Origin of the sequence: Burkholderia sp. MSMB1826 (assembly GCF_001526325.1) — a bacterium.
Classification (GTDB): Bacteria; Pseudomonadota; Gammaproteobacteria; order Burkholderiales; family Burkholderiaceae; genus Burkholderia.
In genome coordinates this window covers 1-57,671 of the sequence record NZ_LOYN01000033.1, presented here as the reverse complement: position 1 = coordinate 57,671, position 57,671 = coordinate 1, and the positions used below count along the sequence as shown (strand labels likewise).

Annotated in this window: 44 protein-coding genes and 10 pseudogenes; 32 read left to right on the top strand and 22 right to left on the bottom strand. The window is 59.3% G+C overall.

The features are described 5' to 3' along the window. Positions 1-391: 391 nt before the first annotated feature. The 4 genes from WS95_RS35070 to WS95_RS33875 form a co-directional block, all read right to left on the bottom strand. Positions 392-574, bottom strand: a complete 183-nt coding sequence (locus tag WS95_RS35070) for a hypothetical protein (RefSeq protein ID WP_156444551.1) — start codon at positions 572-574, stop codon at positions 392-394. Between the two features lie 148 nt (positions 575-722). After that, on the bottom strand, positions 723-1,427 hold the full coding sequence (locus tag WS95_RS21660; RefSeq protein ID WP_059825761.1) for a helix-turn-helix transcriptional regulator: 705 nt from the start codon (positions 1,425-1,427) through the stop codon (positions 723-725). A 2-nt stretch (positions 1,428-1,429) separates the two neighbouring features. Beyond that, on the bottom strand, positions 1,430-2,362 hold the full coding sequence (locus WS95_RS21655; RefSeq protein ID WP_059825759.1) for an NAD(P)-dependent alcohol dehydrogenase: 933 nt from the start codon (positions 2,360-2,362) through the stop codon (positions 1,430-1,432). Positions 2,363-2,380: 18 nt separating this feature from the next. Beyond that, positions 2,381-2,698, bottom strand: coding sequence for an antibiotic biosynthesis monooxygenase (locus tag WS95_RS33875; RefSeq protein ID WP_306454119.1), 318 nt, complete (start codon positions 2,696-2,698; stop codon positions 2,381-2,383). A gap of 955 nt (positions 2,699-3,653) precedes the next feature. Between WS95_RS33875 and WS95_RS35845 the strand changes: the two genes are divergently transcribed. Beyond that, complete coding sequence (locus tag WS95_RS35845) at positions 3,654-3,965, top strand: LysR substrate-binding domain-containing protein (protein WP_257139924.1); 312 nt, start codon at positions 3,654-3,656, stop codon at positions 3,963-3,965. Between the two features lie 155 nt (positions 3,966-4,120). On the opposite strand, the gene WS95_RS35835 is transcribed toward WS95_RS35845, so the two are convergent. From WS95_RS35835 to WS95_RS21615, 9 genes are all read right to left on the bottom strand, one after another. Further along, on the bottom strand, positions 4,121-4,318 hold the full coding sequence (locus WS95_RS35835; protein WP_257139923.1) for a DUF1330 domain-containing protein: 198 nt from the start codon (positions 4,316-4,318) through the stop codon (positions 4,121-4,123). After that, positions 4,245-4,427, bottom strand: coding sequence for a DUF1330 domain-containing protein (locus WS95_RS35830; RefSeq protein WP_257139922.1), 183 nt, complete (start codon positions 4,425-4,427; stop codon positions 4,245-4,247). Before WS95_RS35830 ends, WS95_RS35835 begins: the two co-directional genes overlap by 74 nt. A 139-nt stretch (positions 4,428-4,566) precedes the next feature. Then, positions 4,567-5,226, bottom strand: coding sequence for a carboxymuconolactone decarboxylase family protein (locus WS95_RS21645; protein ID WP_059825754.1), 660 nt, complete (start codon positions 5,224-5,226; stop codon positions 4,567-4,569). Positions 5,227-5,359: 133 nt separating this feature from the next. Further along, positions 5,360-5,857 (bottom strand): putative quinol monooxygenase, encoded by a 498-nt coding sequence (locus tag WS95_RS21640; RefSeq protein ID WP_257139921.1) that lies wholly within the window; start codon positions 5,855-5,857, stop codon positions 5,360-5,362. Next, a complete protein-coding gene (locus tag WS95_RS21635; RefSeq protein WP_059825751.1) occupies positions 5,854-6,834 on the bottom strand; it encodes an amidohydrolase family protein in 981 nt (326 codons plus the stop codon). Before WS95_RS21635 ends, WS95_RS21640 begins: the two co-directional genes overlap by 4 nt. Position 6,835: 1 nt before the next feature. Further along, positions 6,836-7,528: a type 1 glutamine amidotransferase domain-containing protein gene (locus WS95_RS21630; RefSeq protein ID WP_059825748.1), complete on the bottom strand. Its 693-nt coding sequence runs from the start codon at positions 7,526-7,528 to the stop codon at positions 6,836-6,838. Beyond that, positions 7,525-8,589, bottom strand: a complete 1,065-nt coding sequence (locus WS95_RS21625; RefSeq protein WP_059825745.1) for an NAD(P)-dependent alcohol dehydrogenase — start codon at positions 8,587-8,589, stop codon at positions 7,525-7,527. The genes WS95_RS21630 and WS95_RS21625 overlap by 4 nt, the downstream gene beginning before the upstream one ends. A gap of 20 nt (positions 8,590-8,609) precedes the next feature. Further along, positions 8,610-8,909 (bottom strand): hypothetical protein, encoded by a 300-nt coding sequence (locus tag WS95_RS21620; RefSeq protein WP_059825743.1) that lies wholly within the window; start codon positions 8,907-8,909, stop codon positions 8,610-8,612. Between the two features lie 33 nt (positions 8,910-8,942). Continuing rightward, positions 8,943-9,512: a flavodoxin family protein gene (locus WS95_RS21615; RefSeq protein ID WP_059825740.1), complete on the bottom strand. Its 570-nt coding sequence runs from the start codon at positions 9,510-9,512 to the stop codon at positions 8,943-8,945. Positions 9,513-9,748: 236 nt separating this feature from the next. Here WS95_RS21615 and WS95_RS21610 point away from each other — a divergent pair. Further along, a pseudogene (locus WS95_RS21610) lies at positions 9,749-10,185 on the top strand (LysR family transcriptional regulator); the annotation flags it as partial. A 59-nt stretch (positions 10,186-10,244) separates the two neighbouring features. Here WS95_RS21610 and WS95_RS21605 read toward each other — a convergent pair. Further along, positions 10,245-11,077: pseudogene (locus tag WS95_RS21605) on the bottom strand (IS3 family transposase); the annotation flags it as partial. Positions 11,078-11,466: 389 nt separating this feature from the next. Here WS95_RS21605 and WS95_RS21600 point away from each other — a divergent pair. From WS95_RS21600 to WS95_RS21540, 16 genes and pseudogenes are all read left to right on the top strand, one after another. Next, positions 11,467-13,317 carry a hypothetical protein gene (locus WS95_RS21600; RefSeq protein WP_156444550.1) on the top strand — a complete coding sequence of 617 codons (1,851 nt, stop codon included), beginning with the start codon at positions 11,467-11,469 and terminating at the stop codon, positions 13,315-13,317. Between the two features lie 344 nt (positions 13,318-13,661). Continuing rightward, positions 13,662-16,724: a hypothetical protein gene (locus WS95_RS21595; RefSeq protein ID WP_156444549.1), complete on the top strand. Its 3,063-nt coding sequence runs from the start codon at positions 13,662-13,664 to the stop codon at positions 16,722-16,724. 337 nt (positions 16,725-17,061) lie between these two features. After that, on the top strand, positions 17,062-17,373 hold the full coding sequence (locus WS95_RS35065; protein ID WP_156444548.1) for a transposase: 312 nt from the start codon (positions 17,062-17,064) through the stop codon (positions 17,371-17,373). Positions 17,374-17,460: 87 nt separating this feature from the next. Then, complete coding sequence (tnpB, locus tag WS95_RS21590; protein WP_218921602.1) at positions 17,461-17,802, top strand: IS66 family insertion sequence element accessory protein TnpB; 342 nt, start codon at positions 17,461-17,463, stop codon at positions 17,800-17,802. Between the two features lie 51 nt (positions 17,803-17,853). After that, positions 17,854-19,396: pseudogene (tnpC, locus tag WS95_RS36190) on the top strand (IS66 family transposase). A 535-nt stretch (positions 19,397-19,931) separates the two neighbouring features. After that, entirely contained in the window at positions 19,932-20,075 is a 144-nt protein-coding gene (locus WS95_RS35060; RefSeq protein WP_156444546.1) for a hypothetical protein, read from the top strand. Positions 20,076-20,205: 130 nt separating this feature from the next. Beyond that, the gene (locus WS95_RS21580) at positions 20,206-21,120 is read left to right on the top strand and encodes a pyruvate carboxyltransferase (protein WP_059825728.1); all 915 of its coding nucleotides are present in this window, start codon (positions 20,206-20,208) and stop codon (positions 21,118-21,120) included. A 17-nt stretch (positions 21,121-21,137) separates the two neighbouring features. Continuing rightward, positions 21,138-21,947, top strand: coding sequence for a TenA family transcriptional regulator (locus tag WS95_RS21575; protein ID WP_059825725.1), 810 nt, complete (start codon positions 21,138-21,140; stop codon positions 21,945-21,947). After that, complete coding sequence (locus WS95_RS21570; protein ID WP_257139920.1) at positions 21,832-22,305, top strand: aminotransferase class IV; 474 nt, start codon at positions 21,832-21,834, stop codon at positions 22,303-22,305. Before WS95_RS21575 ends, WS95_RS21570 begins: the two co-directional genes overlap by 116 nt. Further along, positions 22,298-23,005: a PIG-L deacetylase family protein gene (locus WS95_RS21565; RefSeq protein ID WP_059825722.1), complete on the top strand. Its 708-nt coding sequence runs from the start codon at positions 22,298-22,300 to the stop codon at positions 23,003-23,005. Before WS95_RS21570 ends, WS95_RS21565 begins: the two co-directional genes overlap by 8 nt. Before the next feature lie 48 nt (positions 23,006-23,053). Next, on the top strand, positions 23,054-23,917 hold the full coding sequence (locus WS95_RS21560) for a PhzF family phenazine biosynthesis protein (RefSeq protein ID WP_257139919.1): 864 nt from the start codon (positions 23,054-23,056) through the stop codon (positions 23,915-23,917). 76 nt (positions 23,918-23,993) lie between these two features. Beyond that, the gene (locus tag WS95_RS35825; RefSeq protein WP_257139918.1) at positions 23,994-24,641 is read left to right on the top strand and encodes an ATP-grasp domain-containing protein; all 648 of its coding nucleotides are present in this window, start codon (positions 23,994-23,996) and stop codon (positions 24,639-24,641) included. A gap of 9 nt (positions 24,642-24,650) precedes the next feature. Continuing rightward, a complete protein-coding gene (locus WS95_RS35820; protein ID WP_257139917.1) occupies positions 24,651-25,181 on the top strand; it encodes a hypothetical protein in 531 nt (176 codons plus the stop codon). Between the two features lie 11 nt (positions 25,182-25,192). Then, entirely contained in the window at positions 25,193-25,663 is a 471-nt protein-coding gene (locus tag WS95_RS21550; protein WP_059825717.1) for an MFS transporter, read from the top strand. Then, entirely contained in the window at positions 25,612-26,319 is a 708-nt protein-coding gene (locus WS95_RS21545; RefSeq protein WP_257139916.1) for an MFS transporter, read from the top strand. Before WS95_RS21550 ends, WS95_RS21545 begins: the two co-directional genes overlap by 52 nt. Before the next feature lie 23 nt (positions 26,320-26,342). Next, positions 26,343-26,921 carry a nitroreductase family protein gene (locus WS95_RS21540; RefSeq protein WP_059825715.1) on the top strand — a complete coding sequence of 193 codons (579 nt, stop codon included), beginning with the start codon at positions 26,343-26,345 and terminating at the stop codon, positions 26,919-26,921. 39 nt (positions 26,922-26,960) lie between these two features. Here the strand turns inward: WS95_RS21540 and WS95_RS33855 are convergent, their stop codons facing one another. Next, the gene (locus WS95_RS33855; protein WP_082746976.1) at positions 26,961-27,089 is read right to left on the bottom strand and encodes a hypothetical protein; all 129 of its coding nucleotides are present in this window, start codon (positions 27,087-27,089) and stop codon (positions 26,961-26,963) included. Between the two features lie 51 nt (positions 27,090-27,140). Continuing rightward, a pseudogene (locus tag WS95_RS21535) lies at positions 27,141-27,536 on the bottom strand (DUF4158 domain-containing protein); the annotation flags it as partial. A gap of 214 nt (positions 27,537-27,750) precedes the next feature. On the opposite strand from WS95_RS21535, the pseudogene WS95_RS35815 reads away from it, so the two are divergent. The 3 genes and pseudogenes from WS95_RS35815 to WS95_RS21530 all read left to right on the top strand — a co-directional run. Beyond that, positions 27,751-28,063 (top strand): annotated as a pseudogene (locus tag WS95_RS35815) (IS5/IS1182 family transposase); the annotation flags it as partial. Between the two features lie 372 nt (positions 28,064-28,435). Continuing rightward, entirely contained in the window at positions 28,436-29,056 is a 621-nt protein-coding gene (locus WS95_RS35055; protein WP_156444545.1) for a hypothetical protein, read from the top strand. A 983-nt stretch (positions 29,057-30,039) separates the two neighbouring features. Then, positions 30,040-33,132, top strand: a complete 3,093-nt coding sequence (locus tag WS95_RS21530) for a hypothetical protein (protein ID WP_179950213.1) — start codon at positions 30,040-30,042, stop codon at positions 33,130-33,132. A 458-nt stretch (positions 33,133-33,590) separates the two neighbouring features. On the opposite strand, the gene WS95_RS35050 is transcribed toward WS95_RS21530, so the two are convergent. Further along, positions 33,591-34,475 carry a hypothetical protein gene (locus WS95_RS35050; protein WP_156444543.1) on the bottom strand — a complete coding sequence of 295 codons (885 nt, stop codon included), beginning with the start codon at positions 34,473-34,475 and terminating at the stop codon, positions 33,591-33,593. Between the two features lie 723 nt (positions 34,476-35,198). Here WS95_RS35050 and WS95_RS21520 point away from each other — a divergent pair. After that, the gene (locus WS95_RS21520) at positions 35,199-39,038 is read left to right on the top strand and encodes an ankyrin repeat domain-containing protein (protein WP_156444542.1); all 3,840 of its coding nucleotides are present in this window, start codon (positions 35,199-35,201) and stop codon (positions 39,036-39,038) included. Positions 39,039-39,376: 338 nt separating this feature from the next. On the opposite strand, the pseudogene WS95_RS21515 reads toward WS95_RS21520, so the two are convergent. After that, positions 39,377-39,658: pseudogene (locus tag WS95_RS21515) on the bottom strand (transposase); the annotation flags it as partial. Positions 39,659-39,915: 257 nt separating this feature from the next. On the opposite strand from WS95_RS21515, the gene WS95_RS21510 reads away from it, so the two are divergent. From WS95_RS21510 to WS95_RS35810, 4 genes are all read left to right on the top strand, one after another. Then, positions 39,916-41,379, top strand: coding sequence for a hypothetical protein (locus WS95_RS21510; protein WP_156444541.1), 1,464 nt, complete (start codon positions 39,916-39,918; stop codon positions 41,377-41,379). A gap of 785 nt (positions 41,380-42,164) precedes the next feature. Beyond that, entirely contained in the window at positions 42,165-42,533 is a 369-nt protein-coding gene (locus WS95_RS21505; RefSeq protein ID WP_059825693.1) for an antibiotic biosynthesis monooxygenase family protein, read from the top strand. Positions 42,534-42,547: 14 nt separating this feature from the next. Then, a complete protein-coding gene (locus tag WS95_RS21500; protein WP_059825690.1) occupies positions 42,548-43,480 on the top strand; it encodes an NAD(P)-dependent alcohol dehydrogenase in 933 nt (310 codons plus the stop codon). A 2-nt stretch (positions 43,481-43,482) separates the two neighbouring features. Continuing rightward, positions 43,483-43,779 carry an HTH domain-containing protein gene (locus WS95_RS35810; protein ID WP_257139915.1) on the top strand — a complete coding sequence of 99 codons (297 nt, stop codon included), beginning with the start codon at positions 43,483-43,485 and terminating at the stop codon, positions 43,777-43,779. 892 nt (positions 43,780-44,671) lie between these two features. Here WS95_RS35810 and WS95_RS33845 read toward each other — a convergent pair. Then, positions 44,672-45,628, bottom strand: coding sequence for a LysR family transcriptional regulator (locus WS95_RS33845; protein WP_082746993.1), 957 nt, complete (start codon positions 45,626-45,628; stop codon positions 44,672-44,674). Between the two features lie 641 nt (positions 45,629-46,269). On the opposite strand from WS95_RS33845, the gene WS95_RS21490 reads away from it, so the two are divergent. Both WS95_RS21490 and WS95_RS33840 read left to right on the top strand, forming a co-directional pair. Continuing rightward, positions 46,270-47,043, top strand: coding sequence for a hypothetical protein (locus tag WS95_RS21490; RefSeq protein ID WP_156444540.1), 774 nt, complete (start codon positions 46,270-46,272; stop codon positions 47,041-47,043). An 843-nt stretch (positions 47,044-47,886) separates the two neighbouring features. Next, on the top strand, positions 47,887-48,891 hold the full coding sequence (locus tag WS95_RS33840) for a LysR family transcriptional regulator (protein WP_082746973.1): 1,005 nt from the start codon (positions 47,887-47,889) through the stop codon (positions 48,889-48,891). A gap of 167 nt (positions 48,892-49,058) precedes the next feature. On the opposite strand, the pseudogene WS95_RS35045 reads toward WS95_RS33840, so the two are convergent. Continuing rightward, positions 49,059-49,854 (bottom strand): annotated as a pseudogene (locus WS95_RS35045) (tyrosine-type recombinase/integrase); the annotation flags it as partial. On the opposite strand from WS95_RS35045, the gene WS95_RS33825 reads away from it, so the two are divergent. Next, a complete protein-coding gene (locus WS95_RS33825; RefSeq protein WP_257139914.1) occupies positions 49,834-50,070 on the top strand; it encodes a TniB family NTP-binding protein in 237 nt (78 codons plus the stop codon). The pseudogene WS95_RS35045 and the gene WS95_RS33825 sit on opposite strands and share 21 nt — an antisense overlap. 28 nt (positions 50,071-50,098) lie before the next feature. Continuing rightward, positions 50,099-50,413, top strand: a pseudogene (locus WS95_RS21480) (integrase core domain-containing protein); the annotation flags it as partial. A 1,132-nt stretch (positions 50,414-51,545) separates the two neighbouring features. On the opposite strand, the pseudogene tnpC (WS95_RS21475) reads toward WS95_RS21480, so the two are convergent. Next, positions 51,546-52,199, bottom strand: a pseudogene (gene tnpC / locus WS95_RS21475) (IS66 family transposase); the annotation flags it as partial. Between the two features lie 879 nt (positions 52,200-53,078). Between tnpC (WS95_RS21475) and WS95_RS21470 the strand changes: the two are divergent. Next, entirely contained in the window at positions 53,079-54,809 is a 1,731-nt protein-coding gene (locus WS95_RS21470; protein WP_059825683.1) for an NEL-type E3 ubiquitin ligase domain-containing protein, read from the top strand. Positions 54,810-54,853: 44 nt separating this feature from the next. After that, positions 54,854-55,415 (top strand): annotated as a pseudogene (locus WS95_RS21465) (IS3 family transposase); the annotation flags it as partial. Between the two features lie 116 nt (positions 55,416-55,531). On the opposite strand, the gene xopAU reads toward WS95_RS21465, so the two are convergent. Next, positions 55,532-57,166, bottom strand: a complete 1,635-nt coding sequence (gene xopAU / locus WS95_RS21460) for a XopAU family type III secretion system effector serine/threonine kinase (protein ID WP_179950212.1) — start codon at positions 57,164-57,166, stop codon at positions 55,532-55,534. Positions 57,167-57,671: the final 505 nt, after the last annotated feature.

Below are 57,671 nucleotides of genomic sequence, written 5' to 3'. Positions count from 1 at the left end.
GGGCGGAAATTTTCCGCAGCACCGGACGATCGTGGACCCTCTGAGAGACATCGACATATTGAATCACGACAGCAATCCCACGCAGCTGCCTCCGGCCACAGTCGGGGGGATGGGCAGACGAAGAAACGAAAAGGGCGACTTGTCAATCCAGAAGGGCTCAAATTGAATGGCAACCGGTAGCGCGCAGACCGCAATAGGGACATCGAGGTCCACGGCTCAGGGCGGCCCGCTAAGGTCGAACAAACGCACTGCCGGCGCCAGTGATGTTGCTGTTCAGTCGGTTGAAAATAGAAAATCCATGTCGCATGGATGTCGAATTTTTGTGCCCTGACCTGGTTGAAGATTGGTTCCGCGAACCCGTTCAAAAAGGGGGGGGCGGGCTGTTCGTGATTCATGATTCCGTCGCGATCAGCCCGGAATTCGGGTAGCCAGCTCGGCGAAGCCATTTCCGTTCTGGACCGGTCATCGAGGACGCTGACGGAATCGAAAGACGGAACGGCGGGTTGGTGGAGGCAAACGAATGTGGGATGCTGGCATGCTCGTCGAGCTGATCGTGTTCGAATGCTTGTTCCACGATCAATATATCCCTGCTTTCGATGCCTCGGAAACTGGGGCGCGTTGCGGATATGAGCATCGTCTCTGAAATTATTTTACTACCCGTATGGTTTTGCGGATGCCCGGCGCGGCAGGGTTGCCGCATCACGCAACAGTAAAAATGAACGTTAACATGAATCAGATTGCCCGTTGCATGGCCGGATTTCCTGAGTGCGCCATTCCTTGACGAGTTGGCGACGATTGCCGGGGTAGCGTTCCGTAAGCACTTCCGCGTGTGCGATATTGTCCATACCGATTACGCGAAACTGTCTGTCCAGTTCGCACCAGGCTGCGATGAACCGTCTGGTTTCAATGAATCCCAACATAATGGGCCACACGATCTGTTCGTTGGAGGGGGCTTGTTCGATCGACAGCGTAATGCTCAGCTTGCGTTGTTCACGAAGCGCGCGCCGGATCTCGCTGAGATCGAGATGCATCATCCTCTTTGCCGAATGCCCAACATAGACGGTGTCGTCGTCGAGTGCGGATCGCAAGTCGGATGGAAGTACCGCGTTGATCTTGGCTAGCGCGTTCTTTACGGCAAGTGCCAGCGTATCGTCCGTCTGGCGACTGACCCATTGCGCGCCGATCACGAGCGCGTGAATTTCGTCTTCGGTGAAAGACAGAGGTGGCAAAACAAAACCGGGGCGAAGGATGTAGCCGACTCCCGGCTCTCCTTCGATGTCGGCGCCCATGCCCTGCAGTGTAGCGACGTCACGGCGGATGGTTCGCAGGGATACGCCAAGCTCTTGCGCGAGCGCTCCACCGGACACTGTTCTGCGGTGTCGGCGAAGCGCTTGCATCAAATCGAACAATCGATGACTTCTGGTCATTTTCACTCCATCGCTACGATGCCCTTGCCGCCGAGTTTACGACCGTTTTCAAGTTCGGTGATTAATTGGATCGCGTCGCTCAGTGGAACGATTTCTCCAATCGGAAGGCGAAACTTGCCCTCGCGCGCGGCGTTCGCGAGCTTTTCCAGGATTTCGGCCCGCGGCGAACCGATGACGGGCTTCAACCGCCGGTCGAAGATCGAGCGAAGGAGCTTGGCTGGACTGGGGTTGAGGTCGAGAAATATCCCACCCGGGCGAAGCATGGACGTGCCGGTCGATATCTTCATGGTTGCAGCGGTATCGTAGACCACGTCGAAGCGCGTGGTGATTGCCGATAATTCCGTAACACGATAATCGTAGACGTTCTGCACGCTTAGCGATCGGGCTCGCTCCATGTCCGCGGCACTACAGCTTCCGGACACGTTCGCTCCGAAAAGCCGAGCGATCTGCACAGCAGCTTCGCCGACCGCGCCCGCGCAGCCGTTGATGAAGACTTGCTGGCCCGCGTGCAGTTTCGCTTTGTCGATCAATCCGTTCCATGCGGTGACGCCTGGAGTCCCGAGGCAAGCTGCTTCGGCAAAGGAGATACCATCGGGCTTTTCGGCTAGCAACTTCTCTTGGGTGATGACCGCCTGGCCGAGTGCCCCGCTTTGTTTGAAGCGCGCGAGGCCGAATACTGCGTCGCCGATTTGGAAGCGTGTAACGCCGGCGCCAACGGCTGTGACGATGCCAGAGAAGTCCATCCCCATCGCTCGGGGGAAGGACCAGCCGGTGATGATCTTCATCTGTCCACGGCGCAGTTTCCAGTCGATCGGATTGATTGCCGCGAATTTGACACGGACGGCCACCTCGCCGTTACCCGGCGCGGGCAATTCGAAATCATGGACCCGCATCGACTCCGGGCCGCCATAGTTGCTGTATTGAATGCGTTTCATGAATTTGGTGACCTGGTCTCAAGCTGTGCACAGTTTCGGAACGGCGACCTTGATAAGGCGGTGAGGGCGTGCCACGACGGTCGGTGGAAGTGCGCTGAGCTTTTGAAACTCAGGTATTCCGAAGGCACCACGCCATGCGACCGCGCTTTCGAGGGCAGCATAGTTGATGTGGGCTGAATTTTCACCGCCGGCGCGATGCAACTGCGTCGAGGGGCATTCAGGTTGGCGTTTCGTGAAAAGTGAATCCGCAGTCCGAGCCTTGAGAGATAACGGTTCGTCTTCCGTCGCCATCGTCACGAGATTGAGTAATACGGCGGGGCTAGCATCAATATCCATCCAGCGGGCTATCGGATATGCGGGATCTAGCGGCCTTAATCTTGGCATGTTACGACTCCTTCTTGCGGGGGGCAGGTTGGTGCTACCTGCGCAGAAGAGAGTCTATAAAATGGTGGTGTCAGTTTCTGGCACCATTCTACGCGGAACAGGCGCGATAGTTGCTACATGGCAGCAATGGCGTATGCACGCCTCTCCAATATTCAGGGCGCTGTGCAAGCACCATGGCCAGCACATCGATAGCCAGCCGGAACTCGAAGGGAGTATCGATCGGCAGGCCAAGCGGCATAGGACTCCATTACTGCACTCGGCGAGGCACGCAGACTTGTGCCAGTTCAACATCGGAGCGTCCCGTCTCCGGATCCGCCGGTACGGAGGCAAGCGGCATTCGTACTGTCCGCCGCGGTATCCGTAATCGCTTCGAGATCGTCGAAGCGTAGGGCCACGGTCGGCTGAAAATCGACCAGTACATCGATTGCGCCAGCTGCATTGCTTTCGCAACTAGGGAGAAGTTCGCGCTTCCCGAGGTCGGCTCAATACGTGCGAATTGATTCATGTCTGAATTTCCGGCCAGAGAAGGCCGTTCACCAGCTAGTGTTCGTGGCCCGCATGCCGCCGCGATCGCCATGACCAGTTGTACGCTGTCGAACTTGTTGCATACGGTTCGTGCTTATGATTGTAGAAAAACGGGCTACATAGACGGAAAATATATGCGCACCTGTTTTATCTGATTCTACTTTAGAGTATTCGACTGGCGGGAGAATTGTGGGCCGCCAATCCGGTGTCGTTCAGCCAACAGATCGGTAGTCGGTATTTTGATTGCAACAGCAGAATAATAAGGAATGCGAATGTTGGTTCGGAATTTTGCGAAGGTAGATTCCCTCACACAGCGTGCACTGCGGTGCATGTTGCGGCATGGGTTTGTAAAGCCCCGGTTGACGATGTGAGGCTGCGTGTGGTGGCGGACGGTACCGGCAGTGGCGGGCTCTATGCCTCGCAATTCAGAAAGGGCCGCCAAGAACTGAAGGTACGCGTGGGCGGGCAACTTGTCTTAAATGACCCGGACATGATCCTTGCTGCTGCGGCGGATGGGCTCGGAATAGCGTGCCTGATTGAGGATCACGCAGCGAACATGATTCACAGCAGGCGGCACATGCGTCTGTTGGAGGATTGGTGCCCACCGCTCTCCGGTTACCACCTGTATTACCCCACCCGCAAAAACAACTCCGTTGCATTCCGATTGCTGGTGGAGCGGTTGCGCGCAGGCTAACGTGATGATCCGGTTGGCCCATCTTGAGCTTGATGCCGCCGATGCCTTCTGCGCGGGAGGCTTTGGGGTTGACCGGCAATTGATCTGGCGGCGTGTGAAGGAATTCTGCAGAGGTGTTGTAACAACGGACGAATCGCGTTGAGTTGTTCAACGTATCAGCAATTCACTGCGGGCAGACCCTCCGTGATGTAGACGCGCGAGTGTCCCGCTCGGTGGCGGATCGGCTTGAGTGCCTCGTACTCAGGCGATCGATACCAGGCCTGCACGCGTTCCAGGCTATTAAACTCGACGATGACGGACCACGCCTTTGGGGGGCGGCCCCTCCAATGCGTCCAATGTGCCCCGACGGGCAATAAAGCGGCCGCCAAATGGTTTGAGCGTGGATTCGACGCGCTCGCTGTAGGGCCGGATGGCTCCCGGTATGGTCGGTTCAAACTCGGCGATGTAATACGCTTTCGGCATGTCTGGCTTTTCCGCATTTGTTTGCGCGTGCAGTGGTGCAGCAAGCAGAATGGCTAGCGCCCCGAGCATACGCACGCCCACTGGAATGGCTGCAGATATCACAGTCGTTTTTCCCTTGGGCTGGCATGAGTCGAGCGCTTCAATTGCGCGCCCCCTTTGGCAAATGGGCCGCCAGCGCGGCTTGTGCCCGCCGGCTCGCATCGGCGTTCACCGTCTCAGCCAGAACCTGCGCGACCTGCCGCAACTGCTGGGCTGAAATGCCCACGTTCATGCTCAAACGCATGTGGGCCTGCAACTGGGGCTCCACGCCTGACATGGCTGCTAGTGCGGCCACTGTGGCGAGTTCGCGGTCTTTCCAATCGAGGTTGTCGCGGGCAAAAATGTCGCCGAACAGATGGGTTTTCAGATACTCATCGATGGCCGGGGCAAAGTCGAACAATGCGCCTTTGACGGGCGCGCCCGCGAGTTTGGTCTGGTTTGCGGTACCGGCGGCGAGCAGTGCAGTGCCGGTCGGGATGGGGCCCGGGTCGCGGCCGGGAACATCTTCGATACCTTGGTCCTTTCGGGTCTGAAGTACACGCATGAGCTCGCCCAGCGCATTAAGGCTGCGCGGGAAACCCGCGTACGCGTACATCTGCACCAGAATTTCCTTACAGTCGCTCACGGTCAGGCCGGTATCCAGCCCTTGAACCAAGGCGGAATTCAGACGTGGCATATCGCCAACGGCGGCATGAGCAGCGATGGGAATGACGGCCTGCTGACGGGGCAGCAGCGTTGTTTCGGCGGTCTCGGTGGTCATGGGGATGGGGAGATCATTGGGAGGATCAAGTGGTGCTGCGGTATGGGCACGCGCAGCGAGGCCAAGCGTCAGTGCCAGGGCGGCCCGGACGGCGTAACTGGGGCGGTGGAAGCGGCGGGCGCTCGCCATGCAATCACTCGCTTGTTGGGTGCCAGTACGCCTTGGCGCCCAGCACCACGGGGTCGACGTCAAGGAATGTGCGAGAGGTCACCATGGTTTGCGTGGCTTCGAAGAACTTGCGGAAATGCGCCGTCTCGCGGTGTGCTTCGTACGTTGCTTCGTCTTTGTACATCTCGAAGACGAGGAACCTGCTCGGATGATCCTTCAGTGCAACTGCGTACAAGGTGTAGACGTTCGGTTCCACGCGCACGGAAGTCGAAACGCTCTGCATCAGGACGGTTTTGAATTCCGCCAAATGCTTCGGATCGACTTCGAGTTGTGCGATGCGCACGTACGGCGCGCCGGCGCTTTGCGCGGGGTCGGGGGCGCTCCAAAGGCCTGGGTTGTGCATGTTGGCGTCTCCCGATTGTGGGTGGGGTGTCTGTGCGGTGGTGATCTGCATGGCACAGCAGCCCAGCAGGATGAATGCGAGGCGCAGCCAAGCGCAGGCGCGGGACGACAGCGAGATCAAGGCTGGCCTCGTTGTGTGAGCCTGTCCCAGTTGGCATGCGTGAACTTTCGTTTGTCATCATCGCCAAGCGGCAGCGTTTCGACAAAGCGCCGTGCATCCGCCCCAGGGCGGTACTGGTAAGGGAAGTCGGTCGAGAACAGAATCCGGTCGGGCCCAACCAGTTCCACCGCTTGGCACAGATACGGCGTGCTGAACATGCCGCTGGCAGTCAGGTAAAGGTTCTGCCGGACGTATTCGACAAACGGCCGCTGCAGCGTCGACACCCGGTCGAGCATAGTCAGCCGCTCCAGATAGAACATCACAAGTTCGCCCCAATGACCAAGGATCACCTGCAGCTTCGGATGCCGGTCGAATACACCTGCGACGACCATGCGCACGAACTGCATGCCCGCTTCGTAATGCCATCCGATGCCGAAGGTGGACAGCGCCAGGTCCATCTGCGCGCCCATTCCAGCGTAGTACGCGCTGCGCACGCTGGCTTGCGGAATCTGCGGATGGATCAGCAATGGCACACCAAGATCTGCTGCGCAGGCGAACGTGGGGTTGAACATCGCGTGGTCGAGGTTCTTCTCGCCAACTCGGCCGTAGAGGATGGCGCCCTTGCAGCCAAGCTCTTCGACGCTGCGCCACAACTCGCGCGCGGCGTCTTCGCCGTCGGCAAAGGGCAACACGGCCAGCGCTTGAAACCGGGACGGATTGGCCGCGACGGTATTAGCGAGAAGGTCGTTCACGCGCCGCGCCAGTTCGATTCCGTGATGCCCGAGGTTGTTCAGCCCGGGCGTGGTCAGCGAGAGCACCTGCACGTCGACGCCGGTTTCGTCCATCAGTGCCAACCGCTGCTCCGCCAAGTCAGCCAACCGCTCGCCAAGCTGCCCGGTATTCAGTGCGAGCGTGCCATCGTCGCCGCCGGGAAGGGTGCTCCACGCCTGCCGAACGGCTTCCGGCAACACGTGTTCTTCGATGGCGATGATCTTCATGTCAAGCCCGCGCCGTGAGTTGCTTGACTACCGCTTCACCCACGCCGTGCGCAGAGGCCGGGTTCTGGCCGGTGATGAGTCTGCCGTCCACCACGACATTGGCTGTCCAGTTCGGTGCGGGCTGGTGCAATGCGCCGCGCTCTTTGAGGGTTGTGGCAAGCAGGTAGGGCACGACGTGCGTGTACTTCACCTCTGCTTCCTCCTCGTCGGTAAACGCAGCGAGCCTCTTACCTGAAACCAGATGACTGCCATCGGAAAGCGTGGCATTCACGAGGGCAGCAGGGCCATGACAAACGGCCGACACGATGCCGCCAGCGTCGTAAATGGCACGAATGACGTGCTGCACGGCCGTGCTGTCGGCAAAGTCCCACATGGTGCCGTGGCCACCCGCGAAGAACACGGCTGAGTAGCGCGAAGGATCGACGTCTTTCAGAACCAGCGAATGCGCCAGCGCCTTGCGAAAGTCCGCGTCATGCCAGAAGCGCTGGTTGACCGGATCGGTGAGGTCGAAAAAATCGATGGGCGGATGACCGCCGCGTATCGAGGCGATTTCGGTCGGAATGCCGGCCTGCTGGAAGACGGCGAGCGGGTGGGTCAACTCCACCATGGCAAAGCCGGTCGGTTCACCCGTGTCGCCGCGGATCGGATGGCTCGTAACGACACAAAGCACGGGCTTGATGTGTGTTGCGCTCATACATGTGCTCCTGTCGGTTTGAGGGAGGCCATGTCGATAACGAAGCGGTATTTCACATCGCTTTTGGCCAACCGCTCATAGGCCTCGTTGATCTGCTGGATGGGAATGATTTCCACGTCCGAAGCTATGCCGTGATGCCCACAAAAATCGAGCATCTGCTGGGTTTCGCGCACGCCACCAATGAATGAGCCGGAAATTGCCCGGCGCCCGCGTACGACGCTGCCGGCGTTCACCGGTGTACCCAGCGGGCCCAGGAAGCCCACCAGCACCAGCACACCTTCGAGCGCCAGTGTCGGCATGTAGGGATTGACGTCATGGTCATACGGCACGGTGTCAATGATCACGTCGAAGCGGCCGGCGACCGACGCCATCTGCGTGGGGTCGCTCGACAGCACCACGTGATCGGCACCCAGGCGGGCGGCGTCGGCTTGCTTGTCTGCTGAACGCGTCAATAGGGTCACGTCGGCACCCAAGGCCTTTGCCAGCTTCAAAGCCATGTGGCCGAGTCCGCCCAAACCAATGACTGCAACCTTGCTCGCTGGGCCGACGTTCCACCGATGCAGCGGAGACCAGGTGGTGATGCCCGCGCATAGCAGCGGTGCGGCGCCGGCCGGGTCCAGCCCATTGGGGATGGAAAGCACGAACCGTTCGCTGACAACGATTGAATCCGAATAGCCGCCGTACGTTACCGAGCCGTCATGCTGGTCGATACTGTTGTAGGTGAAGGTGGCGCCTTCGGTGCAGTCCTGCTCCCAACCGCGCACACACGGCTGGCAGTGCTGGCACGAATCCACCATGCAGCCCACGCCGACCATGTCGCCGGCCTCGAAGCGGCGGACGTTCTCGCCGACCTGTCGGACCCTGCCGATGATTTCGTGGCCCGGCACGATGGGATAGGTCGTGAATCCACCGTGGTTGCGAGCCAAGTGCAGATCGGTGTGGCACACCCCGCAGAACAGGATGTCGATGACGACATCGTCTGCTCGCGGCGCTCGTCGCTCAAAAGCGAAGGGTGCCAAGCCACTGTCGGCCGATGATGCGGCGTAGCCTGAAACGTTCATGGGACGCTCCAAATGAAAGATCAGAGGTTGTCTGGGGCGAAGAGCAACTGCCAGCCCGTGAAGGGGCCCAACGGGATCACGTCCCAGCCGATGAGCCCGGCCTTGGCGAGCGGAAATTCATTCAGCGCTGCACGTGCAGTTTCAATCGAGTCGGCTTCGGCAATGAGGGCGACGCCTGGGCGGTCCTGGCGGAAGTAGAAGTCGCGCACGATGCCGCCGGTGTAGAGCTTCCAGGCATGACGGGTTTCGTCACGCATGTGCGGCTGGTATTGCTCCAGCGTGGCGCCGGGTTGCGGAATGTCGAGACAGAGAAATTTCATGGAAGAGGTTCCTTGGGCGGGAAAGAGGGGACGTCAAGCCGGCTGCAGCCGGCGCAGTGTCTCGGCCACGCGCTGCCCCAGGTAGGCCGCGGTGTCGAGATCGCTCTGGATGGGGGTGTCGTCTGGCCCTTGGTCCCCATTGGATTGCGCCATCGCGCCGAGCCAACTTCCCAGGCGGTTGAGGTCATGCACCGTTCCGCGGCTGCTGTCGTTGCCAGGCTTCAGATCGAGCCCTACCCACAACATGCCGTGCTGCGCGGCAAACAGAGTCATCGAGATGAGGGAGTGAAGCTTGTCGCCGTTCTGTGCTCCCGAATTGGTGAACCCGGCAGCGAGCTTGTTGCGCCACTTCATGTCGGTCCAGGCGAATTTGGTCGAGTCTTCACAGAACAGCTTGAAGCGTGCGCTGGGGGCGCCATTGTAGGTCGGGGCACCAAAGATGATGGCGTCGCTCGCTTCGAGCGTGTTCCAGGGGATTTGGCTTTCGGCTACCGGAATCAGGTGCACCTGCGCACCGGCGACGCGGCGCACACCGTCTGCCACGCTGCGGGCTTGCCGTGCCGTGTGGCCGTAGCCGCTGTCATAGACGATGGAAATCTGCATCGGGATGTAGTTGACGGAGAACGACGTAAGAGCGGCGCGGGCAAGCGCCTCCAGAGGTAGAGACGATGCTACTGTGGAAAGGGATGCCTGAGTGGCGACGTTTTTTCCCACCTTTGTAGAACTGAGCGCTACCAAACGCGTGCTTTCAGCGGGTATGTTCTGCGCGGGCATGCCAAGGGCACCAATGCAATGTTTTGAAAGGGGGATGTGCTCATGAAAACCGACATGTGCGGCGGCTGGACGGCATAGCCATCCTCGTGGAAGCGGTCGAGGCGGGCGGCTTTGCTTGTGCTGCAGAGCGGCTCGCACTATCTCGGTCCACCGTGGGCAAAGCCATTGCGCGGCTGGAGAGTCGCCTTGGCGTGCGGCTTTTCAACCGCACCACCCGTACCCAAAAAACCTGACTGAGGACGGGCAGATCTATTACGAGCGTTGTCGGCGCGCAATCGAGGAATTGCGGGCGGCGGAGTCGCTGCTCGAGTCCGGCAAGCAGGAAGTGGCCGGGCGCTTGCGCGTGACGATGCCTGTGTTGTTCGGCCGCTACTGCATCGCGCCGATCCTGCTGGAATTTGCCCGCAAGCATCCCAAGCTGGAGCTTGAGCTCAGTTTGAGCGATCGGCCCGTCGACCTGATTGCCGAGGGCTTTGATATGGGCATACGCAATGGTGACCTGAGGCGGAGTTTTGTAGCCATTCAGGCAGTGAGTCTCACGTCGATATTATCGGAATCCAGCTAGGCTCGACGGACCGTGGCGGGAGGTTGATAGCGATGTGCGCTATGCGGCCGGCGCTCGTTGTAGAACTGCCGCCAGCGTTCGATGAGCACTTTGGCCTCGGCGCGGCTGCGGAACCGCTCCCGGCTCAGCAATTCGTCACGCAGCTTGCCGTTGAAGCTCTCGACGAAGCCGTTTTGCCACGGACTGTCGGGCGCGATGAAGGCCGGACCGATGGCCGCATCCCGCAGCCAGCGCATGACTCTGGCAGCGGTAAATTCGGCACCGTTGTCAGACCGAACGAACGCGGGCTTGCCGTACAGGCGCATCAGTCGTGACAGCGTCAGAATCACGTCCTGCGACCGCAGGCTGGCGCCGACCTCGATCGCCAGGCGCTCGCGGGTGTATTCATCGATCACGCATAGCATCTTCAACGCTCGGCCATCCACCAGTTGATCGTGCACGAAGTCATAGCTCCAAACCGAATTCGGCTGCGTGGCGCCTGGCAGGCGTATGTCGTTGCCGCAACGACGACGGCGAGGACGTCGCCGCGGAATGTTGAGCTGTAGGGTTCGCCACATTGGCCGCACGCGCGATTCGCTCAACGCTAGCCAGGCCGACATCCGGCGATAGCCGAAGCGCGGTACTTCTTGCGCGGCCGCCATCAGCCTCTCGCCCAGACTCCGATCCTTCTCCGGTTGCTTGAGCGTATAGGTCGCCACTCGGCGGCTCAGTCCCAGGTAGCGACATGCCTTGCGTTGCGAGAGCCCCCGCCGAGTCAGGACTTCCAGCGCTTCGCGCCGGCCCATCGGGGTGTTCATTTTTTTCGGCTGAACTCCTTCAGGCCGTCGATGTCGGGACGAGTAACGGAGATCATGTTCCGAGACTGACTAACTTGTCCATTTCTTAAGTGTAGCTGATATCAAGTATTTCTGAGCTAGGATGGCGGCCGCTGTTTTGAAATACGACGTAACGTTGTCTGCTCGATTTGAACATTGCATAGGTGCCCATCCTATGAAAAAACAGTGGCGATCCCACCGCATCATCCGCCGCAGAGTTTCGTTAGCGTCCTGATTTGTTCGTCAGCCGTGGAAATTTGGACGAGTGGATTGGTACATTCTCGTAATTTAATTTTCGCGTGCGACATGTGCGGCCCTGCATTGAAGGGCGTGGTACATGTGTGTCTGGCAGGATATTTAACTGTCTTGCAGGGCTTGCCGCGATTCATAAGGAATCGACGATATGACGATCAATCGAACACATGGCACGGCTGCTACGATTTGGAGTGAGCAGGATCAGCGCGGCGAGGAGCAGCGCAAGGAAGGGGACAAACGAGCGCAAAAATCGTCAATGTCGCCGCAGGCAGGAGTGCATGCGCTCACCCGGACACGAAGCCTGCCAGCTCGTCTCGACGCGCATTCGGCTGGCGAGCCCGGGTCGGAGTCAAGAGTGCGCCGACGCGTCAGCCGTAGTTCGTCGCAGCTCGAGCAGGAGATGTCGAGCCGTGCGGTGCATGGCGACAGCTTTAGTGCACCTTTGGTCATGCAGAGTCAGGTTTCCTCGGCCGAGGAGCATCATATTCATATCGACGATGCCACCGGGTTGGGTTCCCAGATGACTGACGGTGGACAATTGCCGCCTAAAATGTCGTCCGTAGCACGTCTCCTAAGAGCTTTCGGGAGGATGACCGACGTGCGCACGCTATTAAGTCAGGCCGACGACCACGAATTCATCGCCGCGTTGCGCGCGTCGTCGGGTGAAACGCCAGGTCAGGGTGCCAGGCTCGACCAATTGACGGCACATGTCACGGAGCTCAAGGCGCGCATCGACGAAGCCGGCTTGGATGGGGTACTTGCAACGCGATTCAAGACGCGCCTTCAGGAGGTGAACGATACGTTGAATGCGCTACAAACGGACAAGCCGTTTCATGAGCGAGCGGCAAAAATCGTCGGTCTGAACCTACTGCTTGCTCCGTTGCCGTTGATTATCCCGCTTATGACGAAACCTCGACAACAGAAGACCGAGGCTGAAATCGCGGCGCTGATGGCTAAAGCTATGGTCGAGGGTATCGGCATGATACGTACACCGACCACGGATAATAACCTCCTGAAGGACCGCGCCATGGCACGCTACTACGCGAACATGGTGCAAGCGGTTGAGTTCGCGCTGCCAACGTTTGTGAGCAGCCTACGTTTTCTCAACAAAGATGCGGTATTTAACGTAACGGCCGGTGCGGTGTCTACCGGAGCGCTGTTCGGGGGATTCCTCTCAAAGGAAATCCGCGAGAAGTACAACGCTTGGCGGACGGGCTCGGCTCATCCGGATTTGCATCAGGCAGGCCTCACGCTATCTGCCGAGACGAAGGCCGCTCTGGAAGCCGTCAGGACCGCTGTGGAAATGGATCGGGAGACGCTTAATACGACCAAGGCGACGTTCTTGGCAGGCGACCAGCGCGAATTGACGCCTTACGTCAGCAAGCAGGTCACGATTGCCGTCGATGCGTACCAGCGCCTTGCGGATGAATTGGCCGATTGTATTGGCCTTTCGCCAGCCCAGATGCCGGCGGAGAACCGTGATCGCTCGGCCAAGTTGGCACTGGCGTTGTTTTCGACAGCGGTGTGCGTTGCGACAACGATTTTAATATTGCCCGACACGATCGGAACAGTGGACCTTGCATCCGACGCTGCCTTTACATCCGCATTGATGTTCAGCCTGATGGCAAACAAGAACGTGAGCGGCAAAGACGCCCTGGAGGAATTCAAAACCTTTGTGGGATTGAGCCTCGTGATGCTGGCAGTCCTTGCGGCCAACAAGGCGGCGAACGATTTCATTGAACATGGTGTGAGTGGACTGCTTGTCGGCTCTATCACGATGGCAGCACTGAACCTTACGATGCCGGGGCCGGTCGGTCATGCGGCCGCTCGCGCAATTGAGAAGCTCATGAGCATGTCACCCCCGGATCTGATGGCCGGACTCAAAAGCATCGGCAATCGCGTTTTTCAGATGTTCACAGCCGAAACGGAATCACAGCGTTCGAGTGGCGTGACGATCGAGGAATTGCCTGACGACCTCGAGGGAAGCTTAACGTCCTGATATTGAGATTGATTCGCTCCGAACCAACAGGAGCGCCATACACTATCGTCATCGCTATGCTCCAAGAAAAGGGCATTCGTTACCCTGCAGGCTCTTTCGTGCACCTCGCGTGGCTGCACCGACTTTAAATCATTGTGTATCGAAGAGGCACGTTCGGTGGTGTCTTAAAATTATTGCGAGGGTCATCGGATGTGACGTGCGGTGGCTCCTTTTGACACGTTATGAAATTCCCCGCGCTTTTTTGCCGGGCCGCTGCGTCGGCTGACACGGTTGAATCGGATGTCACACATAGGCAGATCACGTCTTCGCTCCAGCGACTGCAATCTCGCGGGGCACCTCGGCGCTTGAATGCACCGCTGGCTAGCCTGGAGCCTAAATTGCGCGCCGGCGCACCTGGCACCATTGCTGGTCCGGGTTACGTCTACACGTCGATGGCTCCGCTCCAGCTTCGGCAGAATATGGAATCCGCACATACCATCAATCGGCCGGCGTCCGTGACCGAGTTCAGTGCTCGGAATTCATCTTGGCTGAAAGCACGAGCCGAAAGTCTGACACGCAAGCTCCATGAATCGGCGCGTCCTGGGCTTGGCGCTCTGCAACCTGACGCTGTGCGGGCGATCGATAGCGAGCGTGCGTTCGCCTCTGTCGTGGAGGCGCTTTTTACGCACAATGTCGCATCCAGTAGCGCCGATATCCACATGCTGATCGGCTTGCTCGCGGGCACTGCATCCGAACATCCCGCTGATTCTGCGCACATTCGCTTGGCCGGTGCCCTTCAGTGCGCGCGGGCGCTCTCCGCCGCAACGAACGGGAATGCCCGGCAAGCGGTCGCAGCGCTCGATCACCTGCGTCGTCGCTTCTCGCTCGATGTCGTGAGCGAGGAAACGACAAGCGGCGACGCACAGCGGCATGCCTGGCATGCGGCGCGTCTCTTGAGCCGCACGAGCACCGGGTTCGATGCACTCGTCGCGTTGCGCGACGATCCGGCGCTTCACGAGTACACTGACGATGGCGCCATGAAGCGGGAGAGCCTCCGCACGTTCCTACAGGCCGCCACGCATCTCATGGAATCGAGACCCGAAGACCAGCCGCATCCCGACAGCCCTTCGGCACAAATTCGCGACGCCATCGCGCAGCTGGCAAGCGCGCAAGATCCGTCCACATTGCCCGATGCACTTGCCCTAAATGCACTGCTGTGTGCGGCAAAGGTATATGCCGCGCCGTATGCCACGGCAAAACAGATCGCGGACAGTAATCAAATTGCAGGCTATGTCGCTTGGCGCAGCGGCTATCGCATGTCCGGCTCCGGCTCGCCGCTCGCGCGCACGCAAAGACGTATCGCGAAGTTCATGATCTGGATCCGGCGTGCAGAGAGGCGCGCAACTCATCGCGGTGCGGCGTTTGATCCGCGCCGATTCGTCGGCATGCAGAAATCACCACTGACGGCTACCGGCTATGGAACGGGAGGCGCGAATCTCGGCCTTGTCAACCGCGAAGCCGAAGCACGGCACGAGGCATTGCATGGCGTCCTCGATGCCGTCATCTCGCATCTCGGTGTACTACTTCAGAATCCTGCGCTCCCGGTCGAGCAGCGGCACGTCTTGCTTTTCCGGCAGCAGTGCATTGTGCGCTGGAGGGCCGTCTCGAAGCGGTCGTTCCAATCGGACGAACTCAAATTGTCACGCCGCGACCAAGAGATCATTGCCGCTACCGTGATGACGCTGGCGCCGCGCGCGGGCCTTGACGGACACGCTGTGCGGCGCTATCGCGCCGTCGCCGATGTGAAGAAGCTCGATTTGAAGACTCTCGAACGCTGGCTTCACGAAGCGGCCTTACTCGCTGCGACACCGGAGGATGGTACAGAACCGCATCCACATGTCGAAAGAATGCGTGAACTGAATCGCGCTCGCCGGCTTCGCTCAGCGGGCGCGACACGTGCCGCTTTCCGCGCCGCGCTCACTCATGTCATCGATACGACGCCACTTGGCAACAACGTACGCTATTTCGATGGCGGAACTTACGGCCTCAACTTCAACAGTTCAGTGAATCTTGAGGACTTCAAGGCGATGTTCGGCGTATCGGTCGGACCGGGCGTCAAAGTGCTACGGGGGCGGCACGCGTTTCTCGAGATTGGCTCGTCATCCTACGGTGGCGAAATCTTCATGGGAACCGACGCGCGATCGTCAAGGGGCGTGAGCTTCGGTGTGTTCGGCGGCGTCGCGCTCGGGAACAAGAACGTGCACGCCACGCTCGGCGGTGGCGTCGGCATGGCATACTCGCGCGATCGCAGTGCGCCAAGAGGTGTGATCATCCGTACGCAATTGAAGCGAGATGCGGATGACAAAGTGACCGAATCGTGGCGCGAGCAGGCCAACAGCCTCGTTGGATTCCTCTTCGAGCAAAGTGCGCTCACGGAGGCATCTGGCCCGACCACGCCGGAATGTCTCTGGGAGCGTTTCAGCGCGCGTTTTTTCCGAATGCACGATATCTCGGTAAACTGGCGTGATCAACGGCGCAGCAGCCACACGATCTCGACGGCCGCCAGCGCGATGGCCCGCATCGGCGTGGCAGGCTGGCACGTCGGCCCGGCGTTCAGCGCAAGCTACGATAGCCTTCTTGCGGGCAAAAACGAGCGAGTCGATGCAAACGGCTGGTTGCGTGGCACCGAGCGTTCGCGGTCCCGCTCGGCTGCGCTGACAGTCAACGCTACACTCGTTGCTGCATCGTCAAGCATGGGGAATTTTTCGACACATCCGGGACATCCCCAATCCGTCAGTCTTCCTAGTGTGCCGGTCGTTGGCCTGACAACTGCGCTCATTCCGAGTGGGGCGAGTGTTACGTTGCGAATGGTTGATGAGCACGGGCGTGCCCATCCGAGGTATATCCGGCGTCTCGTCGAATTCCTCGATCCACAGTCGTTTCTCTCGTACCTCAATACACGGCGGGAAGGCATCGCACACGGCGCTGCCAGCAAAGCGACACTGAATGCCTTTATCGACGAGGTGAGAGCATCGAGCACTCGCGGCAACCAGGCATTTGGCGAAAGCGCGAAGATCCGGCCGGAAATTGCCGAAACGGTGAGTGCCTATCGCGACGAAATCGATATGATCAAGCAATGCGCACGGTCCGGTATTTCAAGTGACGAGAGGGATAATGTTCAGATCGCGTTACTCGAAGCCGAAATCACGCGTCTGTTGAATTCCCCGGAGAGCTGGAAGATATCCGGTTACTACACCTACGAACTTGGTACGCGCGGCTATGCCGCGGGCCTCGCCACCCTTGCTCAGGCGACCGCCTCGACATCGGCCAATGGCGAGCGTGTGCTGGCTGAACTCGCAATGAGCAAGCTTCAGGCGCTCGACGAGCTCGAAATCGCCACTCGGGACGAAACGCCTGGCGCGCAATGATGGGCACGACGCGGTATGCACCGTGTTCGATCGAGCGGTTCATGCGGCCGCACACCGTATAGCCCCGCGCCCGCTGGACCGGGTCAATCGCCAGTTCAAGGCGGCACGGCCGCTCTGAGCGACCCCAGTACGCAGTGCCATGATGTGAGCGATTTTTCGGTAGACTTTTTCAGTATGAAAGGCGCAGGGGCGATGATCGAGCTGCGCGCATCGGCATCCTGTGTGCTGCAAACCGGTATCCCGTGGGAAGACCGTAAGCGCTCGACACGTACCGTCTATTTACGAGGGCGCGGCAGCGGCAATCTGATTCCCATCAGATGTAATGGGAATCAGATTGATGAAGCCAGTGGTGCAAAGAAGACAGCCGGGATCAAGGAACTACACGAAGGAATTTCGGGAAGCGGTTGCCGCCGAAGCGAACGATCCAAATCGCTCGATTGCCGAGGTAGCGCGTGCGCACGGCTTGAACGCCAATATGGTCGCGCAGTGGCGAAGAAGCTTACTCAATACGCAACGTGCACCGTTGGTACCAAACATCGCGCTGCTACCGGTTGATGTGGTCGATCTGCTTGCGAAAGACATCTCACGTCACGCTCTGCCGAAAAACGCCAGACGTGTCGGCGCCCCTTGCGATGCCGCCGGGCTGTGAAATCGAGATCGAGGTTGGCAAACGACGTATTCGTATCCGCGGTATGTCGCAGGAGTTCGCCGAACGGTATTTGCGAGACTGTCTGAAGTGATCTCGCCGAACACGCAAATCTGGATCGCAGCGGGTGTCACGGACATGCGTTTCGGCTTCAACTCATTGGCCGCGAAGGTGCAAACCGTGCTGGAGAAGGATCCCTACAGCGGGCACGTGTTCGTGTTCCGGGGTAAGCGCGGCGACTTGCTGAAGTGCTTGTGGTGGTGCGGCGGTGGCCTGTGCCTGCTCTCGAAGCGCCTCGAGAAAAGACGTTTCGCGTGGCCACGCGCCCATGCCGGAGTTGTTGCGCTGACGACCGCTCAGCTCGCGCTCTTGCTCGAAGGTTTCGATTGGCAGCAACCTATCGATGTGGCACGCCAGCGCAGCGCATTGTAAACGTTCATTACGCGTGGAGAGCTCGTGGGTGGCGTCGTGTCAGCTCTCTGCATGTCCGCTGCTCCAACCCATCTCCCCGACGACATTGACGCGCTGAAGGCGATAGTCGCCAGTTTGCACGAGCAGTTCTCGTCGCGCGCGATCGAGATCGAACATCTGAAGCTGATGATCGCCAAGCTGCGCCGGATGCAGTTCGGCCGGAAATCGGAGAAGCTGGATCGCCAGATCGAACAGCTTGAATTGCGGCTGGAAGACCTGCAGGGCGATGAAGGCTCGGCCGATATGGTCACGGCTGCTGCAGTGAAACGGCCGAGTCGCGAAGGAGTGGGCCGCAAGCCGTTGCCTGATCACCTTGAGCGCGAAGAGCGCATCCATCTGCCCGCCGATGATGACTGCCCCGACTGGGCGGGCAACTCAAACCGCTGGGCGAAGACGTCTCGGAACAACTCGAATACGTCCGGGCGCACTTCCGCGTGATTCGCCACGGCCGTCCGAAGCTGGCCTGCGCATGCTGCGATCGCATCGTGCAGGCCGCGGCACCGAGTCGCCCGATCGATCGGGACATCCCGGGGCCGGCGCTGCTCACCCACATCTCCGTGTCGAAGTTCGCGTGCCACCTCCCGCTGCATCGCCAGGCAGTCATGTACGCGCGCGACGGCGTCGAGATCGATCCGGGTGAGATGGGGTATTGGATGGGGGGCATCACGGCGCTGCTTGCACCGCTGGTCGACACCGTGCGCCGCTACGCGCTGTCCGGCGGCAAGGTTCACGCTGACGACACGCCGTTGCCCGTGCTGGCGCCCGGCAACGGTCGTACAAAGACAGGACCTCTGTGGGTCTACTTGCGTGATGACCGGCCGAGTGCCTCCGAAGAGCCGGCGGCGGTCTGGTTCGCCTACACGCCCACTCGACGGGGGAGCATCCCCAGCAGCATGTTGCAAACTTCGCCGGCGTGCTGCAGGCCGATGCGTTTGCCGGCTATGCCGAGCTGTATCGCGGTGGCACCATCCAGGAAGCTGCCTGCATGGCCCACGCTCGCCGAAAGATCCATGATCTACATCCGTCCGTCCCAACGCGGTAACGGAGGAAGCGCTGGGCCGGATCGGCGCGCTCTACAACATCGAGGAGCAGATCCGTGGCAAACCACCTGATGAGCGGTACAGTGTGCGCCAGGCGCGAGCGGTGCCGCTGCTCGATGACATGAAACGCTGATTCGAAGCAACGCTCGCCACACTCAAAATCTGACACGACCAAGGCGATTCAGTACGCGCTGAATCGCTGGCCTGCGCTCATCTACTACTGCAGCGACGGGTGTGCGGAAATCGACAACCTAATCGCCGAGCGAGCACTGCGCGGTGTCGCCCTCGGCAGAGAGAATTACTTGTTCGCCGGCGCCGACCCCGGTGGCGAATGTGCCGCCGCGATGTATAGCCGGATTGGCACGGCGCGCTTGAACGGCCTTGATCCCGAGGTGTATCTCGCCTACGTGCTCGAGCGCATTGCGGTCCATCCGATCAACCGCATCGACGACCTGCAGCCGTGGAATGTGGCGTCGTCGCTACCCTCTACTGCCCACGTCGAGCCTATCCGATAGCATCGCGCTCCCGTCGTCAACGATCTACGCTACGGTGCTGGTCGAGTGCTTCGCCGTACGTGTGCCCGGACGACCTGCAGCCGGTCGACGCTCGCTAGGCGCACGCGATCGGGAGCGGCGGCGAGCTCGTGTCATGCACGCACGGCGCCCGTCAATTCAATCGAATCCTGAAATACATTATTGCAAAATTCGATTGTCTGTCAAAAATACCAGGACGAATGGTTTTGTAATGAATCGGCAGTTTCAGTCAGATCATGAAAATGGTTGATCCGGAGAATGTGGCGCGAAGCCAGTGGTTTTTTCAATTTCTCAGTATTTGGGTCGAAAATCCACGATGAAGGAATTATGAAAATATGAAGAGTGTTGTTAAAAATATGATTTTTATTGTTCAAGAAAGCAGGCATTCTTCTCGCGAAGATTGTTGCCGCCGCCTACCCGCACGCTACCCGCACGGGGGCGTGCAATGCGGATACATATACGGAAGCGTTGTCGGCGAAATGGTCGTCACCCGTGAAGACTCGAGGAAATGCCTGACGTGGTGAAACAAACGCTCATCGAAATCGGCCATCCGGCTCGTGCCAACGCATCGATTGCAACGATCATTCGAAGTGTTTCGATTTTCGTCTTCTGGCGATCATTCAAACATCCCGTCCTTCATGTGCTGAAAACCCAGAAATGAATTGATTTCAATGAATGCAGGCGGCCTTGATTTAAAAGGCCGTGCTTGCACATCGGTCGCCTTCGTTCGAAAACCTGCGACGTGGTTTGCGGCAGTGCTAGATGCCCGTCGGATTCGTGGAGCCCAATCGATGAATTCACCTTTGAGCCGGACCCAACCGAGTCGCACCGTAACGCTGCTCGACTGCACGCTTCGAGACGGTGGCTATATCAACGATCACGATTTCTCCGCACCGCAGATCGATGCGATCCTGACGCGACTGATCGCATCGGGCGTGGATGTGATCGAGGTCGGCTACTTCCGGCGTCGCAACCTCGAGCGCCACGCGGCGACGATCGCGCACTGCCCGCACGCATTCCTCGCGTCGCTCGCGCGGCAAGCGCCGGTGCGCTACGGCGTGATGGTGCCGCCGGGCGACGTCGAGGTCGCGGACCTCGACGAATTGGCGGATCTGCCCGTGTCGGTGGTCCGCTTCACCTGCACCCAGCGGAACCTGGACAAGGCCGCCGCGCTCGGCGAACGCGCGAAGCGCCTCGGCCTCACGACCTGCGCGAACATCACGCGCATCAGCGAACGCCCGCCCGCACAGCTCGCGGAGGTCACGCGCGCGCTCGCCGCCGCCGGCTTCGACACGCTGTACGCTGCCGATTCGAATGGCGCGCTGTACCCCACCGACGTGACCAGCATCGTCGGCGAAATGCGCCGGCATTTCACCGGCCAGCTCGGCTTTCATGCGCACGACTCGCTGCATCTCGCGGTCGCGAACGCGCTTGCGGCGATGAGCGCGGGCGCGTCGTGGGCGGACGGTACGATCGGCGGCGTGGGCAAGGGCGGCGGCAACGCGGCGATCGAAGTGCTGCTTGCGGAAGTGTCGAAGGCGGACCGGCGGCCGATCAACATCGGCGGCTTTTCGCTAGTGCCGACCAGCTTTCCGCACGATTTCTTCCCCGTGCGTTTCAAGGAAAAGCTCGACAACGTGTTTTACGGTCAGAACAACCTGAACATCGACAAGATTAAGTCCCTCGAATCCCGACACTCAACCTGATAGGAAGGAATCCGATCATGAGCGAATTCGTTCAATCGCTGCGCGACAAGATCAACGGCCGCAAGAAGATGACGAGCCGGCTGTACCAGACCGTGCTCGCCGGGAAGGCCGGCAAGCATCTGCTGCAGAACTTTGTGATCCACCGCTTCCCGATCAAGAACCACTGGACCCGCAACATCCTCGGCATCGCGTCGCGCATCCCGGACCACCGGCTGCGCGTCGAGCTCGTCGAGAACGTGTTCGAGGAGGAGACGGGGCACTTCAGTCAATCGAAGCGCCACCTCGAAACCTTCGTCGATTTCGGCAAGGCGCTCGGCGTGACACAGGACGACATCGATCGCGCGGCGCTGCTGCCGCAGACGCAGGCCGTCATCGATCACAACGTCGAGGCGTGCAACACGTCGGTCCATTTCACCGCGGGCGTCGCGTCGGTGCTGCTGCTGATGGAAGGCCAACCGCCCGTCGTGTCGACGCAGAACCAGTCGATGCTGTCGGTGATGCGCGACGTCTACGGGCTGCCGCCGGAAGGGATCGAGTTCTTCGTGCACCACGCGAGCAGCGTGGAGCGCGCGGGCGACGGGCAGCAGGCCGTCAGCGATCTCGAGGAAGACCACGCCGAGACGGCCGAGATCCTCCTCGACACTTATTGCACGACCGACGAATTGCGCGCGCAGGCGCACCGCTTCCTCGATCGCGCGATCGAGCGCCGGCATGCGCACTTCGACGCGATCTACGAGCACTTCCACGATCCGGCGGAGCCGCCGTTGCATTTCAGCGTATGCGATTCCGTTCATCGCGGATCACGGCGCGCGTGCGGCCGGGTATGATTTTCCCGTCTTCCTGAACGACGAAGGCTACCTGAGCGAAGCGCCCACCGCGGCGCTGTTCATCGTGACCGGCAATCACCTGCGCACGCCGGCCCTCGACCAGGCGATCCTGCCGAGCATTACGCGCGACGCGATCCTCGAGATCGGCCGCGCCGAAGGGCTCGACGTGCGGGAGGAGCGGCTGATGCCGAGCGAGCTGCACATGGCGGACGAAGCGTTCCTGTGCGGCACCGGGCTGGAAATCGCGCCGATCGCGTCGGTCGATGCGTACGTTCTGAAGCACCATGCTGCGCGGCCTGTCACGCGGCGGCTCGTGGCCCGTTATCTAGATCTTGAAGGGGAACATCGTCATGAGTAACCGGCCGCTCGTCGTCGCCGCCCATCCGGGCGATTTCGTCTGGCGTGCCGCAGGCACGATTCTTCGCCATCGCGCGAACGGAGAGGACGTCAAGGTGGTGTGCCTGTCGTATGGCGTGATGGGCGAAGCCGGGAAATTGTGGAGCGCGGACGGCGCGACGCGCGCGACGGTCAAGCGCGCGCGCATCGCGGAAGCGCGCGCGGCGGCCGACGTGCTCGGCGTCGAGCTCGACGCGCTCGACCTCGACGACTACCCGCTCGAAGCCAGCGCCGATACCACGCTGCGGCTGAACCGGATCATCCGCGCATTCCGCCCGGACGCGATCGTCACGCATCCGCCAGCGGACCCCGGCAACGCGGATCACGCGAACACCTGCGAGATGGTCACGCAGGCGCGTGTGTTTGCGAGCGCGCCGGGCCACGGCGCCGACACGGTGCCGCCGTCGAGCCTGTTCTACTTCGAACCGCATCAGCCCGAGCTGTGCGACTTCAAGGCGAACCTGTTCGTCGACATCTCCGACGTGTGGGCGCGCAAGCGCCAAGCGTTCGAGTGCATCGCGTCGCAGCAGGGAATGTGGGCCTATTACGAGCGCGTCGCGCTGCAGCGGGGCGCGCAGGCGAACCGCCGCGCGGCGCAGGCGATCACGCATGCGGAAGCGTTCCAGCGCGCGTTTCCCGCGGTGGCGTCGCCGCTCGCATAGACGACGATAACGACGGGAGTCGCAACAGTGATCAGGTATGGCGCACAGGTGCATGCATTCAGCGCAAACGGGCAGCGCGGCAATGCCGCGTTCGTATTCGCGACGGATCCGCACGAACGCGTGGACATCGGCGCGTGCACGGCGATGGCCGGGCGGCTGCAGGGCGAAGTCACGTGGATTATGCGCGGCGCGACGCCGTCCGGCCTCGGCCTGCGTTTCTTCACGCCTGGGGGCGAGATTGCGTTCTGCGGGCACGGCACGCTCGCCGCGGCCGCATGGCGTGCCGAGCACGACGACGGCGGAACCGAGCAGGTGTTCGACGTCGGCGGCACGACGATTCGCGTCGGGCAGGATGCGCAAGGGCGCTGGTCGTACCTGCAGGAAGCTGGGCGCGCGCAGCGAATCGACGGCGGCAATGCGCTCGCCGAGGCGCTGGCCGCGCTCGGCCTACCGAACCCGGACGTGCTGCGCGCGGCCGGCGCGACGCTCGCGCGCACGATCGGCGCGCCGCGCGAGAAGCTGTTCGTCGCGTTGCCCGACGCGGCCGCGCTGCACGACATCGCGATCGATCCGGCGCGCCGCGACGCGCTATGCGCGCGCCTCGACACGACGGGCCTCTACGTCTACGCGGTGTGCGACGCCTCACCGCCGGGCCTCGTTGCGCGGCACTTCCCGCTGCGCTGCGGCACGCAGGAGGACATGGCCACTGCAGGCATCGCGCCGACCGTGGTGCTCCATGCGGGCTTCCCGGACGACGCCGGCGACGTCGTGATCGACCAGGGCGGCCCCGATTGCGCGAACGCGCGCCTCGTCGTGTCGATGGAGGGCCCCGGCACGGCGCGGCGCGTCGCGGGCGAGTGCGTGCTCGTGCGCAACGTGCCGCTTGTCGGCGTCGTCGGGCCGGTGTCCTGATCGCGCAGGACGAAGGACGGACGTCCGCGGCCGCTGGCGGCGTGTGAACAAGACTGGATACGACGCGAGGACAATCATGGCATTTCTGGTATTCAACCGATCCACCAAGTTCGATTTCTACAACTGGCTGGCCGACGCGGGCCGTGATGTGTACGCGATCACTAGCAAGCCGATGAACCGCCCCGGCAAGTACAAGCTGATCCGCAAGTTCGACGACCTCAACAGCCCGCTCGCGGACCAACTCGCGCTGGAGATAGGCCGCAACGCGTCATTGCAGTACCTCGCGTCGCAATCCGAATACGACATGCTGCGCGTGGCCGCGCTGCGCGAAAGCCTCGGGCTGGCGGGCCAGTCGGTGGCGAGCGCGCGCGCATATCGTGACAAGGTCACGATGAAGGACTGCATGGCGGTGGCCGGTGTGCCGACCGCCCACTATCGGCGCCTGGAGGTCGCGACCGACCTGCCCGCGTTCACCGACGCGCACGGCTATCCGGTGGTCGTGAAACCAGTCGACGCGGCCGGCTCGCGCGGCGTGCGGGTGCTGAAAGATGCGCGCGATCTGCACGACTTCCAGCTCGCCCCGCCCGCGCGGCAGTACATGGTGGAGACCTTCGTCAGCGGTAAGATGTATCACGTCAACGGCCTGCTGCGCGGCGGCCGCTACGAATTCATCGTGCCGTATCGCTACATCAACTCGTCGCTCGACTATCAGGCGCATGGCTGATACGGCAGCATGACAATGCAGCCCGACACGGAACTGGGCGAGCGCCTGGTCGCGTTCTGCAAGCGCGTGATCGCGGCGCTACCGCCGACCGATCCGCTCGCGTTCCACGCGGAAATCTTCTGCGCAGACGACGGCACGCTGCTGCTGAACGAGATCGCGAACCGTACCGCCGGCTCGCTGATCATCGAGCTGATCGAGCAAGACTACGGCTTCAACCTGAGCCGCGCGTGGGTGCGCGCGCAGTGCGGGCTCGACACGCAGATCGGCGCCGGCGCGCGGCCGCAGCGCTACTCGGCGTCGCTGATGTTCCCGACGCGGGATGCCGCGCTGCGCGCGCTACCGTTCACCACGCCGTTCGAGTGGTGCACGAATCTGTTCGTCAACGGGCGACAGGGTATGGTCAATGGCAAGGCCGCGACGTATACCGACGACGTGCTGAGCGTGATCGTCACCGGCGCGAGCGAGGCGCAGACCGCCGAGCGCGTCGCGGAGGCAAGCGCGTGGCTCGAAGCGCGGATCGTCTGGCAGGCCGCGCACTGACGCGCATCGATATGGAACGGCAACCGATCGAACGGGCCGCGCCCGCGCCGGCCTTCACGACGCACGCAGCGACCGGCCGGCCGCTCGAGCTCGGCGTCGTGATGGCGATGTATTCGCTCGCGCCGCTCGTGATGGCGATCCACGCTGGCGCGGCGGCGACCCGCTTCGGGCCGCGCTGGATGATGGTCGGCGGCAGCGCAATACTGCTCGGTGGCGCGGCGCTGCAGGCGGTACCGGGGCCCTACGCGCTGCTGTTTCCCGGCGCGCTGCTGTGCGGCGTCGGCTTTACCGCGCTCCAGATCTCGCTGCAGTTGCACATAGGTGAGCGCAGCGCACCCGACGCGCGGGTGCGCAACTTCGGCTATTTCTCACTGACGCAGTCTGCGGCGACGTCACTTGCCGCGATGCTGGGAGGCTCTCTGTCGGGCGCGTGGGGGGGCGCACGCCGCTGCAGGCGACGGCCATCGCCGCCGCCGTGCTGATCGCGCTCGTCGCGACCAGCCGGCACGCGTTCCGCGCGAGCACGGCCCCGCCGGCCGCGCCGGCGGGCGGCGCGCGCGATCGCGCGATCGTCAGGCTGATCGGCCAGCGCGACGTGCGCACGGTGCTCGTTGCCGGCGCGCTGCTCGCGATGGCGTGGGATCTGCATACGTTCATCGTGCCGTTCATCAGCCGCAGCGTGCGGTTGTCGCCGGAACAGATCGGCATCGTGCTCGGGCTGTTCTCGTGTGCGACGTTCGCGATCCGGCTGTGCCTGCCGGGCCTCGTCAGGTGGGTGTCGAGCGTGTGGGTGATTCGCGCCGCGCTGATCGTCGTCGGGCTGTGCTTCGCGGCGTATCCGTGGCGCACCAGCTACGCGACGATGGGCGTGCTCGCGGTGTTTCTTGGGCTCGCGCTCGGCACCGCTCAGCCGAACCTGCTCGCGCTCGTCCACGACGTGGCGGCGGAACGGGACGTGGGGCGGCTGATCGGCCTGCGCACGATCCTGCTCAACGTCGGCGCGTCGCTGTGGCCGCTGTGCTTCGGCGCGCTCGGCTCGCCCGTCGTCGGCTTCGTGCTGCCCGGCGCGGGCATGATTTTCCTGCTGGCCGGCCTGCGTTTCTCGCTGACGCCGTCGCACGGCAAGCCTGCCCCCTGAACACGGAACCCAAGGAGCCTGACGTGCTCGCCACCAACCCTCTCGCCCCTCTGCTCAACCGCCGCTCCACGCCGTCACGCCAGCTCGGCGGCGCCGAACCCGAGCCGGCCGTGCTCCGGGGCTTGCTGGAAGCCGCGGTGCGCGTACCCGATCACGGTAAGCTCGAACCATTCCGCCTGATCTTGCTGAGAGGGGAGGCCAAGGTCGCGTTCAGCGAATGGCTGGCCGCGCGCGCGCTGCGCCGCTCGCCCGACCTGACGCCCGCGCAGCAAGAGAAGGAGCGGCTGCGTTACACGTTCGCGCCGGTCGTGATCGCGGTGATCGCCTGCATCGACACTGACAGCAGCGTGCCGGCGCTGGAGCAGTACCTCAGCGCGGGCTGCGTCGCGTACAATCTGCTGCTGGGCGCGTGCGCGCTCGGGCTCGGCGCGCAATGGCTGACCGGCTGGGCGGTCTACGACGCCGAAGTGGCGGCGCTGCTCGGGCTCGACGGCAACGAGCGGCCGATCGCATTCGTGCACGTCGGTACGCCGGAGCAAGCAGCAGCCGAGCGCGAGCGCCCGGACCTAGAGCGTGTGTTGAGCGTCTGGACGCCAGCATGACGCGCCGGCCCGCATTCCGCCGGCGGCCTTCGCTTTCGCCTACCGGCTCCACATCATCGGGTGCGTCGCGCCGGTCGACGTCGTGGGTTCGCCCACCACCTGGCCGAGGTCGTTGATCCCGGCCGCCGAACTGTAGCTGCCCCCCGGCAGCGTGCTGAGATCGTTCATCGTGCCACCCCGGTACAGCTAGATCGGTCTACACCGGTAAACTGCATAAAAATCAAGTGTGAGCAGTCGGTCGAGCGTGAGTTTCTGTTCGGCCGTCAGGCGTCGTGTGACACGTTTGAATAGGCGGGATTGTGCCCGGGCATGGATCTGTTCGGTCAGTCGAACCAGGGTCGAGAACGCCGGAAGTTCGATATTGCGCGCGATCAGCTCGTCGATCGTCGCGTTGATGATGTCGACAGGTTGGCCCATCGTGCGCGATGCGGTATGCGCGGCTCGTGTTGCGATCGCGTTCGCGGCGGTACCGTAGTACGGCTGCACCTCCAGATAGGCATGTACCGCTGCGTAATGCCGGAACAGCGTGGGCGAAGACGCGGTGTCGTAGCCGAATCGAGCGCCGTTGCCCATGTCAGCCGCGGCACGCAAATGGTCAACAATGGCGTCCGAAATGTCGCCGAGGATCGTATCATGCGCTGCAGCGCATAATCACGAACCTTGTTTATACCCCTCCAATGCCGCACGCGGGTTGTCGACAGCGACACCAGTGCATCAAACCGCCTGCCGGCGTCGAGCGACGGCGCGACCAGGCGCACACAGGGCTGATGGGAATCAGATTGCCCGTGTCGAGCCCTCATGAACAGACGGTACATATCGAGCGCTTACGGAAGACCTCCGTCAAGAGCTGTGCTTCCGCAGCGGCATGATGTGCTGGCGACGTCTGCGAGACTGGCAAGCGATCGGTGTATGGCATCGACTGCATCGAGCGGTTACGTCGATTGCGTGAGCACGACCAGAGCGATTGGGAGCGCGCGAGCGTCGATGGAGTCAGCGTCTCCGGCCCCAGGTAGCCAGGAAACAGGTCTCCACCCGACCGAGGCAAGCTCGAATCGGAATGACACATCATCGTAGATGCACGCGGCATTCCTCCGGTCGTCACGATCACAGGAGCTGACCGGCACAATTCGACGGTATTCGAATCCGTCACTTGAGTAGATTCTGCGCTATTCCATCTTCCTTGGACGGTGGAATCGATGAAACGGGCATAACACACTCTAGTGTTGCTGGCCGCTTATTTTCGCTCCGCGGTATAAGAGTTCGCTCACCGCGTCAAGAAGCCCGCCCACTATAGTCACAGTGATGCTCGTGTAATCACTTGCAATTGAGGCGAGGCAAAAATGGGTATATGTGTATCGGTGAATCGCTCCGCAATTTCCGACGACGACGTTTCCCAGCATGGGAACGAACGCATCCGGAACGTGAGAAGTCCGGACAGTCGAGGTTCATCGCGTACGCGATCTGCAGCGCTGTCGCCTCTGTCATCTCGATCACCATCGAGTGAAGCGGCTACGTTGCCCTACGAAGCGGTTGAACCATTGACCCATTATTTGGACGCGGTCACCCTTGGTAGGTTTTCGTTAACGAATACCCAGTTTGGCGGGTATCTTTCCGAGGCGCGGCAGCGCGTACAAGAAGAAATTACAGCCGATGTTCAAAGGGCGAATCAGGAATTCGGAAATCAATCCAGTGCGCCACTTCAATCATTTCGCCGGGTTTGCTCCTTGCCGGATGAGGCGAGAGCTGAGCTGCTCGCTAGCGCGGTGAATGGATTTCGTCTCTGGCAAGGGGGGGATATGGACGGAATCCACGCCTCGCGCGTCTCTTTTGCGTCGCTGTGTGGGGAAGTTCGAGAAATGCGAAATCACGAACGATTCCCGGAGCTCGTGTCCGACCTTGTCAATCGCGCATTGTTTGAAATGTATGACACGGGCGACGAGTGGAACACACACAATAATGCGCAGCCGCTGGAGCAGGTGCTTTCGGTCGTAGAGCATCTACCTGAGAGGCAACGACGTGAGCTTGCGAATTTTATGAGGAACAATGTCGTTCCTATGATCAAGGTGGATGATCGACGGCAAGCGCAGAATGCGATCGCCGCGATCGCGCCTCGCCCTCGACGCTACTTTTTGTAGGTTCATTGCCGAAAGTTGTGGAGCCCTTGAGGGCAAAGCGTAACGTGACAGCTGATTTGATAGGCGTGGGGGCGAAAATCGCTAGATTGCCAGGATGTTCGGTTGCCGGGCTGTTGGATTGGCTATCGGCAGACCGCGTGGAATGACAGAAAGGCGGAAGCCGTATGCTTTCTCTGTTTCTGAAACCGGTCAAGGGCGACGGATGAGTTCGGGTACGGACTATCGCTCTGCCACTGTGGCGATCGACCCCGATCACACGGCAAGTTTCCTGAATTGGACGGTGTCGTCCGTGCGAAACGACCCGGGCCTTCTTCGACTTGTTCCCAAGACATTGCCGAGAGCAACAAACCGCTCACGTTCGATACACCACGGTCTACGAGTTGGCGATCAAAGGATAGTGTTCGCAGGCAGAAGGCATCCGCGTATCCGAAGGAATTGCCAACTGCCAATCGGCGCGATGCCGTGCGTCTACTGGCATCCGACAAACTCAAGTCACTCTGGTTCTACCGGAAACCCGCGTGGACAGAAAAAACCTGGAAGCAATGGGCCGCGCAGGCTCGTATCCGAGCGCAGGGATAAGCAGCTCGCGTAGCGGTTCACAAGAAATCCAAGCAGTTCACCCGCGAGCATCAGTCTTCTGTGCGCGTGTCCCGGATTGCCTGGGCTGTGCACATTGATTCGTTTCGGGACGTACTGATTCGCTGGATGTTGCGAGGTGACATACGAAATTCACATACTCTTGTTTAGCGCTTCGCTGGCTCCGCCGTTTCGGGAGGCAATAGCCAGTGCAGTCTTTCAGGGTGAGATACCCATTATTACTATATATAGCTGGAGGCTTCATCGTGCCAATTTCACGCGTGAAGGCGTCTGCCGGGCAGTCCGCCCAGTCGGTGGATGGGTCAAGTTCAGTCGCGAGCGCTAGTATCAATCGACGAGGAAACGCGAAAAAATTTCCGATCGTCAAGTCGCGCGGTAACCGAGTATTGGATACGTTGCGCACGATGGGAAAAAAGGCACAGAAAGCGCTCAAGGCAACAGGCAAAACCACCACTCTTCCGTTTTATAGCAGCACCGAAGTTGTGCCGCGTCACGCGAGGCCGCAGTCGCCGCTTGATGTACTCGTGCAACCGGATCTGTCAGCAACCAACCCATCGACGCTCGGGCGCAAACACGAAAAGAACATTGCATCGCTCGGCATTGTTGATGAAAAAAAAACGGCAGAGCATTTAAGTGGGCGCATCCAGGCTGGATTGCCTAGTGATCTCCTAACGCCGCTCGGTATGCGCTCTTACGTGATCCGGCAGTGGCAGGAAATCGAAACGGGCGGCCGCTTCAGTACCCGGGACATCGACGGGTTGATGCAGGCGTTGGAGCAACTGGTTTCCGCACAAATGGGCGCGGGCATCGAGCCCGCTCACGCGCGAGAGAATGCGATTATCGTATCGAATGCGCTCGCCGGGGCGACGGATGGCGATCCAGCTCGAGCGGTAGCCGCACTCGGTGCGCTGGGGCGCAACGCCGACGCTTCAATGCCAGCACAGTCCGACATGCTGCGTTTCCAGATCGCACTGGGCAAGACGGGCACCGGCATGCAGACGCTGCTGCAGATCGCGCCTCATGTGTTCGAACCATACGCGATATCCGATGCCAGCGGTTCGGAAGAAGTACAGCGCGATGCCTTCCGCCATGCGCTGCGGGCGGCAGACCAGTTACTGAGCAGACAACCGCTACCAGGGCTGGTTCGGCTGGACCAGCTCGCCGATCTTGCCGATGCTGCTCTGCCGCCAGCGCAACGCACACGGGTCAACGCGGCCGAAGGCCAAGTACCGTCGGCTGACGGATGGACGCTCGCACCCGACGATATGCTCGCAGCCAAAGCGTTATGCGCAGCTCTAATTCTGAAGGCCAATCCGCATGCCCGACTTCCGCCGCACCTCGCGGAGGCCTATATGGCCTGGCGTAACGGTTTCGATCGTGAAGGCCGTGGAACGGACCTCGAAAAAACCCGTCAACGGATGTTCAAGCTGTTCAAGTACGTCGAACGTGCGGCCTCGAAAGGCAAGATCGCAGGTATCCTGTCGGGCTTCGTCGGCAAGAGCAAGTCGCCTTTGACCGCGCTGGACGCATTCGGCGCCCGCGGCATTGTCCTCGGCCATCCGGACGAGGAGTTCGCGCCATTCACGGCGGCATTGAGTTCCGTGAAGGAGCAGTTGCGCCATGCGCTGATCAACGAGCACTTGCCCCAGCGCGAGCGCGCGCTATGCGCGGTACGGTTGGCAACGCTCGAGCATTGGGAGGGGCGCATGGCGACCAGCGGCTTACGCGAGACGACGCGGTTCGACAGGGGCGACCACAAAGCTATCGCGATACGAGCACGTGCGTTGCTGCCGAACCGAATCCAAACGAGCGGAGAATCGGGCGTCGCGGTCACGGACGCCGACCACCTTGTGCATCGTGACGAGAACGCCGTGTTGCTCCATAACCATCTGGATAAGCTGAAGAAGATTACGCCGGCCGTACTCCAGAATTGGGCGCGCGAAGCGTGGGCAGTGTCGGATAGCTCGCTCCCACCCGGCGTCGAGAGTCAAATCTCGAATCTGCGTCAGGCGTTTGACAAGGATGTTCGCCCGCGCGGCGGCGACGCCAATGCGCAGTTCGCCGCGATCGACGACCTGATACGAACTATGCCGGAAACCTATGATATTCGTCTGACTGGAGGCGGTACCTACGGCGTGTCGAGCGTGCCATCCGAGTCGCTTGCCGCACTCGCCGGCAAGCTCGCGGTGCCGGCCGTCGCGGTGCTTCCTGACGTCGGATACATCAAGGGCCGTCATGCAGTCATCGATGTTGGTTCGAACGCGCATTTCGGCCATTTATTCATTGGTGCCGATGCACGTTCGGCGATGTATGCGGGCGGTGGCGGTTTCGCCGGATGGGCGTTCGGCGGCGCGAAGCACAATGTGATGATGGCAGCAGTCTCGGGCGGGGTACGGCGCGGCCGCACCTCGGGCGGGCCACGGGGCGTCACGATTCGGGTACGCCGATCGGGCGGCGACGGGCGTGAGTCCCTCGCGACGTGGCGTACGAAGCTGCTTGACGTTGTCGAGACCGCGCGGACGAGTGGGCCATCGGGCGGTGTACCGCGCAACGTGGACGAACTGTGGAGCGGATTGGCGCATAAATTCGCGGCCGATCCAGCAGTGTCGATCAACTGGACGGAGAACCATAGCACCACACGCTACACGACTGGCTCCGCCAGTGCCACCCTTCGGGCTGGCACACCGAATACGCGTGTGGGACCGAGCTTCTCGGCGTCTGTTACGCGGTCGACCACCCGCAATCGGCTCGACGACAAGACTGGAAGTCTTGTACTGAATACAGCGGTCCGCAATCAGGCACTGTCCGTGCCGCTATCGGCAACCCTGATTGAGAACGTTCCGAGTGCGCTGTTGCCTGGTGGAGGTTTGCCGGCGCATGAGCGCGGACATATTGCAGCGTTATCGTTTCCGTCGGTGGCCTACGCCGGAATCGGAACGACGCTGTGGGCGACCAATACCAACGCGGCGCTGCGCGTTGGTCGAGATGGTGACCGCGTTGCAGCAAACCTGACGTTCAAGGACACGGAATTTGGCACATATCAGGAATTCAAGCAGTACGTAGACTACTGCCGGCCGAGACTAGCAAGCGCGTTCGGCGGCACCGAGGACGCGCACCGCAAGCTCGACGAGATGCTGACGCTCTCCGAGCGGGCAAACAACGGCGGCAACGTCATCATGGGAGAGCGCTGTACCTTGACCGACGCCGCAGGGAAGCGACTCAATTTTCTTTATCAGATGCGACGTCATCACGAAGGAGCGTCAGCATCGTCGGAACGGAAGACCGAAATCGGCAAGATCGACGCCGAGATTGCACGGACATTCGGCGCCGACGCGAGCTGGAATCGACCGACGCTCTATGTACTGGAGACGCTGGGTAAGCAACGTACGGCGGGCTTGTCGTTCATGCTCAATATGCAAAGTACTCAAAGCGTTTCGGGCGTCCGCGAACTATCCGTGCTTGCTCCGCCTCGACCGTGAGATCGACCACCGGGTGTGTCCATAACACGTTCCATTAGTCGAAGTGCATCGGATCGTTGTGCGCGTGCCATCGTGGTACGTAGCCTGGTAGGCAATGAGTTGCATTGACCCGTCGCGAAAGTTTGGGCTGGTCGGGTTAAGTTAATACGGATTCGGCAACTGCTGTATCAAGTTGCCGATAGCAGCAAGTCGCTGCTTCAGAACGTCAGATGTGGCAGTGTCGGATCTTGCGTCGCAGGAACGGTAACTCCGGCGGGAATCGGTATGACGTTGCAGCAAGCGCTGTTGGCCCAATTCAACGATCAGGACGGTAGTCGACGGAACGGACACATCTTTGTTCGACGTCGTTCCGGGGGAGACGTCATTAGTGTCCTGTCGTAAATTTCTATCGACATTCGAAGAATGCGGCGGCCGGAGACGACCGCCATTCCGACAGCCCAGCCGAGTTCAGTCCGAGTTCATTGCGTGCCGGGGGCGTTGATCTGAGCTAGACGGTCGTCGATTTTATCGAAATAGGCCTCGGCTTTATTATGGAGCAGGATAACCGGGTCTAGCTTCCCGAGGTTTTCAAAAGCTTCGATGATTTCGTTGTCGCGAAGTCGCTCAGGAAGCTTGCCGAACGCTGACCGGATTCGTTCTTCGGGGGGAGTTTCGTACTCGACGATTTCATCGTCTTGATGAGTATCGGCGGTTGGTAAATAAGTACCCGCCACGATCTGCGGAAGGATTCTCTCGACATCTTGTACTGAAGCGACGCCGAGTTTCGTGAGGTCTGTCGCAATCTCGTGAAGCAGTCGCCGATTTTGCGAATATTGAATTTCCTGAAATTCGTGAATTACATCGTATTCGTTGACATCAAGCTTGATGAGATGGCCAATGTTCAGGCCATGCAGCATCTCATCAGGAATAATGCCTTGCGCAAGGCTCGCATCAAACTTCCCCGGGTTGCTTTCCACCAGATTAGCGAGATGTTGTCCGGCGACACGAGCGGCCGCATTGCGATGCTGCTTCTCTTGCTTCAGTTGTGGAGAAGCGCGTAGGCTACTCGACGTACTTGTTTCGACCATGTCTCGTTTATCCCGAACATGTACGGCCATTGGCGCGAGTCGCACGCTTTTTCCAGTATTCCCGATCCGGCCTCGCTCAATGAAACGCGTAGTGAGCGCTGTTGGCCTCTCGGCGTGCATCAGATTGACTAGAGCATTTTCGGCGAGGCGCCTTGATGTTGGCGCACTGCGCGGCGGTGTCGTCGATTCTTTGGCGGAGGATGCCGAGCGTTTTTGGAGCCCCGGCAACGCGAAGCTGAAATATCGTTTTTTTTTTGCTTTCAGACGAACTGGCACCGGGTTTGTCAGTAGGCTCGCTCGGCGCGGATCTGTTTGCCGCGGCGCGGAAACGACTGATGATAGACATGGTTGGACCTCTTGCAGTGGATGACGCAGACTTGGTTCTGCGATTGGACTATCGACATCAATGAGGCGAAGTGGGTTGTAAACAGCGAAAGATTAAGGATTCCAACGAACTCTGTACGACCGCCTGTCGAGCAATTTCATTGCTGGTTGGTAAGAGCGATCACTCGATAGGTTATCTTCGCGAGAGGCTCAGAAAATTCGCCGTTGCGAAAGCTGCTTGGTCGGTGGGTAGGGCATCGGCCTTGTTCGGCTGATAAATGGCATTCGAATCTGTTCTCAACACGGGTTATTGGCTAGCAACGACTCCTGACCCGCTGTTACTTCCTACTGCACATTTGCATTGGAAAGACACCCTCCGTGTTTAGTGTTGGAGATCGAGTGTTTAGCGGCCGGGAGACCGCATCGCGGCAAGGTCTGTATTCTGGTGGTAGCAGGCGACAGCTTCTTGTCCGCAATTTTCGTCAACGCCCCCGAAATTTCGCAGCGAAACCAAAGCACTGTGGATGGAGCAGGCTATTTTGGATCTAGCCAGCAGCGTTCCGCGGGCTTGGTCACTCGTGCGGACACCAGCGCACCGGTTTGCCGACGCGGATAGTGCTTCATCGCCCGTCCCCTCTGGACGTGGCATGCGTCAGGCTCTTAGGGAAAGCGAAAATGAGAATCACATTCAAGGAAGGTGGCGGATTTCAAGTCGAAGATCATCCTGATGATCGCCCCCACAGCCTTGACGCAATTAATTCGAGGGCCGCGAGCCGCTATGGTGGGGCACCTGTGTATTTCGACGCGCTCAAGCACGGAAGCTTTGCAGATTTCGAACGGTCGAGCGACTACGACGTGTCGAAGTCGCAGATCAGAAAGAGTCTGGACTCCCTTCGCCAATTCCTGGATAGAAAGGCGGGCCATGAAAATCAGATCGCATCGGCTCAAATTGAAGAGTTTGGTAAGCGCGTCGCTTCAGGATCGACTGGCTTCTTTTCTACCCGTGTCGCGCTCGCGCATGGGATCGGTAAAGAGGCTATCGAGCATCTCGCATTCAGTATTGAAAATCCGCAGATCAATGAGGAAACGCGAGAGGTCGCGCTGAAGAATCTCGCACCGGAATTGATCGCATGCGCCGACGGGGCCATCGACCAGTTGGTCAGGCGAGCGAGAGAACTCGATCTTCAAGGCGCAGGTGGATTGAAATTCAACGCCAAGGCTGAATGGGAAAGGATGCTAACGCAATCGATTCTCCAGTTCACTCAGGCCCGGTTTGGGGCAAGGCCGAACTATCGGAACAACGAAATTCACTACCACAATGCGTGCTGGAATCATCTTGCGACCGACTATGGCATGAAGCCTGCCGAAGATATGTTTATATCAGCTTTGAACCTGACGCAAAACGACCTGATTGCAAGCAAGCGCTACGTAACACAGCGGGTCACGCCTGGCAGGCTTGTACATCACGTGGCTCAGAACGCTCTTGCAGAGATTCGTAGTCGGTTTTCTGCACTTGCAGATAGGCCATTGACTGCTGACGAAGTCTTTGAGTTTTATCCGGAGTTCGAGGCCTGGGCGATTACGGAACTACAAGACCGATACGGGAACGTGCCGCCTGCCGCGTTGTTCGTGAGCAGCGAAGACGAGCACGAGATTCTAATTTACCGAATGGTCCGTGACCCCGCCCTGTTGATGCCGACTATCGGGAAGAGCCTCGTCGACGGTGGTTTGCTTAACGAGTTTCCGATGCGCGTTGTCGTCGACAAGGGGCGAGAGCAGGTCATCGAACTGGCGTATGAGGCCTTTCTCGTCCGCAACGTCACCGACAAGGAAAACCGCTCGCTGAATATCGACGACCTCAATGATTTAGACGCTGTACTGACGCCTCAAATGGCCATCGTGGCATTGAGTAACGCTTCTAAGGAAGAATTGCTCGCGACACCACCGGAACGTGTGGCGGCGCTACTCGCAAGCCAGCGAGACCAGTTTGCATGGTTGGCGCTACAGAGCAATTCAATCGTGCGGTCCTATAGGGACGCACGTCCAGATTCGGCGGATGTATTGCTTGCTCACGTGCCAACCGCAATGCATGAATTGGACCCCAAGCGTCGGGAGTACATCTTGATTCTCGCAGCGAAGGCTGGCGACGGACATCTCGCGGAAAGACTGACCGGGTGGATCACACGAATCAGCGAGACAGACGATCGCGGTAATACCGCGCTGCATTACGCTGCGAGTCAAGGTATGTCGACTTTGATCGACAGGCTAGGCGGGAAGCTCGACTTTAATGTGCTCAATCGAGACAACCGGACGCCTCTCATGTTGGCCGCGCGGAATGGACACCGCACTGCGATTCGTGAACTGATCGCAAAAGGAGCTGATATCGAACGTACGGTCGGCAACGGACGAACCGCGTTGACGATCGCAGTGGAGGCTGGACAAGTAGCGTCAATTGAGGAATTGCATGCCCATGGGGTGAATCTCGAGCCGGTCGACGACAGAGGGTGGAGTCCTGTACTGGTTGCCGCTGCTTTCAATAAGCGCGCAGCGATGGCGGGGCTTCTGGCATGCGGTGCTGATCTTTCACGTACCGATAACAAGGGTTGGAGTGCTTTGTGCATTGCTGCCGCGCACGACAGCGCCGAGATCATCGCGGAATTGGCGGAACGGCACGTCGACGTGGAGCAAACCACGCCGGACGGCGCCACTGCACTGATCATCGCCGCAGCGAAAGGCCACGTCAGGTCGATCGAGACGCTTGCGACGCACCGCGCCGACCTTGACCGTACGGATGGACGTGGCATGACCGCTGTGATGTCTGCTGCTTCCGCAAACCATACAGCTGCTATCGAAGCGCTAGTTAGTCACGGCGCCGACCTCAATATCGCTTCGCCGGACGGAACGACCGCATTGATGTTCGCAGCTGTACTCGGGCGCGTAGCGGCGATCGAGATGTTGTCGAAACACGGCGCGCGTCTAGATGCCGTTAACCAGCGGGGTGCGACGGCGCTTATGGGTGCTGCGTTAAACGGGCATACTGCAACGATCGAGGCCTTGATCAGACTTGGCGCATCCGTCGATCTCGCCATGCCAAGCGGCATGACGGCGTTGTTGTACGCCGCGGGGCATGGACACACGGAGTCGGTAAAAGCACTCGCCGAAGGGGGGGCCGATCTGAATTTGGCGTCCGGCGGCGGAATTACCGCATTGATGCATGCTGCCCAGCGCGGGCACGCTGGTGTCGTGGAGGCGCTGGCAGCGTGTGGGGCTCGTCTTGAAATCGCTGACGGAAACGGCTGGACCGCATTGTTACATGCAGCAGTGATGAAGCACACGCACGTGATCTCAGCGCTAGCCAAGGTCGGGGCCAATCTCGACCAAGCGGACGCCGATGGCATGACGGCGCTGATGAAGGCTAGCCAAGTGGGAAACACGGCCGTGATCGAACTGCTTGTAGCTAGCGGCGCAAATCTGCACATCTCGGACGATCAGGGTAAAACTGCTCTCATTCATGCCGCAGATGCCGGGAATGCGGCAGCCGTCGCTGAGCTGATCGCGAGGCATGCGAACCTCGAACACTGCGACAAGCATCAATGGACCGCATTACTGCACGCAGCCAATGCCAATGACTCGGCTGCGCTCGTAAGACTGTTGGAGGCAGGAGCGCGCGTCGAGCATACCGATGAACAAGGTTGGAATGCCTTTATGGTTGCGGCATCGGCGAATCGTATCCCGGCAATGGAAGCGCTGGCCGCGAAGGGAATCGATCAACAGGCGACCGACCAGAAAGGACGTACTGCGCTGATGATCGCGGCGTCCGACAACAGTTTTGATGCGATTTCCTGGTTGCTGTCGAGAAGCGATATTGAGCAAAGCGACGTCGACGATCAGACCGCCCTATCTCTCGCGGCTGCTAGCGGTCATGTCGAAGCGTTGGAGGTGCTGTTGATCGCGGGAGCTAACGTGCACCGCGCCGACATGAACGGGCGGACCCCGCTGATGCATGCAGCCATGTCGGGCGAATGCAACGCGATCACGGTATTGCTAGAGCATGATGCGAATGTGGAGGACGTCGACGAGCATGGCATGTCTGCGCTTTTGATTGCCGCTCAGGCCGGCGATGCCGATGTTCTGGACGCGCTCCTCAAGGCGAATGCCGATATTCGTCGAACCGACGAGCGTGGCTGGACCGCGCTGATGCATGCCGTGAACAGTGGCGATGACGAGGCCATTATCGCGCTGCTGGAGCATGGTGCCGCCACCGACGTTGTCGACCACGAAGGGCTGACAGCGCTCGATCATGCTCGGAGACTCGGATACTCCAATATTGTCGGTTTGTTGACACCGGTCGAAACCGATGACGATTCGAGCTCGTTTGATTCCAAACGATCGCTCGACCCTGTTTCCGGGCGGTCGTCTCCGGCGACGTCCATCGAGCTATCAGGTGAACGGAGGGACCGTGGAGCGTTTCCGCCATCGTCGCCAGAGCCGTCTTCGAAGCGGCGTAGATTTTAACAGCGCTTATTGGAAGAAGTAGAGGATGAGTGAAGGGCAATTGCATAACCTTACGCCAAGTCTGACTGACGCCAGAATTGAAATGCGCGGTTGCAACGCACATCAGGTAATGGACTGCTGTCGACGTAACGGAACAAATCGGCCGAGAAATCAACGCGAACTGAACTCGTGGGATCTGGGCAATGTTGCGTCGATCGAACAGGGTTGACAGGCGAGCCTGCAGGCTCGATGGGATACGAACAGACAGTCGCAACCTGAACCGCCTTTTCGCACGGAAAACCTGTGCTGATCAAAAGTGGTCCCCACACCGCTTCGTCCATCGGCGGGCCGACAAACTAGCGAAGCAGCATGTTGTAGGAGATTTGCTCCATCAGCATGCATTTGCTTCGAATGGAGTACAGCACCTGCAAGAGCGACGCCCGAATTAGCTTCTCCGGAGCAATGTTCGCGCGACCGCCCTTCGTATCGCGTTCGTACATGCGTGCGAGCACGGGGCCCATACGCTTGAGCGCGTCGTTCTGCCAGATACGAATGGGGCGGAGAGGGTGATTCGCCGGCACAGAGTCGTCCAGCTTCGTCATTGTGAGCATCGCCTCGGTGTAGCTGCCCGCTCCGCGAATCGTTTCGGTCTCGGGATTGTCTGTTCCCTTTTTTCGACGTTTGCCGTTTCCGCTCCGATGGCGACGGCGGGAGCTTTTTCAACAGCCAGCTATCGTCAGGCATGCACGCTTCGTCGCATTCGCTCCTTTTTCGGTTCTGAACGCATGTGGAGCGCCAGTACGGCGCATGATGCTGATCGTGTCACCGTTGTGCCAATTCTCATTTTCGTCGCAACTGAACTTGTTGCTCGCTGCCCCCGCATGGACATCGGTGACGGATGGCCATGATCAATATCCCGCGGGTAAATATTCATGGCATGCAGAAGTTTGGTGCGTCGCATAGAATCATTGTCATGAGTAGAGTCAACCGAGGTAGCGGCAGGGCCTGGGACGGCGCCACGCCGTCGGACACGCCTTCCATTTCGCAAAGCACGGAACGGACTGGGCGCAGCCGCCAGTCCAGTTCGCTCGCGCACCTGCGGGCGTGGTCTCAGTCGGGGGCATCTGCGAGCTCCTCGCACCTGAGCAACCGTAGCGATGCGGGGCTTCGCTCGGCAGCGCCTTCACAAGGTTATCGTTCGGTAGATACGGCCTCGCTGTTGAGCGAATGCGGCGGTATTGGGCTGCGGCCTCAGGACACGTGGTCGCTGCATTCAATCACGAGTGCCAGCGCGTCGCAACGATGGGGCGACGATCTTGCACTGGGTTCGTCGGCAACTGCATTGTCGCAACGCACACGAACCTCGAGGCTGACGGAGGCGATGAAGGGCAAGGGCAATTTGACCGAACACTCCGGATCATCCAGCAATTCGCACCTGACCTTGTCGAGCACGGATATGGCGCGCAACCTCAGTGAAATGGCTGACCGGTTTTCCGATCTGTCGACGTACCGTGGTGAAAAGAGGCGGCGTCCGGTGCAGCAGGTGAAAAGCTTCGCTGAGCTGATGCCCATGCCAGGGATGCATGCCGCGCCAGTCCGTTCTCAAGGTGGGATGAGCGACGTCGAAATCGCGGAAATGATCGAGGAGTTGCAGGCGGTGGGGGGGCACGGTGTTGTCGGCGCTGGGGAGTCCTCTTCGGCGCCTCGAACGGGGATGACCGATGCCGAAATCGCGGATATGATTGCCGAGCTGCAGGGAGTGGGAGGGCACTGGCCTGCCGAGGCAGCCGCCCCCTCATCTGCACGCTTCGACGAGGCGATGCCGAACGCTAAAGCATCGTCCCGTCGCGGTAGATCGGCGAGCACAGCGCCCACCGAGGCTTCGCTGCGGAGAAAGCAGCGCCGTGCAGAGCTGGCCCAGCAGATGACCGGCAATCCCAACGCCACTGAGGCCGACTACAACCGGCTGAAGGCAACGGAGCGTGCCCGAAAGATGACCGGCAATCCCGACGCCACTGCGGCCGACTACAACCGGCTGAAGGCAACGGAGCTCGCCCGGAAGTTGACCGGCAATTCCCGTGCCACTGCCGCTGACTATCTCCGGGAGAAAAAAGCGGCGCGGGCCCGGAAGTTGACCGGCAATCCCACCGCCGCTGCCACTGAGTATGACCAGGCGGTGAAGGAGAGGCTGGCCCGGGAGATGACCGGCAATCCCGACGCCACTGCGGCCGACTACAACCGGCTGAAGGCAACGGAGCGTGCCCGGGAATTGACCGGAGATCCCGACGCCACTGCTAGTGATTACAACCGTGAGATGCATAGGCGGGCCAAAGAGCGAGCGGGGAACCCCAACGCCACCTAGACGCACATCATCTCGAACGACTTGTCGGCGGGACGATGATCGGCGTGAACCGTCTCAACGCACTAGGCCGGCGTGGGAGCATTGAATTCCCGCGAATAGTCGAACAAATTGCCTATCGAAGAGGACCTGACGAGCCACGGACGCTCTAAACGCTTTCGACGTCCATGACCGTCTTGCAGATTTATCGAAGCGGAGAAATTATGCTTCGCAAGTTCCATTCGACAATCTCGCCGCGCTCGGCGGCATCGCTGCAAAAGCACTGCGGCCGTAAATAACATAAGCGGTACGTGGTTTTCTTCGTGGCCGATCCGCGATCGGATGCGCGGTGGCGATCCCAGTGAAATCCGGGACGATCGGCCGAGTGCCGTGACGGAGTCCAATGCCGTCTGTTCCACTATCCAGTACTTTGCTCCCCGGTCTCGGTTGGCGATTGACGTGCCTGCTGCGGAGCTTTCAAAGTGCCTGGACAACTAAGGCAAGATCGGATCTCCTCGGATGGCACTCGCACCTTGCTGCCGGCATATTGTCGCCAGTCGTAATGCCGCGACGAACGAGGCAACCCACGGAGCCTGACGCGGCCTCCGGCTCAGTGGCCACATGTGCCGGCCTCGGAACGTCATGCGATTCCTCCTTGACTTCACGCCATTGCTATCGATGCACCGGTCACGAACGACGGCCGTCTCTCGAAGTATGGTGACAGAAACTGGCGCCACTGCTTTATAGAATCTCCTTTAGATCAGTGAACCAGAGTCGGTTCACCGATCCTCTTAAGAAGGAGCTGTAACATGCCGAAATTCGAACCGCTCGATCCTGCCTATCCGGTCGGCAGGCAAGTTGATATGGACGCTGGTCCCGTCGTCATGGTCAATCTCATCACCATGGCGACTGAGGACGAGGCCGCTTTTCTCACGGCATGGACCGCTGATGCACTATTCATGAAGAGACAACGCGGATTCATCTCAAAACAGGTGCATCGCACCATTGGCGAGAACCCGACCTACCTGAACTATGCTGTCTTCGACAGCGCCGCAGCATGGCGTGGTGCTTTCTGGACATCTGAGTTCCAGGAAAAACTGAAGGCCCATCCGGCTTCGGTCATCGCACGCCCCCACCTCTCTACCAAGGTCGCGGTGCCGGACCTCTGCACAGCTTGAAGCACAGGTGGCACATGAAGCGCATTCAATACAGCAACTATGGTGGCCCGGAGCTGATGTCGGTCGAGGAATTTGACTTGCCCAAGCCCAGCAGCGGCGAAGTGGCTGTGCGCGTCAAATTCGCCGCAATCAACCCGATCGACTGGAAGCTGCGCTGCGGAAGCATGAAGATCGTCACAGGCTGGTCCTTTCCCCGAGCGATGGGGATGGACTTCTCGGGTGTCGTCACGGAGGTGGGTCCCGGCGTCACGCGCCTTCAGGCGGGCGACGCAGTCTTCGGCCTTACCCGCTTCAAGCAAAGTGGGGCACTTGGTCAGGCGGTGGTCACGAAAGAGACTTTTCTGGCCAAAAAACCCGACAGCGTCTCCTTTGAAGACGCGGCTTGCCTTGGCACGCCAGGCGTCACCGCATGGAACGGATTGATCGACAAGGCGAAACTGCAGGCAGGCCAGCACGTCTTCATCAACGGCTGCGCGGGTGCCGTGGGCGAGGCGGCCGTGCAGATCGCGCTGCTTTTCGGAGCGACTGTCTGCGGTCGCTGTAGCAGCGCAGATATGGAGCGAGCTCGATCGCTGGGCGTGCAGAACGTCTACGACTACCGCGCGACGGGTTTGTCGACGATAGCCACGCGCTTTCATGTAGTCTACGATACGGCCGCAACGATGACAGTCTCGACCGGCACGGCGATGCTGCGCCGGGGAGGGGTGTTTCTCGATCTCAACCCCGACCTAGGCAAGTTCCTTCGCTCGTTTTTCGATCGGCGGCTGAAGCCCATCGTCGGTTCGCCGCGGGCCGAAATCCTGGAGGAGCTGGCGAGCGCCGCGCGGGAGCACAAGTTCAGGCTTCCGATCGGTGAAATCGTTCCGCTGAGCGGCGCAATCCGGCTCATTACTGAACTTGAAAAGGGTCGAAAACTCGGCGGCAAGGGCGTCGTAGCGATGGAGTGACCATGACCGGAAGCCATCGATTGTTCGATCTGTTGCAGGCGCTTCGCCGACACCGCTGGACAGTGTCGGGCGGCGCGCTCGCGCACGAACACGGCGTGGCTCTGCGGACCACCCGCGGCAACGTCGCCACGCTGCAGAGCATGAGCGTCGACATCGACGGAGAGCTTGGGATCGGCCGCATCCTGCGGTCCGGTTTCCTTCTTCATCCGCTGTCTTTCACTGAAGAGGAAATCCACACGCTCGTGATAGGCTCCCAGAGGGTCGTCGACAGATGGACAATACGTTACCCTTTGCCGTAAACGACGCGCTGGCGAAGATCAACACCGTTCTTCCGCTGGACTCATCTATCGAAGGGAGCGACGCTTCTTGACCTGAGCGAGGTTCGCCGTGCACTTCGTGAGCAACGCATCACGCTGTCGATCGACCATGCGCCGTCGAGAGAACAATTGGTCTGGCCGATCAAGTTAGGCCGCATTGAAACCAGGCGGTTCATCGTGGCCTGGTGCGAACTGGACGGGCAGTTTCGCATGAGCAGTATGGACGACATCGCGTGAACGCTACCCTCGCAATCGCCGCCTGTTCGTTACGGTATGGCGTACACAAGAAGTCCGGAAACGCAACGGGCAAGCGACCGTTTGTTGACCCGTCGGGATCGTCCACGCGATTCCGAGGAACATTCATTTATTCCGGCCAACGGTGCCACTACGGGAGCGACGATTGGCTCGAATCAATCATCTCGGACTGGCGTCAGTCGAAGCGGCAATTGGCCGGACAAGGGGCATGAACAAGGTAAGCGCTTATGCGCTGCAGCGCATAATCACGATCCTTACTCATATCCTGACAATTTCTTTGCGGCATGATTCATAAGAGTAAGAAAAAATCACTTATAGATAAACGAAATTATAATAATCTAAATATCGCCGCATCCACAATTTCGGATTATATTGGAGATTTCCCCAATCTAATCAGCGAAATATCAATCTTGGTGGCATGAGATATGTGAATTGAGAAGGTTATACAAAATCGATCGGACCGTTTTCCCCTCGAGAGATCCCACGAAGTCCAATTTGAGTCCAATAACAAGCGGGATGCGTGATCCGAAGATAGCCAAGATCACGACGATCAGCATGATTTTCGCGGTCAGTCAGAATGGATGCAAGCGGATTGTTATCGCGCGGTCGATAAAGGCAACTATGCAGTATAGACGTCCAAGGCGCTCATAGGTACATGTAATTTGTTATCAGCCGCGAGCGCCTCTAGCAAATGTCGCACGGTGACTTGCACACGTGGCGCCACGAGCGCCCGATGAGGATACTGCATTACCATCTCATACGTCCCGGGCTGGTGAAATTTGTGGAGGACTATCTTCAACGACCCGGAACGCAAACGGTCCAAGGCAAGATGAACCCCGACCTCGGCAATTCCGACACTATCGCACGCTGCCTGGACAAGGGATTCTGGTGCGGAAAGCGTTAGCATTGCCCTACTAGTGGGGTCTAGAGTAGTAATGCTTCCGTCGTCACCCTTGAAGCTCCAAGACGCGACCTGTCCGCTTAGGAAGCGCCGTGCAATGAGCTGGTGTCTCCGCAGCGCTTCAGGTGTTTGGGGGACGCCATGCTTTCCAAGGTAGTCGGGAGACGCAACCAGTACTGTATTCAACCGACAAATCTGTCGGGTCACGAGGGTCGAGTCTGGGATGTTGCCACCTCTAACCGCAATGTCGTAGCGGTCTCTGACAATATCAACAACTCGATCGTCGAAGTCAACTTCTACCGACAGGCCAGGATAGCGAGCTAGCAAAGAGGGCAATGTCGGAAGCACGTGGTCGCGCCCGAACGCCGCGCTTGTCGAAATGCGAACCCGTCCGGTTGGCGCGGTGCGCTGCGCGGCTACTGTATCGACGGCAGCATTAAGTGTTTCAAGCGCGACGCGCGCTTGGCGGACAAACGCCTGACCTTCTTCGGTCAACTTCAGCGTGCGGGTCGTGCGATTCACTAACCGCACGCCTAATGCCTTCTCAAGGGCCGCCACGTTCTTGCTAATGGCGGCTGACGTGACCCCCAGTTGCCGTCCCGCTGCAGCAAAACTTCCCGCATCAACGGTTTGAATCAGCGAAGCGATAGCTCGAACATGCTGCGAAGAATCCACACGGCCCTCCATGACGACAGTCTTGCGTCTTATAGTTGAGTAGGACAATTCTAAACTTTTAGTTGAGGGTGGTTCAACCAGTTCATGGCTTCTCGTCATCAGTGAAGGTGGTGACAATCGTGGATATGACGCTCAACCCGAACAGCGCAATGCTTTCATAACCATTACTGCCATCTATGACAGCGGAAGAAACCAAACTACCACTCAGGCGAAAGCGGTCGCTAACGGCGTTCACCGATCGCCTAGACCTCACGCTCGGTGTAGGCGGCGGTACTTCGAAGAGCTAAGTTGAAGTGACGTGGTCACCTTCGATTCGGACACCTATAACGGAACCATCAGTGCGAGGCTTAAAGAGGCAATAGAAGACTTGGCGCAGCAGATGTTAGCCTGTCAATCTTGGAGAAAGATTGCTACAGATCTCCCGATTTTTGGGGGGGCACGGATGTGACGAAAGGCTGTTCTTCCGCATCACGATGGTCTTCCTCACCGTTGAGCACTGCATGATCTGGATTGGATCGAAAAACTGACCATTCCAGTCGCAGTAATACAATCTCGTAATGAGTTATCTCGTTATATACGGGAATTCCGGCGAGAGCGTCGCCGAAGTGACCGGTCCGTTTTTGTTCATCGATTACTGACCCATGACTTGGTTTATTCCCGTAATGCTCGGAGCTTTAGCTGGCGCCATAATCGCGGCCGCAGTGTTGATGCTGAGCCGTTACCTTACTTGGCTGCAAGACAATGAGGAGCGCGCCGAGCACCGTGCCCACGAGCGCGCAAATCTTGCCGAACAACGCGCTCGCGCTAAGCTTGACGCGGCTCTGACGCTTGAGGCTTTCGCGAAACAGGCTGCCGGGTATCTCGACAGCTGCGAGGTGCGAATTGCTGACTGGATTGCGGAACTCGACGGAGATACGCAGGCGAAGCAACGTTCATGGCCGCCGCTGGTGTTCGACGTGTCGTTCATCAAAGATCGATCAACGGTACCGATCGAGATTGTATCGGCGTGCCATGATCTAAAATTGGCGCTTAGTGAAAGCGACGCATGGGTTCGTGAAGTCTCCAAAGAGGAGTGGCTCGATGTGGATGATGCGTACCGACTAGATGGTCAGCGTGCGTTACTGTATGGTTTAGTCGCCTGCGAACTGGCTCGCCAAATTAGGTCGGAGATTAATGTGCCGACTTCAGTCCTTTCGGACGATTGCTTCGGTCGCCTTCAGCGCGAGTTCGGCAAGTTCAAGCGTCGATATGAAAGCTCGCACGGGAGAATTGATCTGATTCCGGACCTTAAAGCGCGGTTGCAGCGTGAACTCCCAGAGGTTGCAGACGGCCTGCCCGAAGAATCTTATTGGACAAAGGATAAGCTGGTGGACAGGGAGCCTGTTTGCGCCACAAAAACGCAATGGGAGCGGTGACTATTGCACCCCGGGCGGTTTGAACTTGACCTCGAAGTTATCGAACTATGCGGAACCTTGGGTTCGGCGGAGATCAGGAGGCGACTCGCGGTACGGCCGAGTGCTCCCGTACTACTTTCTCGATCGACGGGCTGACGAATCTACCAGACAATAAGTTGTACGAGCTTCGCTCGATCAGTTTGATTGCTGCGGCTGTTTGAGAAGTAGCGTCCGCATCGGCGTCCTATGCACGACGTTCGGTCTTCCTGACAGTGTCAGTACTACGTCGCGAAGAAACTTGCTTCCGTCTTCGACAATGCTTCGTTCTGCGCCACTTTGTGTTCTCGGTGGATTAGCGATTCATCGTTCTGCATATTTGGGAGAACTGAATTTTATGGCGCTCGCAAATCGCGTGACCGACACGGTGAAGTCTGTGAGCCTATTCTGGTTCTACCGCCAGGTATTCACGATGGTAAGTCTCGATGGACAGGTTTGCCAATCATAAACACGAGAATTCAATGTGCGCGATCTGACACACATTTAGTACATGGATATCGTGTCGATTCAATGCGAGGTGGAGTTGGTCGACGTGTATTCGGATGTGCCCCACAGAAGTCAGAAGCGCACATTAATTATCGATCAGACGATAAAGCATCTGCTCGTTAGGCGGGGTCGTCCTTCTGGACATCGTGTTTACAGGAAAAGGGAAAGTACCGTGCACTTTCATGGCCAGTAGTACTCCATATGTCATGACGTTTAGTCGAAAACCATGGAATAGTTGAAATTTAAGCGCAACATAACGGTCAATTATTAAAACGCGCGCGCTGCAACGGCACGGGCACTTTCCCTCAGAGGAATGTATCGATGAAATCAGACATGCAAGGCCGATTGGACTGTATAGCAGTATTCGTCGAAGCCGTGGAAGCTGGGGGCTTTGCACGCGCTGGCGAAAGGCTCGCACTCACGCGGTCCGCCGTCGGCAAAGCAATTGCGCGATTGGAAATCCGTCTCGGCGTTCGCCTTTTCCATCGCACCACTCGCAATCAGAATTTGACTGAGGAAGGGCAAATCTATTACGAACGTTGCTTGCGGGCGCTTGAAGAATTACGCGCAGCCGAATCGCTGCTCGAATCCGGAAAGCTGGAAGTAGCCGGGCGGCTCAGAATCACCTTGCCGGTACTTTTTGGCCGCTGCTGTATTGCGCCGATTCTGCTGGACTTCGCGCGTCAGCACACGGGCCTAGAGCTCGAATTGAGTTTTAGCGACAGGCCGGTCGATCTAATCGCCGAAGGTTTCGATTTGGGCATTCGAAATGGGGCGCTGGGCGAAGCCACTGGCTTATGCGCACGCCCTCTGGCGACGCAACCTAAAGTGCTTTGTGCGGCTCCTGCGTATCTAAAAGGGCGCGGCGAACCGGACACGATCGAAGCTTTGGCCAATCACGATGTATTAATTCACTGGCGCACCGGCCACCCATATCCGTGGCTGTTGCCGGACGCGGATGGACGTCTGACGGAGGTCAGACTTGCCTCGCGACTACGATTTGACGATCTAGAAGTTACCGCCGACGCGGCCGTCGCCGGCATGGGCATTGCCTGGTTGCCGCGTTGGCTCGTGCGCAATCGCATCGAGGCAGGTCTATTGGCCGTATTGTGGGAAGAGAGGCCCTCTGCCTCCATGGACTGCCATGCGATCTGGCCGGCAACGGACCATATGGCTCTGCGTTTGCGACTAGCGATAGACACGCTGGTTGAAAATCTTCCCCGTGCTTCAGGTGTGAATCCTCCTATGGGGCGGCCGGGATGGCACACGCAAAGTGTGAAGGCGACTAATTCTGCTTCGCGGCGAAAAAAGCTCAGGATGTCATAGGTTGAAATCTCCGTACCGCAAGGCATTGACGCGACGCTATTACGAACGTCAGCGGGGATAGGGCGCAGATCTGGAAGTTGCACGCGAGATCAACGATCGCCTGTTCAAACGCGAGGGTCGTACATCGCGTGACTGCGATGGCCACCGCCAGTGGAATTGATGCGGGTCGACGTCGTCGAGATGGATGAGTGCCGCAGGTTGTCGCGCACAATGAGCAGCTCGGCGCTACCCGCGAGCGCGTGCGACGCGTGCGTGTGCCGCATCCAGTGCGGGCTTACGCGCCGCAGCTTCTCGGCGGCCGCTGGTCGCTCATCCTGGATTGTGTCGGCCACCAGTTCGAAGAACCGTCGTAGCACGCGCCACAGGCGTCTGGGTTCAATGCCCGCGCCGTCCTCGTCGAGACTTGCAACGAGCGGCGTCGCCGGGCTCCAGCGTGTCGGCGTGACCGGTAAGCCCGCGCTGCACGAGATACTGATCCAGCGCGGTCCGAGCGAGCGACGGCAAGGCGACCTTGCCGAACTTTCCCCCTTTGCCGATCACGTGCAGCCAGTGATCACCATGCTCGTCTCGCCGGATATCGCGCAGCATCGCGCCGACCAGCTCGCTCGCAGGCCGGTCGCGTAGCCGAAGTCCAGCAGGACGCGCAGGCGTTGCGCGGGCGGCACGCTCGAGCCGTACGACCATTCGAGGCCGTCGGCAATCGTCCGGATCAGCATCCATTCGGCCTCGGAGAATCCCCGCGACACGTCCAGTCAGGAGCGTTGGGCGTGGCTCTTGATTTTAACGCCGGCGAACGGGTTCGCGAGCACGTAGCGCTGCTCCACCAGCCAGCGAAACAGCGCCGACAAGACGTTCAGCGCATACGCTGCCGAGCTCGACGATCGCCCACAAGATCAGCCGTTCGGCTTCTTTACGATAAGCGCGTTGCGTGGCGGCCGACTCGTGCAGCGACAGCCAGGACTGGAAGAGGATCGCATAAAGGGTCTGCTACGTGACCGGTGGATCGACTATCCCCGAGCGACTGAAGCCTTGCAGCTATTGCAGCGGCTCTATGACTCGCCGAGATGTGAGCGCATGCCGTGTCTTCTGCTGCACAGCGACTCGAACATCGGGAAAACCAAGATAACGACCAAGTTCAGGCAAGCGCACCCCAGCGAGTTCGACGAGAGAACCGGGTAGGGCGGTGGCCGGTCGTGAGCGTACAGATGCCTCCCAATACGTCAGCACTCGCTACAGCGAACGGCTGGCCGAGGCCGGCGTCGAGCCGTCGGTCGGCAGCCGGGGCGACAGCTACGACAATGCACTGGCCGAAACGATCAACGGCCTGTACAAGACAGAACTGATTCATCGGCGCGCCCCTTGGAAAACGAGGGAATCCGTCGAACTGGCAACGCTGGAATGGGTCGCCTGGTATAACCATCATCGGCTGATGGAACCGCTCGGCTATATCCCGCCCGCTGAAGCTGAGGCAAACTACTACAGACAACTCAGAAATGCCGCTGACGTGTCCGCATTAACTTAAACCAACCAGCCTCCACGATTCCCGGTGCGGTTCAGGCTCACACCTAGCCCCGCTGAGTAAGCGCTCGAAAATGGGCGCCTTGGGGTTGCTTATAAAATCTGAAAGGGGCGACGTCCGGCTAGGCGCGCCCCCCTACGACTTGCCTTGGTTGTGACCGCAACCGGGGCCAAGCGATCAACCGTCGTTGACCCTCCGACAGATTTTGACTAGTGCAACGGAACGCGGGCTGATTTATACAACAAAGTCCGCCCTGCAAGTGACGAGCAACATGCGCACACTTTTCCACGGAGCGGTCAACTCCCTCTAGTAGTGCGCCCCGTCATCGTCACTGCCCCCAAAATCATCTTCCGAGTCGGTCTGCGCATACTTCAGAAGCTCGCCAGCCATCGTTGTAGAAACTTCGACACCAGCGTCCCCGAGCTCTTGCTGAAATATTCGTGCGTTAGGGCCTGCACTATCCCTCTTGGAGCCCAAGACATGGTTGCTTGGGATGCGACTGGGTGTCCGAGCTGTAAATTGCGACACCTGTCCATCGGCCATAGAATCGGAATCGAGCTCCAAGCCAAATCCGGAACGGATCCCGATTGTTCTTACAAGAGCTGGGCTATCAGGTGATGCAGTACGAGCATACTTCTTGGCGATCTCGCGATAAGATGTAAAGTAGTGGTATCCGGATGCCCGTTCCTTGAATGCCGGATCAACCTCATACCGATTTTCCATACCTTGAGTGGCACCTGGACGCTTATTGCGCGTGTCGAAACCGGAGGCCCGGATATTTACTTTGCTTGCTTGCGAAGTACCATGCCATAGTACCGTGTCGCGGTAGACCTGTTTGGCAAGAGATTGAAGCTCTGGCGACGTGTTGGAGCGTGCTCGCCGGCCTCGTGATGTCGAAGGCTGCTCCTGATTTGTTGCAGCGTGTTCGTAAGAATAGTGCGTTGGACTCGCACCACCTGTCTTTGAAACGCATCCGCCCATGGTTTGGACCTCCAAAAAAAGAACCTACAGGCTATGCAGCACACCCGAGCGCCGCCTCCTCATACACGAAGACAAGTAGCGCATCGCGAAACTTGTTGAAAATCTCAGCGAACTTGGTGGTAAGAATGTCTGTTACAGCCAACGCCAAGATCGACTAGCTCGCGGGTGACGGCTTGAGTATCCAAGGCAGCGACGCCTCGTAATCGTCAGCAGTTTGCGCTTTTGGCAGAAGCTTAAGCGCAGCAACCAGATACCGGTACGGATCGACCCTGTTGGCCTTGACTGTCTCCACCAGCGAGTTCAGGTTGGCCGAGGCATTGGCGCCGGCCTCGGTATCGCAGAACGGCCAGTTGCGGCGCCCGACGACGAACGGCCGTATGGCGTTCTCGCACGGGTTGTTCGAGATCGGCCAGGCGCCGTTCTCGACGTAACGGGGCAATTTGGGCCACTGGCCGTGCATGTAGTGCAAGGCTTTGCCGAACAGGCTTTGCGGCAGCACGGTGTGCAGGTGTTGCAGAAACAGCACCTCAAGCTCGTCCAGCACCGGTCGACTTCGCTCGGCACGGACCTGCTGCCGCTGCTGTGTTGTCATGTCGTTGGTCTGGGTCTCGACGGCGAACAGCCTGCCGATGCGCTCGATGAACCCGGCCGCGGGATGCTCGGCGCGCTTGTCCTTTGGCAGCGCTTCTTCAGCATCGATCAAGTAGCGTCGGGCATGCGCCCAGCACCCAAGGTGCACGAGTTCGTAACGGTTGGCAATGTCGTCATACGGCGCGTAGTCGTCCGTCATCAGGGCCGCGCCCGAACGATGTCCAACTACTCGCTCACCTCCACGCCGATCTCGATCAGAGCCTGTCCGTCGTGCGGGCAGACGCGCTCCGATTCGGGCAGCTCGTGTCGGACTTCGACGCGAGGCTGCGCCGGATCGAGCGGCTTGCTGCGCTGCTCAACACGCGGTCTTGTCGTACCTGATCGAGGGACGTTGATAGGAGTGGTGGATTCATTGGGCGACACTTCGCTACCTTTACCAGACAGTTAAACCGATGTCGTTCGAACTATCTGTCGTGGGGTTCGACGCGATCACAGTAGGGTGTATGACGATCCATTTCGTTATCGCGCATTTCGACCTCGGTCGGATCATGGAAGAAGCGGAGCGGTTTGGATTTGACATCGTTGACGTTTCCGCGTTGACACGTCTGATCAGGCAGGCATGATTTTTTTCGGATGACGATATGGAATTTCGTCGTTGTGCCCGGCTGACCGCTTCGTGTCGTGAAAACTGCGACTGTCCGGTATCGAGAAGGCTCGTGCTTCGAGGTGCCGCCATGACTTTATACATTCGGCCCTCGATCTTGATTAAGGCGATATTGCGACCATGCCTCCATTTAGCGTTTCGAGAAATAGAAATTCTACACTTGCGGCTTCGCCGGTTTCTTCCGGCCGTACCGTTGCAGCCCAAACGCCGGCATCCGCCGAGTCCGGCCCGTCCGGTGGCCGGCGCAGCGCGACTGGCATCTTGAGCGGGCTGCCCGGGTTTCGACGAGCGCGGCCGGCCGCAGCAGGCGAAACGGGCCGTCGCAGTGGTGCGCTATTGCACGTGCGCGCGAATAGCTCGACGTCCTCGCAGGCGGCTACGACTGGGACCGAGGCTCGGGAGGCTTGGAGTGTGCGGTCGGCAATCGATCACATGTCGAATCTGTCGGATCAGCGAGTCAAACGCTTCTTGAAAAAGTCGGCATCCGAACAATATCTGTATGCGAAAAGTCTGACGCCGGGGCAGCGCGGCGAGTTGGAGCGCGCACTCGCCGATATGGTGCGAACAGGATCGGCAGACGAGGCACACGCAGCAATGACGATGTGGCTGTCGGTTCAGCAAGCGCGCCTGAGGACCCATACGCTCCCGCAGAGACTGCAGTACGAAGCAGATCAGTACGGGACCGTGGCCGCGTTTATGGCCACGATCGTCGGTACCCCGTTTATCTTTCCGCAGTTGTATCTTCGACGTAACGTGTATTATGCGGACGCCGACCGGCCCGAATATGCCACCGCTTTCAACAACTTCATGACCATGATCGGAGACACCTCGGTGAGCGAAGGGTTGCGCAACGAGGCGGCGTCCCGCCTGGCCTATCACGCCGGCCGGGAGGGCACGATTGCTCCGGCGGAAAGATATTTGCTGCGCCGGGAAGGGGCGGCCGGACTTGCTGGCCGAGCGTATCGAGCGGTGGCAAACCCGCTGATGAGCACGGGTACGTATATCGGCTCCCTATCGGCCGACTTGGCGGAGCAGCGACAGCCGTTGGGCGAGGAGATTGAGCGTTTTCTGCAGTTTGCGGGCGTCGCGTCTATGCCGCACGCCAGTCGCTTCAATGATGAAGAGGGCGCCAACGCGTTTGCCCGTGTTTTGGCACGATGTTGTGAGGACGCGAAGCGAGCGGGTGTAGCTCGCCCGCTTGCTCATCCGACAATTCGGGATGGCGTTGACGTTATACGTGCGGTCGAGAAAGACGGCGAGCTTCGTCAATTCGTGTTCGCGATTGCCGTGAACGCCTTGGGATCCTGTTCGGATAATGTGGTCGCAGGATTCGCGGAAATGGTGAGTGCGGTACGCAATCACGAGATGGCCGAGAACATCAGGAATGGGAACGTGAAAGAACCGGAATTGAGGGAGTGGGTCGGAAAGCAATTCCGATTAGGAGCGCTCCGCTCCGAAGTCCACAAGTTCCTCTCACGCTCGCTTGCCGAATGCGATCGGTCGCTGATGGAAAATCATGCCGCTTTGGAGAAAATATCTCCTGAAATGGGCGATCTTGCACGTCGTATGGGTGACCCTGGTTTGCCTGATGAAGAGCGGGCTGCGATTTTCCAGCAAATCGAAGCTACACGGGCCACAGTCGACGCCGAGCTGGCGAATCTTGGGACGCAAGCGCAACATCGGAATCGGCTCGAGACCCTTCATCAATTGCTGCGGTCGCACCATGATCTGGATAGCCGTAGAAGAGCGCTGGTTGGCGAACCGCTTGAAACCATGCTTCACGCCGAAGTTGCGCTGCGCGCAACATTGCGCTTGCCGGACAGCGTGCCCGAGACGATGCTGTACCGCGGGTCGAGCTCTTTGTCACCGAACGACCTGCAGCGGATTTGCGACGCTGTCCGGCAGCAGGAAGCTGATCCCGCAATCATGGGCAAGTACCTGCTTAGCAACGATAATTGGAAAGCGGGGATTCGGCTGCTTCACGCAAAGGAGTTCGCCGCACTTCAAATGATGTTCGATAGCGACGAAACGTACAATCTCCCTATTCCCCCCGATGGCGATGAACACGTGGCAGAGCAGGCAGCGTATGCTGCTGCATTCAAGGACCTCGAGCAGCGTCAGCGAAAAGCGGAGACTGAGCTTTTTGAAAAGTACACGCTATAGTCGAGCGATTGCAACGCAGGCGACATCGGCTTGAGCGTACGAAAGGGTATCGGGTGACGACGGATTCGACGCATGGCGCCGAATCTGTTGGATCGGCGTTTCGACGGCTGGCGGCCCAATCAAGCCTGGGTAAGCGACATCACGTTCATCAGGACCGGCGAGGGCTGGTTGTATCTGGCGGCGATCCTGGATCTGGCGAGCCGGCGCATCGTCGGCTGGTCGCTGTCCGAACGGATCAACGCTGGTCTGGTCTGCCACGCGTTGCGCAGCGCGTGCTGGCAACGCAAACCGCCGCCGGGATTGCCGCTGAACTCCGATCGCGGCGCCCAATACGCCAGTCGCGCGTACCAGAAATTGACCGCCGCGTTCAAGATAAACGTTTCAATGAGCCGTCGTGCCAACGTCTGGGATAACGCACCGATGGAGAGTTTCTTCAAGACGCTGAAGGTCGAAAGAATATACCAGACTCACTACGAAACGCGTGCTCACGGCCGCCTGGATATCGTCGATTGGAGATCGAGGGCTATTACAATCGACAACGCCTGCATACCTCAATCGACTTCCTTACCCCTCGTCGACTACGAGGCCAGCTTGATCGCCGCATGAGTTGCTGTACGTGAAAACGAGGCAGGGGCAACGCCTGGGTGGGCGACACGGCGTACTGGAACGGCATGCGGGTCGATGTGTCTCTCCTGAACCATCCAGTACCCTTGGTGGTCACGCTAAGTCGCCTCACGAATCTGCCTCTGCTCTACCTCCGATAATATTTCGTTCAATCGGTCCAGGATTTGCAGTATATCGTCCCGGCGATCATCGCACAAAGCGTCATTAAGATCGAACAAACATTCATAAATCTTGTCTCGATAAAACTGATCTTCGATCTCCTCGAAGCATTGATAGCCGCGAAGATACACTGGTTTCACATTCTGCCAAAGTTCAAGCCTTTCATAGCAGTCGTGGGTTTCATCGCGGGAAGGAACGCCCTCAAAGAAGTCATCGCGCAAGGATTGCGCCGCCGAAGCGCGCGGCCTAATCATCCGCAGGATCGCTGAAAGCATCATCTCCCTCTGTCCCAGCGGAATGTCCCTCAATTTTTCCGCGAAATTGAAACTATCGACGGTCAATAGTGACGGTGGAACGCCGTTGAATCCTTCGATGCGCCATTCCGGATCTCTGATGAAATTCGCAAGCAGTTGCCCGGCGCTGTAGACGTCGTTAGTCTGGTCGGCGATCAACGGAAAATTGAAGTATCCCCACGTGCCAGGCGGCCTCGGTTGCCCCGGTTCACGTCCGTGGCCAAAGTCGATCAGCCTGAAGATTTTCTCTTCCCTGTCGTACATGACATTATTGGGGGAGATATCTGCGTGGACCACGCCCTCGTCGGCGCATCGCGCAACGGCGACAAGCACATCCGAGATAACCCGCTTTACCATCTGCAGGTAATCGTTCGTGTCAATAAAACCGTATTTTAACGCGTCTTTTGATATGCGCATAATATCGCCAGCGCTCTCCCCATTTATTTTTTCACACAGCATCCCAAATTCATTTTCTATTTGAGCCAGCTCATAAACTTGCATAACGCGCGACGTTTTCGTCAATGCCGCGCTGATCTGAAACTCTTGAATGATACTTTGCTTTCGCGCTTCGATTGCCGCGGGGTCGGGCGCGTGCGGGTCCGTGCGAAGCAATGCCTTGAAGGCAAACTCCGTGCCGTAGTCTTTGCCGTTCTTTATTAAATTTTCCGCCAGCGTCACCGCATAGACAGTTCCGAACGCGCCCGCGGCCAGCTCTTTTTTTAGAGGTAACCCTTGGTCGCCTGGCGCCAACGAGCACGCCAGTTTCACGGACCGGAACCCGGCCTGGGCTTCCGCAGCACCCGGTTTTAGGGCCGCGAGCCCAGCAGCTATGGCATCGGGGATGCGCGTCTTGCCCATATGTGCCACCAAGTTGAGACTCAAAGTGTCGGGCGAGAGGTCGGTGCTGCGTTGTCGTCTGTGCTTCCGCTCGTTTTTGAGCATTTCGACGGGGCTCGCGGGTTCGGAGGGATCTTCCAGCGCAAGCGGCTTCAAGCGGCCCGATGGGCATTGGATGAAGGATGCCCATCTCCTATACAAGAGACGCGGCGCCTCGGCCGATGGCGAATTCGCCGTCGCGTGCTCGCGATTTCCGTCTGCACCATGCAGGGCCTTCGATCCCGAGTGCGGCGATGTAATATCCTTTGTCGATCGTTTTGTAAGGGACCCCAACTCCGGGCTGCTCGGAAGCAATCGCCGCTCCGCGATGTTGGCAACGGGGGCGTGCTCGTCGCTCGAATGCGCGTTCGCCGGTGTAGCCGGCTCTGGCCGATCAATCTTCATGGAAAATCGGTTCCTTTGAAATCTCATTCGCGGTCGGCGCTGGTTTCCGGGCAAGCGTGGCATGTGACGGTTGCATGCCGATAAAACGACCCGGTCCGGATATGCCAACAAGTTAACGACCAACAATAAAAAAGCACCAGTAGCATCTCAACTAAGTGCTGTCACGTGCTGTCCTATCGACGAACGGCAACGCACAATGTCTGCCGACCCCGCGACCCGACATTGCTTTTTCCTTGAAAGTTGAATAAATAACCACCTCTCATTTTGGAGTAGATAGTCATCGCTGTGTCTGCTGATGGCGAATCTCAGTGCATGCTAGCGAAGTTCGTCGATTGCTCCGAGCCGTGAGGCTAGCCCAATTTCCGTCCCAGTCTTAGCTGACCTGCCCCCTTCAATAGGGCCGATGGGCTTCTAGCAAAGTCCCTTTAAACCAGCTCCTGGAAAGCGGCGGGAGCATCCGCTGTTGCTCGGTGTTTCGCAGCAAACTCTGCTGGCGACAGGTAGT

Bases quoted from the DNA above. Each gene is read 5' to 3' on its own strand.
- WS95_RS21660 (WP_059825761.1), bottom strand. From the start codon at position 1,427: ATGACCAGAAGTCATCGATTGTTCGATTTGATGCAAGCGCTTCGCCGA.
- WS95_RS21655 (WP_059825759.1), bottom strand. From the start codon at position 2,362: ATGAAACGCATTCAATACAGCAACTATGGCGGCCCGGAGTCGATGCGG.
- WS95_RS33875 (WP_306454119.1), bottom strand. From the start codon at position 2,698: ATGGATATTGATGCTAGCCCCGCCGTATTACTCAATCTCGTGACGATG.
- WS95_RS35830 (WP_257139922.1), bottom strand. From the start codon at position 4,427: ATGCCGAAAGCGTATTACATCGCCGAGTTTGAACCGACCATACCGGGA.
- WS95_RS21645 (WP_059825754.1), bottom strand. From the start codon at position 5,226: ATGACCACCGAGACCGCCGAAACAACGCTGCTGCCCCGTCAGCAGGCC.
- WS95_RS21635 (WP_059825751.1), bottom strand. From the start codon at position 6,834: ATGAAGATCATCGCCATCGAAGAACACGTGTTGCCGGAAGCCGTTCGG.
- WS95_RS21630 (WP_059825748.1), bottom strand. From the start codon at position 7,528: ATGAGCGCAACACACATCAAGCCCGTGCTTTGTGTCGTTACGAGCCAT.
- WS95_RS21625 (WP_059825745.1), bottom strand. From the start codon at position 8,589: ATGAACGTTTCAGGCTACGCCGCATCATCGGCCGACAGTGGCTTGGCA.
- WS95_RS21620 (WP_059825743.1), bottom strand. From the start codon at position 8,909: ATGAAATTTCTCTGTCTCGACATTCCGCAACCCGGCGCCACGCTGGAG.
- WS95_RS21615 (WP_059825740.1), bottom strand. From the start codon at position 9,512: ATGCAGATTTCCATCGTCTATGACAGCGGCTACGGCCACACGGCACGG.
- WS95_RS21600 (WP_156444550.1), top strand. From the start codon at position 11,467: ATGACGATCAATCGAACACATGGCACGGCTGCTACGATTTGGAGTGAG.
- WS95_RS35065 (WP_156444548.1), top strand. From the start codon at position 17,062: ATGAAGCCAGTGGTGCAAAGAAGACAGCCGGGATCAAGGAACTACACG.
- WS95_RS21580 (WP_059825728.1), top strand. From the start codon at position 20,206: ATGAATTCACCTTTGAGCCGGACCCAACCGAGTCGCACCGTAACGCTG.
- WS95_RS21575 (WP_059825725.1), top strand. From the start codon at position 21,138: ATGAGCGAATTCGTTCAATCGCTGCGCGACAAGATCAACGGCCGCAAG.
- WS95_RS21570 (WP_257139920.1), top strand. From the start codon at position 21,832: ATGCGCACTTCGACGCGATCTACGAGCACTTCCACGATCCGGCGGAGC.
- WS95_RS21565 (WP_059825722.1), top strand. From the start codon at position 22,298: ATGAGTAACCGGCCGCTCGTCGTCGCCGCCCATCCGGGCGATTTCGTC.
- WS95_RS35825 (WP_257139918.1), top strand. From the start codon at position 23,994: ATGGCATTTCTGGTATTCAACCGATCCACCAAGTTCGATTTCTACAAC.
- WS95_RS35820 (WP_257139917.1), top strand. From the start codon at position 24,651: ATGACAATGCAGCCCGACACGGAACTGGGCGAGCGCCTGGTCGCGTTC.
- WS95_RS21550 (WP_059825717.1), top strand. From the start codon at position 25,193: ATGGAACGGCAACCGATCGAACGGGCCGCGCCCGCGCCGGCCTTCACG.
- WS95_RS33855 (WP_082746976.1), bottom strand. From the start codon at position 27,089: ATGAACGATCTCAGCACGCTGCCGGGGGGCAGCTACAGTTCGGCGGCC.
- WS95_RS21520 (WP_156444542.1), top strand. From the start codon at position 35,199: ATGAGAATCACATTCAAGGAAGGTGGCGGATTTCAAGTCGAAGATCAT.
- WS95_RS21510 (WP_156444541.1), top strand. From the start codon at position 39,916: ATGGCCATGATCAATATCCCGCGGGTAAATATTCATGGCATGCAGAAG.
- WS95_RS21505 (WP_059825693.1), top strand. From the start codon at position 42,165: ATGCCGAAATTCGAACCGCTCGATCCTGCCTATCCGGTCGGCAGGCAA.
- WS95_RS21500 (WP_059825690.1), top strand. From the start codon at position 42,548: ATGAAGCGCATTCAATACAGCAACTATGGTGGCCCGGAGCTGATGTCG.
- WS95_RS35810 (WP_257139915.1), top strand. From the start codon at position 43,483: ATGACCGGAAGCCATCGATTGTTCGATCTGTTGCAGGCGCTTCGCCGA.
- WS95_RS21490 (WP_156444540.1), top strand. From the start codon at position 46,270: ATGACTTGGTTTATTCCCGTAATGCTCGGAGCTTTAGCTGGCGCCATA.
- WS95_RS33840 (WP_082746973.1), top strand. From the start codon at position 47,887: ATGAAATCAGACATGCAAGGCCGATTGGACTGTATAGCAGTATTCGTC.
- WS95_RS21470 (WP_059825683.1), top strand. From the start codon at position 53,079: ATGTCGAATCTGTCGGATCAGCGAGTCAAACGCTTCTTGAAAAAGTCG.
- xopAU (WP_179950212.1), bottom strand. From the start codon at position 57,166: ATGAAGATTGATCGGCCAGAGCCGGCTACACCGGCGAACGCGCATTCG.